The following is a 57,671-nucleotide window of genomic DNA, read 5'->3' as shown; positions in this document are numbered from 1 at the left end:
GAATGTCCTCGGTAACGACTGGAATAAAGCCTATAAAAAATCGGCCCGTGTGGTCGGTGACGTTATCGGTAAATATCACCCACACGGTGATACTGCGGTATATGACACAATCGTGCGTATGGCACAGCCTTTCTCACTTCGCTATATGCTGGTGGACGGGCAGGGTAACTTCGGGTCAGTGGATGGCGACTCCGCAGCCGCCATGCGTTATACCGAAATCCGCATGTCAAAAATTGCCCACGAATTGCTGGCAGATTTAGAAAAAGAAACTGTCGATTTCGTGCCAAACTATGACGGCACAGAGCAAATTCCTTCTGTTATGCCAACCCGTATCCCTAACCTGCTGGTTAACGGCTCGTCAGGTATCGCTGTCGGTATGGCAACCAATATTCCGCCACATAACCTCACCGAAGTGATCAACGGTTGTCTGGCGTATATTGAGGATGAAAACATCAGCATTGAAGGGCTGATGGAGCACATCCCGGGGCCAGATTTCCCGACGGCGGCCATCATCAACGGTCGCCGTGGTATCGAAGAAGCCTACCGGACCGGCCGTGGCAAAATTTACATCCGTGCCCGTGCTGAAGTAGAGGCCGATGCTAAAACCGGTCGCGAAACCATCATTGTTCACGAGATCCCGTATCAGGTGAACAAAGCCCGTCTGATCGAAAAGATCGCCGAGCTGGTGAAAGAAAAACGCGTCGAAGGTATCAGTGCACTGCGTGATGAGTCTGATAAAGACGGCATGCGCATCGTCATTGAAATCAAACGTGATGCAGTGGGTGAAGTGGTTCTGAACAACCTGTATTCACTGACACAACTGCAGACTTCTTTCGGTATCAACATGGTGGCATTGCACCAGGGTCAGCCGAAGATCCTCGGCCTGAAAGAAATCCTTTCTGCGTTTGTTCGTCACCGCCGTGAAGTCGTCACGCGCCGGACTATTTTCGAACTGCGTAAAGCCCGTGACCGTGCGCATATCCTTGAAGCACTGGCGATCGCTCTGGCTAACATCGATCCTATCATCGAACTGATCCGTGCTGCACCGACACCGGCTGAAGCAAAGGCTGGCCTGGTCGCGCGTTCATGGGATCTGGGCAATGTTTCAGCGATGCTGGCAAGCGCCGGTGACGATGCTGCCCGTCCTGAATGGCTGGAGCCACAATTTGGTATTCACGACGGGAAATATTTCCTGACGGAGCAACAGGCCCAGGCCATTTTGGATCTGCGTTTGCAGAAGCTGACCGGCCTTGAGCACGAAAAACTGCTGGATGAATATAAAGAGCTGCTGGTGCAAATCGGCGAGCTGCTGTTCATCTTGTCCAGCCCTGACCGTCTGATGGAAGTCATTCGTGAAGAACTGGAAGCGATTCGTGATCAGTACAATGATCCGCGTCGTACGGAAATTACGGCGAACACTTCTGACATCAACATCGAAGACCTGATCAATCAGGAAGACGTTGTGGTGACGCTGTCGCATCAGGGCTACGTAAAATACCAGCCTCTGACCGATTACGAAGCACAGCGTCGCGGTGGTAAAGGTAAATCGGCAGCGCGCATCAAAGAAGAAGATTTCATTGACCGTCTGCTGGTGGCTAACACCCACGACACTATTCTGATGTTCTCAAGTCGTGGACGTTTGTATTGGATGAAAGTCTATCAGTTGCCGGAAGCCAGCCGCGGTGCACGCGGTCGTCCTATCGTCAACTTGTTGCCGCTTGAACCGAACGAACGCATCACGGCGATCCTGCCTGTACGCGAGTACGAGGAAGGTCGTCATGTGTTCATGGCAACCGCCAGCGGTACAGTGAAGAAAACTGCCCTGACCGATTTCAGCCGACCACGCAGCGCCGGCATCATCGCCATCAATCTTAACGAAGGTGATGAGCTGATCGGTGTGGACCTGACTGACGGCCAGGACGAAGTCATGCTGTTCTCTGCGGCCGGTAAAGTGGTGCGCTTCTCCGAAGCAGCGGTTCGCTCAATGGGCCGTACGGCGACCGGTGTTCGCGGTATCCGTCTGGGCGAAGGTGACAGCGTTGTTTCGCTTATCATCCCGCGGGGTGATGGTTGTATCCTGACTGTGACGCAGAACGGTTTCGGTAAACGTACTGAATCGACTGAATACCCAACTAAATCCCGTGCAACCCAGGGCGTTATCTCCATCAAAGTGAGCGAGCGTAACGGACCGGTTATTGGCGCGATCCAGGTTGATGAAGCGGATCAGATCATGATGATCACCGACGCAGGTACGCTGGTGCGAACCCGTGTTTCTGAAGTGAGTACTGTCGGCCGTAACACCCAGGGTGTGACGCTTATCCGTACCGCCGATGATGAGCATGTGGTTGGTTTACAACGTGTTGCAGAGCCGGTTGAAGACGAAGAACTGGATGGTGTCGCCACCGAAGCGGGCGAACTGGAAGCGGCACAAGCAGCCGATCTGCCAGACGACGCGGAAAGTGAAGACGATCAGCCGGCTGATGACGAAGAAGAATAAGTTTTCGTAGCTGGCAGACAAAAGGGCATAACAATAGTTATGCCCTTTTTTATTGAATTCGTCTTAAAACAAATCTTTCACCTAAACTGCATTATCAGGCGCTTTTTAGAAGGTCTGGCAATAGTGTATCCTGATCCACATTCCGCTCACTGAGCCGCTTTGCTAATGGTTAATCTTTGAAATATCTTGCTTCGTTTCGCACAACGTTAAGAATCTCCCGTTATCTTTTCCGGGTGCTGGCGCTTATGTTGTGGACGCTGGGGGTGCTGCTGACCACCTTTTATGTGCTGAATATTTTCCACAACAAAGAGTCCGAGATCCGCGATGAGGATAACCTCAATTACGATCTGGCGCAGAGTTACATTAAGAACTCCAATGATGTGATGCACAGCATTAAGTTCATGGCTGAGAATCGCCTGAGCGCGTCGATGAACGGGCTGGATATCATCAATGGCATTATCAGCACGAAGAACACGGCGCCCACTTATCTCGCCTTGTTCCCTGAGTCCGATTGTTCCGGGATTAATGACAGCTACCGTAATTCGCTGGCTTCGTTGGGCAACATGATCCATTACTGGAAAGATAACTTTTCCGACGCCTACGATCTCAATCGTGTGTTCTTCATCAGCGGCGAGAATTTATGTCTGGTTGATTTTGGGATCAGCAATGAACCGTTCGAGCGCGAAAGTCAGGAACAGTTGAAATCCTTACATGAAAAAATCCTGCAATATCGCAATGCGAAGAGCAAAGCTAAAGAAAACAGTCTGTACTGGGTGTCGCAGTCCGGCAGTAAAGATTCCGGAAATCTGTATGTGCTGACCCCGATTTATGTGGGCAATAAACTCGAAGCGCTGATGGGGATTCAGCAAAATCTGCGGGCTGAAGATTTATTGAATCCGAATTCTCAGCACACTGCGGTTACCTTACTCGATGAAGACGATCAGCCTCTGCTGGAGATTTCCGAGGACGAGCATTCCGCTAGCGCCCCGGAGGGTTATCCGCAGGACAGTTCATTCTTCGGGTATGTCAATGGCTACAAAGATTTGGTTTATAAAAAACCGCTGACACCGTCCTCGCTGAGTGTGGTGTATTCAATGCCGTTTAATACAGTGATTGACCGGTTTAAGATCCTGATTTTTAATGCTGTGTTATTGAATATTTTCTCCGGTTTGTTGTTGTTCATCCTGGCCTGGGTGTTTGAGCGCAAGATGTTTTTACCGGCCGAGGAAAACGCATTCCGGCTTGAGGAACATGAACAGTTCAATCACAAAATCGTGGCCTCAGCGCCGGTCGGCATTTCCATTTTGCGTATCAGCGATGGGGTTAACATCCTCAGTAATGAACTGGCGCACAATTACATCAGTATGCTGACTCAGGAAGACCGGCAGCGTATTACCCGAATCATCTGCGATCAACAGACGAATTTTGTCGATGTCATTACCAAGAACAATAACAATATTCAACTGAGTTTCGTCCATTCACGCTACCGTAATGAAGATGTGGCGATTTGTGTGCTGATCGACGTCAGTGCGCGCGTGAAAATGGAAGAGTCATTGCAGGAAATGGCCAATGCGGCCGAGCAGGCCAGCCAGTCGAAATCGATGTTCCTGGCGACCGTCAGCCATGAATTACGCACACCGCTTTACGGCATCATCGGCAACCTGGACTTACTGCAAACGCAAGGGTTGCCTCAGGGGGTGGACCGTCTGGTGACGGCGATGAATAACTCGTCGGCGCTGCTGCTGAAAATCATCAGCGATATTCTCGATTTCTCCAAAATTGAATCCGAGCAACTGAAGATCGAGCCGCAGGAATTCTCCTGCCGTGAAGTGATCACTCATATTGCCGGTAACTATCTGCCGCTGGTGGTTAAAAAGCGTCTGGGGCTTTACTGCTTTATCGAACATAACGTGCCGCTGTCGTTCAATGGCGATCCGGTAAGGTTGCAACAGGTCATCTCCAACATTCTTAACAATGCGATTAAATTTACCGATACCGGATGCATCGTTCTGAATGTCAGAACCTGCGGTAACTATCTTGAGTTTCAGGTGCGCGATACCGGCGTCGGTATTCCTGAGCGGGAAATCACGCGCCTGTTTGATCCGTTCTTCCAGGTGGGGACCGGTGTGCAGCGTCATTTCCAGGGCACCGGGCTGGGGCTGGCTATCTGTGAAAAGCTGATTAACCTGATGGATGGCGATATCGAGGTAGAGTCAGAACCGGGACTGGGCAGCTCGTTCACGGTGCGTATTCCGCTTTACAATGCCACATTCCCGTCGGGTGAACCGCTGGATCACTGGCAGGACAAAACGGTCTGGCTGGATGTGCGCAATGCTTATCTGGAAAGCTACCTGATGCAACTGATGCGCTATCACGGCGCGAATGTTCAGCGCTGCGAGCCGGAGCTGCAAAGCCAGCGGGAAGATGTCTTGATCACCGATACGCCGCTGATCCATAAGGGCGAACTGGCCGCACAAATTGAATTCTCCATCGACCATATCGGGCCGCCCGTCGAAACGCGGCCAGGTTACTGGGTTCACAGCACCTCGACCCCGCTGGAAATCACCGCACTGCTCAACCGGATTTATCGCCTTGATACGACACCGGAAGAAGAGGGCTGTGCAGCGCCGGAAGCCGCTGTGGCGCAGGATTACAGCGATATCACATTGCTGGTCGTGGATGATCATCCGATCAACCGTCGCCTTCTGGCGGACCAGCTGGGCACAATGGGATATGTCGTGATAACGGCGAATGACGGGATTGACGCACTGGATGCCATGCGTGCACACGAAATTGATATTGTGCTCAGCGACGTCAATATGCCGCGTCTTGACGGTTACGGGCTGACGGCAAAACTGCGCGAACTTGGCCACACTTTACCGGTGATCGGCGTTACCGCGAACGCGCTGGCGGAACAGCGTCAGCGTTGTCTTGAGGCGGGAATGGATAACTGTTTATCCAAACCGGTTACGCTGGAGACGCTGCGTGATACGCTCAGTTTTTACAGCGCGCTGGTACGTAAGAAACGCTAATCCTGCGGGCGGAAAGTGGACAATAAAAAGGCACCGCCCGGTGCCTTTTTTACAACTGAAGTAACGTAACCTTCTTAAATATCAGTCTTTATCCACCGGCTGGGAACTGACAGAAGACAGATAGTTCAGCAGGGCGATATCGTTTTCCACGCCCAGTTTCAACATCGCAGATTTCTTCTGGCTGCTGATGGTTTTGATGCTGCGGTTCAGCTTTTTGGCAATCTCAGTGACCAGGAAGCCTTCTGCAAACAAACGCAGAACTTCGCTTTCCTTCGGAGACAGACGTTTGTCGCCGTAACCATTAGCGCTGATTTTTTCCAGCAATTTCGCCACGCTGTCCGGCGTGAATTTTTTGCCTTTCTGCAATGCGGCCAGTGCCTTCGGCAGGTCGGTGGGCGCGCCTTGCTTGAGGACAATCCCTTCGATATCCAGATCCAGCACAGAACTCAGGATCGCCGGGTTATTGTTCATGGTCAGAACAATGATGGATAACTGCGGGTAATGACGCTTGATGTATTTGATCAAGGTGATGCCGTCGCCGAATTTATCGCCCGGCATGGACAGGTCAGTGATCAGTACGTGAGCATCAAGCTTGCTTAAGCTGTTAACCAGTGCAGTTGAGTCTTCGAACTCGCCTACAACATTCACCCATTCAATTTGTTCAAGGGACTTACGAATACCAAACAGGACGATAGGATGGTCATCAGCAATAATTACGTTCATATTATTCATGTGATTAGCTACCTTGCTGGAGCAGTCTGGAGACAAAAGAATCAATGTGATTGATGGTTTCAGTAATCTGTAAAACATCGCCATCTGCGATGTATTGTTCTAACGATTCACACATTTGCTTGCCTGGGGTCAGGTTCAGCATGGCGAACACCCCCTTGAGACGATGTGCTGTTTGGGAAAGTGATGTGAAATCACGGCGCTGGTTTTCATTATACAGTTTCTCAAGATCTTCCGGTACTGTCTCAACGAAAAGCTGATAGTAATCGCTTGATTTTAGCTGCTTTTCATAATGGTCGAGAGAGTTTTCGCCGGGTTCTTCGGGTGAAACACTGTCATCGGATACAGAAAATTGCTGTTCGATTAACAGTAATGTTGCGTCGATCAGCGCACTGCTGATGTTGTAATTGACGCGAATATAATGCTTTTCAAGCTGCTGTAATCCCGACTCATCGTCGGTCAGCAGCAGGGTAAATTGGTCACTGTTTTGCGGGTTATCTGTCAGTAAAACATCATATTCCCGCGCGGCCAGTCGGTCGTCAGCCACGATGCACACCGCACCGTAGGCGTTCATGGTCCGGGTCACAATACCGCGAACTTCATCTGATGTGATATCGAGTAATACCGTCACATCAGTCAGTAATTTTTCGTGTTCTGCTTCGACTTCCTGCGCTTCCTGACGTTGTTTTATACGCACAGTATAGCGTGTGCCGATATTAAGCTTGCTGCGGATTTCCAGCTGGCCACCCAGTTTTTTGCACAGCTGGTTACACAGGAAGAATGTCAGCCCGGAGCCGTGGTTAAAGCGATCGACTAACGTCTGACTAAGGAAAGGATAATTCAGATTACTCAGTTCTTCTTTGGAAATTCCGCTACCCGTATCGTTTATGTGGAAAATCAACTGATCCGGGCGATCTTCGTCCTGTTCGCTGGTCAGGGTTACCTTGCCCAGTGAGGTTGTAACGATGGCGTAGTCGAGCAACAGAGACAGAATTTTCTTCACCGCCTGCATATCGCCGATAAAGGCCGCTTCAGGGGCTATCTGGAAATGATTCAGTAACCCGAGGCCTTTCTGAGTCAGACGGGGAAGGGCCTCAAGCAACAACTCGTCTACCATGGCTGAAAGCACGTACCTATCACTTGCCGGTTGCCAGTCCTGAGTTTCCAGACGGGTCAGCAGTGTAATGTTATCGACCAGCGTCAGCGCATTGCGCGATTCATTCAGTAGTTTGCCTTCCAGCGTCTGACGGGTTTCCGGCTTCTGTTCTTCCACCAGAGCTACGGCCAGCCCGTTCAGTTCCTGCAAGGGCTGATTCAGCTCAATGCCCAGGTTATGCAGCATCAGTTTGCGTGCCTGCAGGTTCTTCTCAAACTCACGTTTGGCCTGTTGCAGCGTGCGGTTCACCATCACTTCTTTATCCTGATCGTGGAGCATAAACAGGTAAGTTTCCGGCGATATCTGACTGCGGATCATTCGGATTTCATAGACTTCGTTATTGACGGTCGCCTGTATCGTGCCGTGATGCTGTTCGGCCATATTGGCAATTTTGTTCAGGCTCAGGTGCGGCAATAACTGGTCGGCAATTTTATTGCTGAGGATCACGCTGTGATTGCTGAAGTTATACACCAGCAAACCCAGCGGCAGACCCGAAATGATTTCCTGATTCAGTGCCTGCTGCATTTGCAATTGTGCCGCCATATTCTCGCTCGGGCGGATGTACTGGTGGCGAATGAAATAGATGCTGATCATCGCCAGCCCGATCAGGAACACGTTGATCAGGATCAGCCAGAAGTTATTGTGTGCAAGATCAACCACCAGGCCAAACAGCGGCACATGGTAGGTCAGTGACAGCGGTGAATTGCTCAGCGGCACATCAAACACCAGCGACCATCCCTGCATCATAATGCTGCTGGCTGCCGTATTATCGTCGGTCGGATCACCTTCATTTACCGCCGTGGTGTTGCCATTAAGCTGGAAATTATCCCTCGCCATGCCGGAAGGGATCAGATCACTCATCGGTAAATCGAAGGCAATCACGGTCGCCAGATGACCCGGATTATTAAAGGTGGTGCGCAGGGAGAAAGAATAGTCGTTGCTCTGGCGCGATTTGCGCAGGGGAGAATAACTTTCACGCTCATCGAGGGTGTTTGCCTGCTGTAACATTTCGGCACGGCGTGACTGCAGCGTGCTGGTGAAATAGTTTTCTTTCAGGCGGGAATCCTGCTGCTCAAGCGGCACTGTGGTGATCAGCAACATACTGTTGTCCTGACCGTTCAGGTAATAGAGCGAATAAGGATGAGTTGTTGAACCCCACTGGTCATCCAGGAAGGATGAAATTTTCAGGGTTAAATCCAGGGTGGAGCTGTCATGAGTACCGAAAATCAGCGCATCGGTTTTCTTGTGAGATTTGGAAACAAAATACATGTCCTGGCGCAGGCGGATTTCCTGTGCATTGACGGCCTCCGCAGACATCGGCTGACCCGTGAAATTGTCGTAAATCTGGTAGGTCATGTAGCGGTACTTATCGATGCGCTTTTGCAGTAAATCTGCGGTGTTTTGTACCGTGAGCAGTTTGTCTTTCAGATAAGCATTGGTGTAGTTATACCCGTAAAGGCCAAGCCCCAGCGCCAGCAGTAAAATGAACAACCAAAAGAATCGCGTGATATTGGTTGATGTCAGCGATAAATATTTACCAGCCATGATGATGAGTTTTTCCCTTCATTCTTGTTATGACGCTTTTAGCGGACGACGGTTTTTGCACAAACAGTGACACACAACATCGTTGCCGCAACGCACCCTAATGCTACAGATAAGCTGCTGACTTGCGCGATAAAACCAATCAGCGCCGGACCCGCTAAAATACCGGCATAGCCCAGCGTTGTCACGGAGGCGATAGCCATTCCTGCTGGCATGGAGGTCTGATTGCCTGCCGCGCTGAACATGATCGGTACCAGATTTGACGCGCCAAATCCAATCATGACAAAACCCAGGCCCGCGACCCACAGATTATCGACGGTGGTCAGTAAAATCAGACCGAGGCTTGAAAACAGGCTGCCATACATCAGCACTTTATAACGACCCAATATGCTGATGATGCGATCACCGGTCAGACGTCCGGCCGTCATCGCGACGGAGAAAACGGCGTAACCGAGACCGGCCTGATGCGCTGACACACCGCGTTCGGTGGTAAGGAACAACGCGCCCCAGTCCAGCATCGACCCTTCGGTCATGAACATCACAAAACATAAAATCCCCAGCAGCACAACCCAGCCGCGGGGCAGAACAAATATCGGTCCGTCACCCTCATGACGCGTTTCGCGCCACAGATGCGGGCAGGTAAATATCACCAGAATTGCCAGTAAAACCACGACCAGCATTACTGACTGAAACGGCGACAGTCCGAGGAATAACAGGCCGGTTACAGCAAGCGCCCCAAAAATACTGCCCATGCTGAAAAAACCGTGAAAGCCCGACATCATCGCACGGCCACTGGCTTTTTCAACCACAACGGCATGAACGTTCATCGCGACATCAATCATGCCGATGGCGGCCCCGAAGACCAGAAGAATTAGCGCCATTCCGGCAGTGCTGTTCATGAGTGTCAGCAATGGGAGGGACAACAACAACAGTGAACTGGCGATCAGAATGACCGTTTTACACCCCAGTTTACTGGTCAGGAAACCGGTCAGCGGCATCGAAAATGTTGAACCTGCCCCGAGGCATAACAGCAGCAACCCCAATGTTCCGTCACTGATTTCCAGCCGCAATTTGACGAAAGGCACCAGCGGTGCCCAGGCAGCCATTGCAAATCCTGACAACAGAAAAATAAGCCGCGTAGCATGTTGTTGTGCCACGCCAGGTTGCGAAACGGGCTCAGCCATCATTTCCTGCGGGGGCGGTGTGGTTATCGGGTCGTGAGACATATCGTGAAAATCCCTTTGCATTTAAAAAATTAAACCACTCACCGCCCGCAAACGTACTGGCCGGATACTTTAGCAGAAAGCATAAGTGCTGTGATTGCGCATAGTCTTAATTGTGTGCTTGCCGGATACCCTGACGCCAGGAAATCTCAAAGACCATCACACAATCAGTAAGTCAATTTGATGAATTTCTTTGCCGTCACCTGATTGATTTTATTATTAATAATCCCTTTTATCTTGTATGGGTAATAAGTGATTGCGTTGTTTTTTATGAATATAAATGTAAATAACCATGATTAAACCAAAATTTTACATTTGTTAAACTGATGATTTGACTTTCTTTAATGAATTATTTCAATCTTAACGATATTTTCTTTTTATGGCACTTAACTCAAATCATGCATATAACTTATGGAGTTTCGGGAAAAACTGCCGAAACGATGATTTACCGAAGCCCCTAAAAAAATATTTACATGCAATAACCGCACCTTTTTGATTGTTTTGTTGTTTGTGGCCTTACCTCACACCAGTTGGAAGTTTATCCATTTTTTCTTAATGGTCTTCATTACCCGCAGAACCGCTTTTTGCCTGAAAAAGGAAGAGCGGTCGTTAGCGTGTATGGACAAAAACTGGCGTAACAGGGGTACAACATGGCTCAGAACGGTAGTGTGGTTATTGATGTTCTTTCTCGTACTAATGGTGCAGTAATCTCCCAGCTCTCAAACGCCAGCCAGGATGTCACTCTCAATCAAATCAGCATAATACGCGTGCACGCGACACGCGATGTCGTCGCCCGCTACGAGCGGGTAGGGAATGATCTGATCATTCACATGCAAGACGGACGCACCGTCCGCTATCACAGTTTCTTTGATACAGATGGCAAAGGCCATCACAGCGAACTGATTTTCGATGATGGTGAGCATCCTGTCGAACACGCCGCTTTTATCGATACCGGCGCGACAGCGGGAGCTGTTCCGATTGTTCCCGCCTATGAGACCCTTCCTGATGTCGGTGCGTTGCTTATCGACTCCTCGAATTTTGATCCTGCTGTTCTGGGGGCTGTGCTGGGTGTGCTTGCCCTGGGTGCAGGTATCGCTATTGCTGCAGGGGGAAGCGGCGGTGGTGGCGGTAGCAGCAGCAATAACGGCGGCAGTGACGGGGGTGGAAATACCGGGGGCGGGAATACCGGTGGGGGTAGCACGGGCGGAAATAGCGGTGGCAATAATGGGGGAAATAACGGCGGCACGACCGGGGGCGCTGCACCCACCCTGACGCTGTCGACCTTTGCCAACGATAACACCCTAAACCGCGTCGCCGTTGCCAGCCAGCAAACATTCAGCGGCATATCGACCAACGCGGCTGCCGGCAGCACGATAGTGCTGACGATCAACGGAAAAACCTTCACCACGACCGTGGATGGCAGCGGTCGCTGGAACGTTCCTCTTCCTGCCAGCGAACTGCAAACGCTGGCGGACGGCACCTATGTCATTTCCGTGACCCTGACTAACACGTCAGGCGAAACAGTAACCAGGAGTGTGACGGTGGTGGTGGATACCACGCCGCCAGCGCTGACGATAAATCCTGTGGATGGCGATAACGTTATTGATGCAAACGGGCATCAGCAACCGCTGATTCTCACCGGTACGGCATCTGTTTCTGAAGCAGGCCGTGCGGTGGATATCGTGCTCAACGACATTCATTACAGTGCAACCGTCGGTGCTGATGGCACCTGGTCTGTGACCATCCCGGCAAATATTGTCTCTGCGCTGGCAGAAGGGGCTTATACGCTAACGGCCTCCCTGACCGATGCGGCAGGTAACCCGACCTCTGCGCCGGAAAGTTTTATCATCAGCGACAGCGCCGGGATCCTGACCGTCAATCCGGTTTCCGGTGATGGCCAGCTCAATGCCAGCGAAGCGCAAAGCGCACTGGTGATCACCGGGACGACAGCCAATGTGCCAGCCGGAACAGAAATTACCGTCACGGTAGGCAGTGTGGTTTATCACACGACCACCACCACGGGTGGCGGATGGAGTCTGAGCATTTCTCCAGCGGACTTACAGGCACTGGCTGACGGTTCGACTACCGTGACGGTCAGCATGGTGGATTCACAAGGCAATACCCTCAGTCAGACGACGGGTCTCAATGTGGCTATCCACGGTGTACCGCCGACGCTGGATCCGGTATTCGGCGGTGACAACACCCTTGATGCCAGCGAATCCACGACCAGCCAGACACTGACAGGGAATACCGGTCTGACCGGCAACGGACAGACCGTGACTGTCACGGTGGGCGGTCAGCAAATTACCGGCACCGTAGCACCGGACGGTACGTTTACCGTCACGGTGCCATCCTCCGTACTCGGTGCCCTGCCGCAGGGCAGCAATAATATCGTGGTCGCCGTGACAGATCCGGCGGGTAACCACAGCAGCATCACGACGCCGGTGACAGTCGATACGGTGGCTCCGACGCTTGTGATCAATCCGCTGGCCGGAGACGGGCAGATCAGTCTGGCCGAAGCCGCTGGCGCACTGACTTTAACAGGTACGGCCTCGTCCGCAGACTCGGGCAGAACGGTGAATATCACGATTGACGGCCATCCGTTCACCGCCATTGTGGGTGCTGACGGTGCGTGGAGCACGTCAATCCCGGCGGGTACGCTGAGCGGGCTCAACGGTGATTTCCCGATCAGCGCTACCCTGACGGATGCCGCGGGTAATACCACGACCAGCACCCGTCCGCTGCACGTGGCTGCCGATTCCACCCTCCAGCCGGGCATTACGGTGAACGCGTTTGGTGGTGATAAGGTGGTTGATGGCGCAGAAGTGCAGACGGCGCAGGTACTGACCGGCTCCACGACGCTCGTCGAAGCCGGCCAGATCGTCACTGTTACGCTCAGCGGCCGCATCTACGAGGCCACGGTACAGGCCAGCGGCAACTGGAGTGTGATTATTCCGGCGGCTGATATGGTCACACTGACTGACGGCACCAAAACCATCAATGTCAGCGTTTCTGATAAAGCCGGTAACCCGGCGACCGGCAGCGATACCTTCGACGTTGATACCTCACAGAACGGCATTGCGATTGATCCGGTGACCGGTGATAACGTGATTAATGCCGTTGAAACCGCAAACGGCATTGAAATCAGCGGAACCACACTGGGTGTTGCGGAAAATGCCATCGTTACTGTGCGTTTCGGTTCGCTGTTTAAAACAGCCACGGTGGGGGCGAATGGCAGATGGTTCATGCTGTTAAGCACGGGTGAGATTGGGGATATTAAGGGCGCGAATCCGGACCTCAGCAGCATTTCTGCCACTGTCGAAGGGCCGGGCGGGGTGATTTTATCCAACAGCATTAATATCGGTATCGACAACACCAATCCGGTACCGACTCTCAATACGCCGTTTGGTGATGGCCTGCTCAATAGCGCAGAAGCCGCCGCCGGACAAACTCTCAGCGGCACAACGGGTAAATCTGGTGATGGTCAGACGGTGACCGTTACATTAGGCGGACACACCTATAATGCGACAGTGGCCGCAGATGGCAACTGGTCAGTTCAGGTTCCGGTCGCAGATTTGCAGGCGCTGCCGCAGGGCAATGTGGCTATCTCTGTTACCGCGACGGACAGTGCAGGTAATACCGCTGCCATAAGCGGCAATGCCACGGCTGATTTTACCTCGCCGCTTCTGACCGTTAACCCGGTTTCCGGCGACGGATATATCAACGGTACTGAAGCGGCCGCAGGCGTGGCGATCACCGGCACCGCCTCTATTTCTGAAGCAGGACGTACTGTAACCGTGACCCTCAACGGTGAAACCTATACCGGCATCGTGCAGCCCAACGGCCAGTGGAGTGTTTCCGTGCCTGCTGCCGCGTTTAGCGGGATTGCGGACGGCAACTATCCTCTGCAAGTCCAGCTGTCAGATGCAGCCGGTAATACCACCACTGTGGGTTCAAACGTGCAACTGGTCGCAGATGCGGCCAACGGTCCGACCATCACCGTGAATACTTTTGCGGGTAACAATGTACTGGATGGCGCAGAACAACAAACCGCGCAGTCACTCAGTGGCTCGACCTCACAGGTTGAAGCGGGCCAGACAGTGCTGATTTTGCTTAACGGTCATTCTTACACGGCTGTGGTACAGCCAAGCGGAAACTGGAGCATCAGTATTCCGGCTGCGGATCTGGCGACCCTCGCCAACGGTACCACCCCGATCAGCGTATCCGTGGCAGATAAAGCGGGCAATATCGCGACCGGCAGCGAAACCCTGACGGTCAACAACCAGCTCAGCGGGCTGTCGGTTAATCCGGTGGCGGGCGATAACCAGCTCAATGCCAGTGAAGCCGCCGCCGGCATTACTCTCAGCGGGACGTCCGCTAATGTGCCTGTGAACAGCGTGGTCACCATTACGCTGAACGGCAAAACGTATACGGCAACCACCGGCACTGGCGGTGCCTGGAGTACGCCGATCCCGGCCGCTGATCTGGCACTGCTCAGTGACGGTAACAACACGGTGAAAGTCAGCGCGACAGATGCCGCAGGCAATCCGGTATCCGGCAGCAGTGACTTCGGTGTGATCATTCACTCCCTCCCCGTTGCGACGCTTGATACCCCCTTTGGCGATAAACAACTGAATGCCAGTGAGGCTGCTGCCGGGCAGACACTGACCGGCAGCACCGGGATAAGCGGCGACGCACAGGCCGTCACGGTCACCGTCGGCGGTATTCTGTACACTGCCACGGTGGATGCTAACGGTAACTGGAGCGCCATCGTACCTGCCGGAGATTTGCAGGCTATCCCTCAGGGACCGGCCGCCGTACAGGTTACGGTGACCGATGCGGCGGGAAATACCAGTAATATTTCTGTGCCGGTAACCATCGATACGGTGGCACCGGTAGTTACTATCAACCCGGTCGCCGGTGACGGCATCATTAATGCCGCAGAAGCAGGGGCGGTTATTCCTGTCAGTGGCACTGCCGGTGCCGGTGAGGCCGGGGATATTGTTACCCTCAGTATTGCGGGTCATACCTATACAGGTACCGTGGTGACTGGCGGTGGCTGGACAGTCAACATTCCGGCGGATGCACTGGCGAATGTCGCCAATGGCACTTACATCCTGACGGTCACCGTCACCGATGCTGCCGGTAACGCAGGAACCGCAACCACACCGGTGACGGTGAAAGCGGATCCGGCATTATTGCCGACGATTGAGATTGATCTGTTTGCCGGAGACGGCACGCTCGATGGCGCGGAACGCACCAACCCGCAGACTGTCAGCGGCACGACAACTCAAGTTGAAGCCGGACAAATTGTCACCGTAAGTATCGGAAGCGGAACATATCAGGCGACGGTGTTAGCCAGCGGTGCATGGAGTGTCAGCGTTTCGGCGATTGACTTGCAGGCGCTGCAAAACGGCACCGCAACCATTGAGGTTTCTGTCGCCGATAAAGCCGGCAACCCGGCCAGCAACAGCGAAGACTTCACGGTTAACAGTGCGCTGGGCGGAGTGACCATCAACCCGATTACCGGCGATAATAAAATCGATGCCACCGAAGCGGGCGCAGGTTTTGACATCAGCGGTAAAACCGCCAACGTGCCGGAAGGTACGCCGGTTACCGTCAAACTGGGCACGGTGACCTATACCACGCAGACCAACGCTGACGGCAACTGGACCATTAATGTGCCCTCGGGGGATGTCGCTAACCTGGCGGACGGCACCAGCCATGTCATTGTAACTACCGTGACGACCGATCAGGGCGCGGTTACGGCGACGCAGGATCTGGGCATTTACACCACATTGCCGCAACCGACGCTGAATACGCCGTTTGGCGATGGTTTGCTGAGCAGCACGGAGGCTGCCACCGATCAGATACTGACCGGTAAAACGGGGCTGACCGGTGACGGTCAGACGGTGAGAGTCATCATTGACGGCACGCCTTACACCGGTACGGTGGCAACCGACGGTAGCTGGACCGTGACCGTCCCTTCGGCGGATTTACAGGGGCTGGGTGAAGGGACGAAAACCCTCACTGTGAATGTGACCGACGCCGCAGGCAACACCGCTACGTTGCCGGGATCGGTGGATGTGGACTTCACACCGCCTTCGCTGTCACTCGATAATGTGGCGACGGACAACGTGATTAACGCGGCCGAAGCTGGCGCGCCGATTACCCTGAGCGGGACCAGTGATCCGGCCGATGCAGGGCAGACGGTGACACTGACCTTCAATGGACAGACATATACCGCAGAAGTGCAGCCAAACGGCAGCTGGAGCACCACCATTCCGGCCAATACCCTCAACGGCTTGGCTGACGGCAGTTATCCGCTGACCGCTGAACTGACCGATGCGGCAGGTAACACCACTACGCTGCCACCGGTCAATATTGAGCTCGCGACGCAGAACGTGCCGGTGCCCACCATTGAAACGCCGTTTGGCGATACCTTCCTGAATCAGCGGGAAGCGGATACCGATCAGACGCTCACCGGTACCACCGGAGTCACAGGCGCAGGCCAGACCGTGGTGGTCAATATCGGAGGGGTGGATCATTCCGCTGTTGTTGATGCCAATGGTATCTGGACGGTGAACCTCAGTGCGGCAGATTTGCAGGCGATACCGGAAGGTCCGCAAAACGTGGTAGTGACTGCCACTGACAGTGCCGGTAACGCGGGCACCGTTAACAGCGCTATTACCGTCGACTATACCTTGCCAACGCTAACCTTTAACCCGGTGGCGACGGATGACATTATTAATGCGGCCGAATCGCTGCAACCTGTGGTAATCAGCGGAAGCGCAGATATCCCGGATGCCGGTCAAACCGTTTCCGTAGTGCTGAGTTTTAACAATGTGACGTACACCGCAGTGGTTCAGCCGGATGGTACCTGGAGCTTTACACTGCCAAGTAGTGTCGTGCAGTCGCTGACAGATACCACGTATACGCTGACCGCCACGATCACTGATGCGGCAGGGAACAGCACTACAGCCCCGCATACCTTCAGCGTGGATGCTAATCCGGTTGATTTGCCGACGCTGCTGATTACCGCGGTGTCCGGCGACGATTACATTAATGCGATCGAAAAAGGCGCGGATATTCCGATCACCGGGACATCCACCCATCTCGAAAACGGACAGATTGTGGTGGTGAGCTTTAACGGTAAAGCCTACAACGCCGTGGTTGATGCGAATGGCAACTGGACGGCTACCGTGCCTCTGGCTGATCTGGGTAACTTATCTGACGGGCCGGTTACTGTCACGGCGACCGCCACGGATCTGGCCGGTAACCCGGCATCTGCCTCGCACAACGCCACGGTTATCACCCAGCCGGGTGACCTGCCAACCCTGACCATCAATGCCATTTCCGGCGATGATTACATTAATATCATTGAGCATAATCAGGGAATGACTGTCAGCGGGACTTCCGCTCATGTTCCTGTGAATGGCACCGTCACCGTGGTCATTACCGGCGAAAACTACAGCGCGACCTATACAGCCACTGTGCAGGCCGACGGTAGCTGGAGCTTCCCGATGACGGCTGCTCAGGTTCAGGCGCTGCCAGCAGGCAATAATACCTTCACCGCCACCGCAGATGACGTGGCGCAAAACGTGGCGACGGCAACACACAATGTGGCCGTTGATACGGCGGCGCCGATACTGACCGTGACCGTCGATACCGGCGGGGATAACATCATTAATCTGGCGGAAGCCGCGCTGGGTATTCCGGTCAGTGGTTCGACGGATCCTAACCTGACCGTTACCGTCACGCTCAACGGAAAAGATTACACCACGACCGCGGACGGTACCGGTGCCTGGAGTCTCACGATTCCGGGCGGAGATGTGCAGGCCATTACTACCGATGGCAGCAAAACCATCGACGTCCGTGTCACCGATGCGGCCGGGAATAACGTGAGTACCTTTGCTGATTTCACGCTTTCGACGCACGCATTACCCGTGCTGACCTTTGGTGTGATTGCCGGGAACGGTATTCTGAATATCAGTGAAGCGGCCAACGGTTTCACCCTCAGTGGAACCAGCTCAGGTCTGGCACCGGGAACGACTGTGCAGGTGACGGTGCCGGGGCTGGCGGATCCAATTTCCGGTACGGTGAACCCTGACGGACTCGGCTGGACGGCCATCGTTTCGCCGGGCCTGCTCAGCGGACTGACCAGCGGTATCGTGCAGGTGACCGTGACGGCAGAAGATGTTGCCGGTAACCCGGCGTCTTCCAGCGCCAGTCTGGATATTGAGCTGTCTGCGTTGCCGGTACCGACCATCAATCCCCCGTTTGTGGACGGCATTCTGAACGCCACCGAAGCGGCGGGTAATCAGCTGATTACCGGTTCAACCGGCACTACCGGCGCGGGTCAGACCGTTCTGGTGACTGTCGATGGCACGCCGGTGCTGGCCACCGTGGGCAATGATGGCACCTGGACGGCGACGGTGCCTTCCGGTGTGCTTCAGGGGCTGGCGGATGCCACGCACACCATCAGTGTGACCGCAACCGACAGCGCGGGGAATACCAGTGCGGCCGGTACCCTTGATTTCACCGCTCTGACCCATGTTCTGCCCGTGGCGGGCATTAATCAGCCATTCGGCGATGGCATTCTGAATTTCGATGAAGCGTCAAACCCGGCAGGTCAGGTGATTACCGGTACCACCGGGATCACCAGTCCGGGGCAGACCGTGACCGTGGTCATCAACGGTAACGCGGTACCGGTTGTGGTCGATTCTGCGGCGGGAACCTGGAGCGTTTCGCTGACGTCCCCTGAACTGCTGGCATTGCAGGATGGCAGCTGGCCGGTGGTGGTGACCGTGACCGACAGTGCGGGCAACTCATCTGTGCTGCCGGTTTCTGTCGGTGTACAAATCCACAACGTTCCTGCACCGACCATCAATTTGCCATTCGGTGACGGTACGCTGAACATTGCCGAATCCACGGCTGTTGGTGGCCAGACGCTCACGGGTACTACCGGCGTGACCGGAGCCGGGCAAACCGTCAGTGTGGCTATCGCGGGCATAACCGGCAGTCCGTTTACAGCCATAGTGGATCCGGCTACCGGTAACTGGAGCCTGAACCTGACACCCGCCCAGCTGGCAACGCTGGGTCTGGCGACGGCGACACACGAGATTACCGTCACGGCGACAGACAGCGCGGGGAATCATACCGATGCGACACTGACCTTCACGTCCTATCTGTCCGCCCCTGTGCCGGTTATCGACCTGCCGTTTGGCGACGGCAATCTGAATATCGCTGAAGCGGCTGCCGTGAACGTGATTACCGGTAATACCGGCATCACCGGCAACAACCAGAACGTTAAACTGACCATTGATGTGGCTGGCACCACCTATACCGCGACCGTCGATCCGTCGACCGGTGACTGGTCGGTGAGTCTGCCTGCAGGCGTACTGAATTCTCTGGGCAGTGGTCTGCATGATATCAACGTGACGGTGACAGATGCCGCGGGCAACAGTACACCAGCGACGCAGCCGTTTAACAGCTATCTCACCGTGCCGGATGTCACCATCAATACGCCGTTTGGCGATGGTTATCTGAGCGCTGCGGAAGCAGCAGCGGCTGCCACAACGCCAATAGTTCTCAGCGGGACGACGGGACTGACTGGCACCGGACAAAGCGTGGTGGTGCTTGTCGGGGGGATACCTCTTCCGGGTGTGACGGTGGATGCGGACGGTAACTGGTCGGTCCCTGTGACAGCGGGTGAAATCGCCGGTCTTCCGCAGGGCGCTCAGCAAATCTCCGTGTCTGTCACGGACGGCGGCGGCAATACCGGTTCGGCTTCGGCGGATGTCGGCATTGCCGTGACCCAGTTGCCAGCCGTTGCTGTGACATCATTCGCAGGGCTGGGGTTCGACCTGACCTATGCGGAAAGTCAGAATCCGCAAACCATCACCGGTACCACGACGAACGTGCAGGCCGGACAGCAGGTGACGGTTTCAGTTGGGGGCATAAGTCATCAGGCTACCGTGCAGGGCGATGGCACCTGGAGTGCGACCTTTACCCCTGCTGAACTGGCAACGCTCGACAGTACGGATACGATCACGGCGACTGTTAATGATCTGGCGGGTAACACGGCAAATCTGCTGGTGCCTCAGGCTATTACTGTTGATCTGACGCCGCCAACATTCGCCATCACCATCGATCCGGTGACCGGTGACAACATCATTAACGTGGCGGATGGCAATCTGACGAACATTACCGTTTCCGGTAAGTCAATCGGTTTACTGGACGGTACGCCGGTCAACATCAGCATCGGGGGCATTCCGCATGTGGCGATCATCTCAGGAGGAGTTTGGTCAGTGTTGGTTCCCGCCAGTGACTTTACCGATGGCGGAACCACGCCCATTACTGCAATCGCCCCACCGGCCAGTGCGACCAGCAATGTTCTGGTGGATCTCACCGCGCCGGTGGTGACCATTAACGACTTTACCGCTGATAACACCATTAACAACCTTGAATCGAAATCGGCTCAAACCATTTCAGGAACGGTGGTTGACAACAACAATAATGACGTGGGCAGTGTGGTGACTGTCACGCTCAACGGTAAAAACTATACGGCAGTCGTGCAGACGGGCGGAACCTGGTCAGTCAGTGTACCGGCAGCCGATTTGCAGGCATTACCACAAGGCGTCGGTAACAACACTATTACTGCAACGCTGACAGATGCCGCAGGGAATACAGGGAGTGCGACACCGCATCCGATCACTGTCGATACGTCAGCGCCGTTACTGGCGCTGAATGCGGTTGCCGGTAATAACGTCATTAATCTGGCGGAATCACTGCTCAACGTGCTGGTGGGGGGGACCTCCAGCGGTGCGGACGGGCAGACAGTGAACGTCACTCTGGGCGGCGCCTCTATTGGGACAGCGCTTATCCAGCCTGGCGGTGCATGGTCGCTTAACCTGACACCTGAACAACTGATTTTGCTCAATGACGGTACCCTGACCCTGGCCGCCACCGTAACAGATGCGGCGGGTAACACCACCAGCGTCAGTACCGGTCTGGATATCTTCTTCAACAAACTGCTGGATCTGAATGTGGCCAGCGGACTGGGGCTGACCGACGGTTTCCTTAATCTGGCGGAATCACAGGTAGCGCAAACCCTCAGCGGCACGGTGATTGGCGCGGGCGTCGGGTCAGTTATCTCAACGGTAATTGACGGTACGCCATTGTCGGCAATCGTGGGCGCTAACGGATTGTGGTCACTTACCATACCGGCCGCCGTTCTCGGCGCACTGACCGATGGTGCGCAGGTTATCAATCTCACCCTGACCGATGCGGCGGGGAACACCAAGGTTGAAGCACTTAATCTTGATGTGCTGAAAACCTTGCCGGTGCTGGGCGACCTCACGCCAATCTTCGGCGGCAATGGCCTGCTGAATGCGGCGGAATCTCTGCTGGCACAAACCATCGGGGGCGCAGCGACGGCGGTTGACGGCACGCTGGTGACCGTGACCCTTGGCGGTAAAACCTATAACACTACCGTGACGGCAGGCATCTGGAATATCCAGATCCAGCCGGGCGATCTGGGCGCACTGCTGGATGGCACCCTGAATCTGGGTATCACCCTGACAGACCCGGCGGGCAACACGTCTTCTACCCCTATTCCGGTGGGGATTGCCATCCACAATCTGCCGCAGGTGGTGCTCAATACCGTGTTTGGTGACGGCGTGCTCAATATCGCTGATCTGCTGGTTAATCAGACGATTAGCGGCACGGTCTCGAACGTTGCGGCAGGTACCGCGATCGCCGTGCAGGTCGGCACACAAACCATTAACGGCGTAGTTGATGCGACCGGACATTTCCTGGTCACTGTTCCGCCGTCCGTTCTCGGCTTGCTGAGTGGCACGACCGCTGCGGTCAGTGTGACGGTGGCGGATGCGGCGGGTAATGTTGGCAGCGCGGCCGCGAATGCGGTGCTGGATCTCGTCAGGCCGGTCATTAACCTGACGTCGGTCCTGGGCGACGGCTTGCTCAACGCAGCGGACGCACTGACTACCCAGGTGATTGGCGGGACAGTCAGCGGCGTGGCGTCGGGAACGCAGGTGCAGGTCACGCTGGGCGGGAAAACCTTCCTCGGCGCGACCGACGGGACGGGCGCATTCAGCATCACCCTGCAACCGGGTGACCTGAAAGCGCTGGGCGACGGCACCTTCCCGGTCGTGGTTTCTGTTACCGACAACGGCGGTAATACCAGCACCAGCAGCAGCACGCTGACTTCCATTATTAACGCGGTACCGAAAATTGTGCTGGATCCTGTTTTCGGTGCAGATGGCATCCTGAATGCGGCTGAAGCGCTGCTGACACAGACCATCAGCGGTACGGTCACCAACGGGCACGTCGGCGAAACGGTCAACATTAACGTCGGCGGCGGCCTGATCAACCTGACAGCAACCGTTGGCAGTGACGGCAAATTCTCCGCGTCACTGACCCCGCTGCAACTTGCCGGATTGCTTGACGGCAATCTGACCCTCGTCACCACCGTGACCGATGAAGTGGGTAACACGGCGTCAAATACCGTGGGGCTGAATGTCGGTATTCACAATCTGCCATCGATTGTCCTGAATCCGGTCTTTGGCGATGGCGTGCTGAACGTGGTTGACCTGCTGACCGGTCAGACCATCAGCGGTATCGCGACCAACGTCGCGCAAGGCACCCAAGTGCAGATTTCCCTGAATGGCAAAAACTACCTTGCCAATGTGGGCGCTGGCGGCGTGTTCAGCGTGACGGTACCGGTGACGGATCTGGGCGCTATTCTCAACGGCACTCAATCGGTGGTCGCCAGCCTGGTGGACGGCTCCGGTAACCCGGCATCGGTCACCAACCTGCTGAACGTGGTATCGCAGTCACTGCCAACCATCACGCTGAATCCGTTATTTGGTGATGGCCTGCTGAACGCGGCGGATGCACTGCTCACTCAGACCATCAGCGGAACCACCACCAATGCGCAGGGATCGACCGTGACCCTGAACGTCGGCGGCAATACCCTGACGGCACTGGTGAAAGCGGATGGCACCTTCAGTGTGGCCATTCCGCAGCTTACCCTCTCCAGCCTGCTTGACGGTGCGCTGAATGTCGGTGCGTCGGTAACCAATGCTGCCGGTCATGCCGTCAGCGGCAGTGCGACAGCAACGGTGGGTATTCACACCCTGCCAACGCTGTCACTCGGCTCGTTGTTTGGCGGAGACGGTTATCTGAATGCCGCTGAAGCGGGTGCCAGTACTAATATTACCGGGACCTCCAACCTGCTCAACGGCACGGTGTCGGTCACTATTGGTGGCGTGACGCACACCGGTACCATCACCAACGGCGCGTGGAGTGTGCCGTTCACCTCGGCAGAGCTGAAAGGGCTGGCGGATGGTTCGACGCAGGTCTCTGTTTCGGTTGCGGATCTTGTGGGCAACACTGCAATCATTTCTAACCCGCTGAACGTACTGACACATGCATTGCCGCTGGTGGCGCTGAATCCACTGCTCGGCCTGACGCTCGGTGTGGTTGGCGGCATTCTCGGCGGTCAGGGTCTGACGCTGAGCGGGACCAGCCGCAACATCGCCCAAGGTGGCCTGGTCAGTGTCACTCTGCTGGGCAATACGCTGGCAGGGACCGTGCAGGCAGACGGTTCGTGGACAGTGAAACTGTCCAGTGCGCTGCTGAGCAGCTACGGACTGGTGGGCTTACTGAACGCACTGCTCGGCGCGGTGGTGGAACTGAAAGCGGTGGATGCGGCGGGTAACGGATTCGATGCCCATGTCGGGCTGACCGTCGGTTCTACCTTGCCGGCAGAGACCAGCAGTCTGGCCGTTCAGTCACTGGCCGTGGACGATACCCATACACTGGCGGCGGTTCACACCACCGATACCAGCAGTGCAACCAGCGATACTTCAGCGACGCATGCTACCAGTACGCTGACAGATCCGCTGGCCACTGCGGACAACAGCTCTTCAACTACCACTACGCCTGACACCACCACTGCAGACACCATCGCGCACGCGGATACAGCATTCTCTATTGGCGGTATGACCATTGATCTGACGGCCATTGAGGGCGTGGCCCTCGGCGGCGCGGGCAATGACACCATTTCGGTTCACACCCTCGATTTCTCGCAAATCGACGGCGGAACCGGTGTCGATACCCTGTTGCTGGCGGGTACTCATCAGCATCTGGACCTGACGCTGCTCGGACTGAAAGTTGAACATATCGATATCTTCGATTTAGGCAATTCCGGCACTAACAGCATCTCACTGAACCTGCATGAGGCGCTGAATGTGAAGGATAACCCGTCCGACGAAGTGATCATCAGGGGGGGCGAGGGCAGTCTGGTGAATCTGCAAATGGGCACCGACGGCGCATGGAACGAAACCGGGCAACGTACGGTGGACGGACTGACCTTCGACGTTTATCACAACGCATCTTTGGATACCTCAAACACTCTGGGAGACGTTCTGGTGCAACACGGTCTGCACGTACAGCAGAGTTAATTCTGTAGGCCTCCCCCTGCGAAGGGGGAGGCGGGGAGGGGTTTTGCTGGCGACTGCGATGCCATTGATACCCCGCCCCAACTCTCCACTTCACAGGGGAGAGAGCAGTACCCACAAAAAAATCGGCGTAATTAAGTGGTGTCGGTAATGAAAAATAAGAAAGCGATGCGGTCACTGACCGCAATATTGGGCACCTTGTGTCTGACGGTTTTAACAGGGAATTCGGGGGGGATGGCGGCGGTTAAACAGCCGGAATTTAACTGGCAGGCCGCGCCGACTGAGGAGATGCGTGCCAGCCTGACGTTGCAGGATGCTATCCTGCGGGCGTTTGCGCGCAATCCGCAAATTTCTGAAGCTGCGGCGCAAATCCGCGTCGGCAGAGGCAACCTTGATGAGGCCAAAAGTGCGTGGTACCCGCAAATCTCCTTACAGGGAACCGCCGGGAAATCGCATCAGACTGACTCGGCAGGGAGCCTGAGCAACAACGCGTCGGCGGGCGTCCAGCTCAGCCAGTTGCTGTATGACTTCGGTCGTACCGGCGGCAGCATCAGTCAGCAGGAATACCTGTCTGATTCCTATCGTTATTCGCTTTACAGCACAATGACCGACGTGGCGCTCAGCACCCTGCAGGCCTATCTCTCGGTCAAACGCTATCAGGCGCTGAGCCTGGCGGCGCGTGACAATATCGCTTCTCTCGAACGTGTGCGTGACACCGCCAGACTGCGGGCAGACGCCGGGCTGAGTTCGCAGTCTGACGTGTTGCAGGCAGAAACGCGTATTGCCGGGATGAGAGCCACGGTTGAGCAATATCGCGCCCAGCAACGTTCCGCACAGGCACAACTGACGGTGCTGACCGGCGTGGTTTCCGACAATTTACCGGATCTGCCGCAAAGCCTGTTGGATCAGAAAGTCACCCTCAACAAAATCCCTTACGAAAACAGCACGCTGGTGCGGGCCGCACAGGCTAAACAGCAGGCGGCGATCGAGGAAGTTAATCAGACCGAAGCTCAGCACTGGCCGACCCTGAAAGTGCAGGCAGGACGTACGCGCTATGAAAACAGCGGCGGTGGCGGTTCCTATTGGGACGATCAGGTACAACTGGCGGTGGATGCGCCGGTGTATCAGGGCGGGGCGGTCAGTGCCAAAGTTCGCGCGGCAGAAGGTCAGCGGCAGGCGGCACAGGCCGAAGTCGAAAAAGCCAAGCTGGATATCAACCAGAAAGCATCGGCGGCTTATGCCGACATGATCGGCGGTCAGCAGCGCCAGCTCGCGGGCGAGGAACAGTTCGGCAGCGCGACGCATACCCGCAGCGTCTATCAGGACGAGTACAAACTCAGCAAGCGCAGTCTGAACGATTTGCTCAGTGTTGAGCAGGACGTTTTTCAGGCCGATACGTCGCGTATTGGTGCGCTGTATGACGGCTGGGACGCGACGGTGCGCTACGCCGCTGCCGTAGACAATCTGGTCGATATGTTAGGTATCGACCGACACAAACAAACAGGTGACACCATCCCGTCGCTGTAAGGATCGGGCAGGACGGGAATAAACCAGAAGCATTCGATATCGAGGTTGAAATGAGTCATGAAGCCCCTGCACCTTTGTCGATCGACGTCTGGATAAGCGCCATGGGGCGCGTGGCCGAAACATTCGGCAAACCAGCAGATCCGCTTTATCTTCGCCAGCAGATGCGCTGGTTTGAACATCAGCCGTTGCGGCGTCAGCTGGACCGGCTCAGCGGCCTGATGGGGCTTCAGGTCGGTATGGTCAGCTGGAATCAGGTGCGCTGGCGTCAGGAAGTATTGCCCGCCATTATTACCCTGCAACAGGGCGGCATTGCGGTACTGGAAAATCTGCACGATGACGGCACTGTCGATTACTGGCTGAGCGACGGCGGCAATTTAGTGCGTTCCGCCGAACTGGTGATGTTGCTTGAGCAAAGCACCGGCCCGGTTTTTTTGGTGGGCGTTGCCGCACGCGGGCGGGATCAGCGTATCGACCCGTTCGTTCAGCCGCATAAAAAACACTGGTTCTGGGAAAATTTCCGTGGTTCAGGACGCAAAATCGCGGAAATTTCACTGGCCTCCGTTCTCGGTAATGTACTGGCGCTGGCCGGTATTTTGTTCTCAATGCAGGTGTATGACCGTGTGATCCCGGCGCAATCTTATCCGACCTTATGGGTGCTGTTTTTCGGGGTGGTGCTGGCGGCGGCCATGGAATATATCATCCGTCTGATGCGTACGCTGGTGTCAGATCTGATGGGCAAAAAAATCGACCTGAAAGTCTCCTCGTTGTTTTTCGTGCGGGCGATGAATATTAAAAACGATGACCGGCCAAAATCCACCGGTTCCTTTATCTCTCAGTTGCGTGAAATCGATCAGGTGCGTGAACTGCTGACCTCGACCACCATCAGTGCGGCGGCGGATATGCCTTTTGTGTTGCTGTTCCTTGGCATCATGTTTTTCATCGGCGGCCCGCTGGTCATTATTCCGTTGCTGGCGATCCCGCTGATTGTCATTCCCGGCATTCTGATCCAGTGGCCGATGGCTAAACTGGCAAAAGAAGGCATGCGGGAAAGTGCGCTGCGCAATGCCGTGCTGGTGGAAACCATCGAAGGTATCGAAGACATTAAAGCGTTACAGGCGGAAGCCTATTTTCAGCGTCAGTGGGAACAGACGCATGAAGTCAGCGCCGCAGTGGGCATGAAACAACGTGTCTGGGGCGCGCGCCTGACAGGCTGGGCTTCCACCGTGCAGCAACTGACCTATGGCGGCATGCTGGTGTTCGGCGTGTATCTGGTGCTCAGCGGTGACATTACTACCGGTACGCTGGTCGCCAGCAGCATGTTGTCATCACGCACTATCGCACCGCTGATGCAACTGACCATGGTATTTTCCCGCTGGCAGCATGCTAAAAGTGCCATGCGCGGACTGGATGAATTACTGAAAAAACCGGTTGACCGGCCCGCTGATGCCGAGCTGTCACATTGCCCGACGCTCAGCGGCCATTTCAACGTGCGCAACCTGCAATATACCTACGACAAAGAGAACGCGCCGAATGTATTAGGCATCGGCCAACTGGAGATCAAACCGGGTGAACGCGTGGCCATCCTCGGAAAAGTCGGTGCGGGTAAATCGACATTGCTCAAACTGCTGGCCGGCCAGGCCAGCCCGTCACAGGGAAAAATCCTCATCGACGGCGTTGACATGACCAAAGTCGAACCGGCGGATATCCGCCGCCAGCTCGGTTATCTGTCGCAGGATTCGCGGCTGTTTTTCGGCACGTTACGTCAGAACCTGATGCTGGGTTATCCGCATGCCACGGACCAGGAAATGCTACAGGCGCTGCGTATCAGCGGCGCGCTGTCTATGGTGCAGGCCGACGCATCGAGCCTTGATAAAATTATCAACGAAGGCGGGCGGGGATTGTCCGGCGGTCAGCGTCAGATGGTGATGTTAAGCCGTATGATCCTGCGTAATCCGCAGGTGGTGCTGATGGACGAACCGACGGCATCGATGGATGAACAGCTGGAAGAATATGTCATCCGCCAGTTACACAGCTGGCTTGTAGGACGGACGCTGATTGTTGTGACGCACCGTCCGGCACTGCTCAAACTGGTGGACAGGATCGTGGTGATGGATAACGGGCGGGTGGTGGCAGACGGGCCACGTGATCAGATCCTGGCCAAAGCTGTCAGTACCACGCCCGCTGCGGCAGCAGCCGTGGGTGACAATAAAACACAAGGCGCAGCCTGAGCTGCTAAGGACACTGCATGGCACATCTGACATTGCATGATGAACTGGAGGCCGAAAGTCGCAAAGTCTCGTGGATTATCTGGGTCACGCTGGGCAGTTTGCTGGTGTTTTTCGTCTGGGCACGTTTTGCCGTGCTGGATGAAGTGACGGTCGGTACCGGCAAAGTGACACCATCGAGCAAGGCACAGCAAATTGATTCACTGGACGGCGGCGTAATTTTAAAACTGATGGTGCAGGAAGGCTCGGTAGTCAATCGCGGCCAGCTTCTGGCGCAGCTTGACCCGACGCGTTCTCAGTCGAACTACGGTGAAGCGGCTTCCCGTGTGCGGACACTTCGCGCATCTTCGGAGCGTCTGAGTGCAGAACTGACCGGCGCGCCGCTGAAATTCAGCCCTGAAACCATGAAATCGCCGGAGCTGGTGGCGCGTGAGCGTCAGTTATATTTATCGCGTAAGCAGAACCGTGATGAAACGGTGGCGAATTTGCAACAGTCGCTCAGACTGGTGAATGATGAAATCAACATGACGCAACCGCTGGTGGCAAAAGGCGCGGCAGGGCAGGTTGAGGTTATTCGTCTCAAACGTCAGGCCAGTGAACTGCGCGGAAAAATCGACGATGCAATCAACCAGTACGCGGTACGTGCGCGTGAGGAGCAGGTGAAAAACAACGCCGATCTGGATGCCGGGTTACAGGTAATGGCCGGTAAAGAAGACCAGGTTACGCGCTCTGAGCTGTATTCACCGGTTCACGGCATTGTTAAAGATATCCAGGTTTCCACCGTGGGAGGGGTGCTGCAACCGGGCGGTAAGCTGATGGAAATCGTACCGATTGAAGATCAGCTATTGATCGAAACCCGTATCAACCCGCGCGACATCGCCTATATCCGCCCCGGGCTGCCTGCCACGGTAAAAATCTCGGCGTACGATTCATCAATCTATGGTGATCTGGACGGCAAAGTTGAAGGGGTATCACCGGACACGTTGCAGGATGAAGTGAAGCGCGACCAGTATTATTACCGCGTGTATGTGCGTACCGATAAAGCTTTCCTGACCAACAAAGCCGGACGCCAGTTCCCGATTGTGCCCGGCATGGTGGCGAACGTGGACATCAAGACCGGCCAGAAAAGTGTGCTGGATTATCTGATTAAGCCGCTGAATAAAGTTAAAGAATCCCTGAGGGAGAGGTAAGCAGGACGCCGCTGCTGATGCGGCTTTAAAGTCAACACCGTGGGCGGCGAGCCCACGGTGTTGATCTTAAGGCCGGAGTGGGCGGCAACCCAAGATATCAGCCCGCTATTGCAGCGGCGCCTGCAATCTAAACTCCGCTACCGGATCTTCCATTTCCGCTTTCCGCTTATCCTGCCAAAGATTCATCCTCGCACGCAGGGAACCATTGAGGTCATCGTGAACCTGCTTCGCGGCCTCAGATGCCGGATTCAGTTCAAGCACAAATTCCATAAACCTGGCAGCGACATAACGGTTTTTCTTCACCCCGGTGCCGGTCAGCCATGCCATGCCAAGTGTATAGGCGGCTTCGGCGCGATCAGGATGGTCAGGGTTATGCAGGATTTCCGGTAGCCAGACCTCTGCGGCCTGACGTTTCTCAGCGTCTGAGCCGTTATCCAGCGCACAGCCGGCGCGGTAGTAAGCGGCGGACAGATGTCCTGCGTCCATTGCCCGCTGATACCACTGCATCGCCTGTTCATAATCCGGTTCGCCACCCAGCCCGTCGCGCAGCGCGTTAGCACAGGTAAACATGGCCGGAACCATGCCGGAGCGGGCGGCGCTGAGGACACAATCCATTGCATTACTGTCATTATGAAAATGCTCAGGCACATCATGATGCCAGCCGTTGCGGTAGAAGAAATACAGTTCGTAGCAATGAATGGCGCTGCCGTGGCGCGCCATACCGGTCATCAGAAAATGGGCGGCATCAATATCATCATTGATCGCCATATCATGCGCCAGCGTAACCAGATCGCTGACCGGCTGTTCATCGCCGGCTTGCCGGATAAGCGACCACGCATGTTCCATCAGCCCTTCACTTAATTCCGGACGGGCAGGTAGCCCGTATAATCCGAATTGCAACGCCGTGGCAGCAAAAGCCACCAGCACCGGATCAGTGGCCTGGCTGAGGCCGCGGGTCAGTAACTGGGTAAGTACCGGCAAGCCTTCTTCATGGCCGTTTGCCAGCACAGCACGGGAAATAAACATGCGGGCAGAATGGCCGGGCATGGCCTGCGGTGACACTGCAAATAACGCGTCATAAACGGCCAGACCGGCCTGATCATCATCCTGCCAGTACGCCGTACAAATTCCGGCGAGATCCAGCAGCCGGATGCGGGTGTCAGGCTCGAGCGGGCTGGCCAGTAAAGTGGCCAGCCGCTGCTCAAGTGCCAGCGCCTCTGGCGATTCGCGTTCGGCGATATCACCGGAGAGTGCATCGCACAGCGCATTCGCACGGAACTGGTTACGTTCTTCATCACTGAACTCCGCACACAACGGGCCGTCAATGATCAGCAACTGTTGCTCGTCGCTGCCACCCCAGAAAGCGGAATGGAATAACAGATAGGATTCCATCGTGCCGACGTCTGCGTGACGCACGGACATCGCCATGCGCAACCAGTAATCCAGCGCTTCTTCACCGTTTTTGCGGGTTTGCCGTAACGCGGCGGGTAACATGTGTGGCCAGTGCGTGGCGGGTTCAAAGCCGAGCGCATGAATATGCGCCACACCGGCCTGCCAGATTTCACTGCCCTGAATCGAGAACTTCTCATGCAGAGGTTTAGGTACTTCGCCCGCGAAAAGGGATTTTAGCCAGTAAGGCTCACCGAACCCTCCGCTGAGGTTCATCAGATGGCGGAATGCGTGGGTCGGTCGCGGATGTAACTCGATAGCGCGTAATAATGCCAGCACGGCGTAATCGCAACACAACTGTGCACCGAGCCACTGGTGATCTTCAATCTCATTTTCGCCCTGAGACCGGCGGATTAACCAGGCGTTTTCATGCCAGACCATGCCCAGTAATACGTGAGCGTGATAGCTCTGCGGGCATTGCTGCGCCCAGTCGCTGAGAATTTCCAGCGGATTAAGCGCAGGCGATTCCGTGCCGGTAAACAGGGTCGCCGGGTGCATCAGCAGGCCGTAATCGCTTTGACCTTCGCCCTGATTCTGCCAGCCACGCATCAGTGACAACAGCCACTCGTCGAGTTTTAAAAAACGGCGGGTTGCCAGAAGCATTCTGGCTTTAGAGAGGTTGTCGAGTTGATCCTGTTGTGGCATGAGGTTCCCTGAACTGTTGAATAAAGAAGCTGTTGCGTGGCTCTGCAGTCTATCGCTCTTCCCGGCAGTGAGCAGCGGGATTGGTCTGACTTTGGCTATAGTAACGGATCTGAAGTGTTGCTGCCCAACAAAGCCTCTCCCCAATAGGGATTAATAATCTTCCGAAAATACCTTATTAATTTAATGGATTAGATATCATCTATTAAGAAAATCGTACTTTGAAAGATGGAGATAATGTGAAGTAATTATGGATAAATACAGTTAATGTGCGCGATATAATAAGTGATGAATATCACTGTATGTAATTATATCTTTGTAAACCCAAAAAAAAACCGGCCACAGAGGGCCGGCTGTTGTTTCCACAAAACGGGGAATGAGGGTAATAAAATAACAAATAATGATGATAGCAAGAGAGATTATATATTACCGGTGGATAGATCGTTTATCACTTAGTGCGGTAATTATTTGTCATAATTACTTGATAATATTGATTATTTTGTAAATTTAGCTTTGAGTGCTTTATTTTAACAAAAATAAATAGACGTAAATTTACCCGATATTAATATTTAGTTACAACTTCTAATATATAAGTAATGTCTTCACTAATTTCGTATCATTTTCTTTCTGGATTAAAAGAAATTATATCATGAGAATAGAATTGCCATGTCGGGCCAACATTTATACAGAAACAAAAACGTTATGCAGATCTAAAGCAGTAAAAACGTGTACTTTACATTCAGTGGCACGGTCCGACACCTACCGAGGATAAAAAAATGAAACTCCGTGTTCTTTCACTCATGATCCCTGCTTTAATGGTGGCAGGATCAGCAAGTGCGGCAGAAGTTTATAATAAAGATGGTAATAAACTGGACCTGTACGGTTTAGTTGATGGTTTGCACTACTTCTCTAACGACAAAGGCTCAGACGGCGACCAGAGCTACATCCGCCTTGGTTTCAAAGGCGAAACTCAGATTACTGATCAACTGACCGGTTACGGCCAGTGGGAATATCAGGTTCAGGCTAACCAGGCTGAAAGCTCGGATGACGGTGACCGTGCATTTACCCGTTATGGTTTCGCCGGTCTGAAATTTGGTGACATGGGTTCATTCGACTACGGTCGTAACAACGGCGTGATGTATGACGTTGCCGCCTGGACTGACATGCAGCCTGAGTTCGATGGTTCTACTTACGGCGCTGACCAGTTCCTTTATCAGCGTACCAACGGCGTGGCTACTTACCGTAACGATAACTTCTTTGGTCTGGTCGATGGCCTGCATTTTGCCCTGCAATATCAGGGTAAAAACGACAGCGGTGGCGGTGAACCAGGTACCCGTGATGTGCTGACACAGAACGGCGACGGTTACGGTATGTCCCTGAGCTACGATATTGGCGCGGGCGTCAGCGTAGCGGGTGCGTTCTTCAACTCTGACCGTACTGACGAACAAAACTCCGCACCAAATATCATGGGCGACGGTAAAAAAGCGGAAGGCTACACCGGTGGTCTGAAATATGACGCCAATAACGTCTATCTGGCTGCGATGTTCACCCAGGCTTACAACGCTTCCCGTTTCGGTTCTACCGATTCAGAAGCTTACGGTTATGCTAACGAATCCCAGGCATTTGAAGCCTACGCCAGTTACCAGTTCGATTTTGGTCTGCGTCCGTTCGTAGCCTATAACCAAACCCGTGGTAAGGATTTAGGTTCAGACCGTCTGGGTAATAACTATCAGGATCAGGATCTGGTTAAATTTGTTGACCTGGGTGCGACTTACTACTTCAACAAAAATATGTCAGCCTATGTCGACTATAAAATTAACCTGATCGACAGCAGCACCTTCACCGACAACGCCGGCATCAATACCGACGATGTGACTGCGGTAGGCCTGGTGTATCAGTTCTAAGCGTGCCTTTCTCAGACACAGAATAGCGCGTTGCTTTAACAGTAAAGAACAGCAGTAAACAGCACGTTCTTCAGGAACGCGGCCTGAGAGGGCCGCGTTTTTTGTGGGCACAATTTGGCGTGAGAATGCTGTAAAACACCGCTATGGTGTTCAGGTGAATTTCTTCCCAGACCGAGGTGCTTATGTCCGTTAAACCGCCGTTACCGCCATTTACCCGCGAAAGCGCAATCGAAAAAGTGCGTCTGGCAGAAGATGCCTGGAACAGTCGCGATCCGCACAGAGTCAGCCAGGTTTACTCGGCGGATACTGTCTGGCGTAACCGCAGCGAGTTTGTGCACGGGCAGGACGCCGTGGTGAGCTTCCTGCAGCGTAAATGGGCCAGAGAACTGGAGTATCGCCTGATTAAAGAGCTGTGGGCGTTTGACGGGGCGCGGATCGCCGTGCGTTTTGCTTATGAATGGCGGGATGATTCGGGCAACTGGTTCCGCAGTTTTGGCAATGAAAACTGGGAATTCAATGAGCAGGGGCTGATGTTTGCCCGTCACGCCTGCATCAATGATCTGCCGATTCAGGAAAGCGAACGACAGTACCACTGGCCTTTGGGGCGCAGGCCGGACGAACATCCGGGCCTGAGTGATTTCGGTTTCTGACAGCCTCAGGCTGATTTCTGGTGGATCAGATGCAGCGGGGGAGACACATCGAGTTTGATGTCAGGGTTCTGGCGGAATTCATGTGGCGTTATGTTGAAACGCTTGCGGAACATGTAAGTGAAATGCGATTGCGAACCGAAGCCGAAATCCATCGCGATATCAAAAATCGGCGTTTCACTGCTGCTCAGTTGATAAACAGCACTGGCCAGACGGCGTTCCCGGATGTACTTCCCCAGAGAAATGCCGGTTGATTCTTTGAACAGTTTTTGCATGTGCCAGAGCGAATAGCCTGAATACTCAGCCAGTTCTTCAAGGTGGATCACACGACCCAGATGGCCTTCAATCCATTTGCTGAGTGCGCAGACGATAGCGATATGAATGTCTTGAGCCATAACCAGTCTGTATTAAGGTTGAATACCGCTATTATACACGAGTTCGTCAGGTTGGCGTGGCAGGTGTTGCTCAGAGATGTTCAGCGTCCCGGCGGACAATAATGGCCCGGTGGGCAGTACTGTTGTAATGACAGCCTGACGGGCCATGTTTTAACGCAACAGGATCCAGTGGATTAACCGGGCGATGCCATCGTCCACCATCACCATCCCGACGAGAATAAGAACAATCAAAATCACGAAGTTCTTACCGGTTGGCAAAATGATGTCTCCCTTTATCCCTTTTCAGGGAACGGAACTCAGTTACCACGGGCCGCTGCCCTGCATATTCAGGGCAATAACCCCCAGACAAACCGCGACAAATATCAAAAATACGATAAGAAGCCGTTTCATTCTTTTTCTTACAGAGCCTACGCTCTTCCTCCACAATGTGTCAGCCAGCAATTTCTTCAGCTAATAAACACTGCGAACGTTAACCGCTTATTTCGGTGAGATCCAGTCTGTCAGAAATGTTTAATGATTTTGATCGCGTTCGCTTAACCATCGGTGGCCGGGCGACGCACCAACTCGGTTTTCTGCCCGTCATTAATCACCGTCGTTGGTGGCGTTTCCGGCACCAGCGCATCCGGCGCTATGTTCATATGATTGAGGACTTCGCCCATAATATGTCCAAAAATCGGGCCAGCCACCGACCCACCAAAGTGCTTGCCCGCTTGTGGATTATTGACCATCACCACCAGCGCAACGCGCGGATTACTCGCGGGCGCAACACCGGCGGTGTAGTTAATGTAACCACCGTCGTATTTGCCACTGCTCCCCATTTTTTCCGCTGTACCGGTTTTAATCGCCAGACGGTATCCCGGCACTGCAGCGCTGAGGCCTGAGCCGCCGGGTAATGCATCACTTTCCATCATATGAATCACTGTTCTGACCACGTCAGCCGACATTACGCGGGTACCGAGCACCGGCGGTGTGACTTTGGTTATCGACAGCGGACGGTAAATACCTTCCGCCCCAATCGTGGCGTATTCACGGGCAATTTGCAGTGGCGTTACACGCAGGCCGTAGCCAAAGGAAAAGGTCGCTCGTTCGATATCGGCCCAGCGGTCGCGGTGGAGTGGGAAATAGCCACTGCTTTCGCCACCGATACCCAAATCTGTCGGTTTGCCTAAACCAAAGGATTGATACAGCTGAACCAGAACGTTGGCCGGCATTGCCAGCGCAATATGCGAAACTGCAATGTCACTGGATTTTTGCAAGATACCGGTGATGGTCAGCGCAGGCCAATGGCCGACATCGCGGATCAGGTGGCCGTTAACGGTGTACGGATGGGTATCGAGAACGGAATCCGGGCGGATCATATGCCGGTTCAGACCTGCCATTACCACCAGCGGTTTGACTGTCGAACCGGGTTCGAAACTGTCGCTGATTGCCACATTGCGCATGTCTTTTGCCTGAACACCGGCATAGTTATTCGGGTTATAGGAAGGGTAGGACGCCATCCCTAAAATCTCACCGGTGTTCACATCCACCAGAACAGCCGCGCCGGATTCGGCCTGGTTAAGCGTAACGCCATCGCGCAGCCGCGAGTACAAGACGTACTGCATAAAGCTGTCGATACTCAGATTGATGGTCGGCGGCTGTTGCGGTGCGACTTCTTTCAGAATACCGATCACATTGCCATGGCGATCCTGACGGTACTCGCGCATGCCAGGTTTGCCCTGTAGCAGGGCATTAAAACCTTTTTCGACGCCTGTCAGACCTTCATTATCCGTCCCGACGACACCGACCAGATTGGCGGCGGCTTCGCTCATCGGGTAGTAACGGCTGTCATCCAGCTGACTGCTGATGCCGCCAAGGTGCAGCTGACTGATATCTGCGGCGATACCTTCTTCTATTTTGCGCCCGAGATAAACGAAGCGGCGCTGAGGATCGCTGGTGATGGTTTGCTGTAGTTGTGAAAGTGGCATATTCAGCGCGGAAGCCAGATATTGCCACTTCGGGCTGTTCAGATCACTGTGCAGTTCCAGTACACGGAACGGGTCGGCGATAATATCTTTTGAAGCGACACTCAGCGCCAGCGGATGGCCGTTACGATCGACAATGGTGCCGCGCCCGGCAGGGATAACCGTGGAGCGCAACGAGCGGGAATCGGCTTCTTTTTCCAGCATCGGCTGGTTAAGCAATTGCAGGTAGCCCACGCGGCCGAGCAGAAGCGCCAGACAACAGACAATACCGAGACAAATCAGCGCAAAGCGCTTGGTGTAGAAATTAGGTTGGGCGCTGGATTTTTTTAGGCTCGGTGGCATGGCAGTTTCGCAAAGTCATTGGCGCATGTGAAGCGAAAAGCGAAGGTGCGGAGAACAACTTACCGGATGAAAATAGCCCGGTTTGTCCCTCATTATGTGCAACTCATCGCTCTGATTGATAATGAATTTCGTATAACATGCACATCTTATATTAAGCCATAGCGATGGATTGTTTATTTCAATTGCGCTTTGTAAGCAAGTGCAACGGCAAAGCGGATTATTTACTCCACGGCGAGCCAGTCATCGGCTTCTTCGAACATTTCCTCTAGCATTTGGTTTAATTGCGAACGTTCCTGCTTGCTGGCGCCGTGGGTATTCAGGCCATTAGCCTGCATCGGTTTCACTTTGACTTCAGCGTCAGGAAACAACCGGTGCACCCGTTTAACCAGTTCTGCTTCAATTTTTTTGCTGGCATCAGGGATGCCGGCGACATTCCGTTTGTCAAAAATCAGTTCGACCCGCATAGCTTTCCTCATAAAAGACAGGGAGAAATAACTGTTGAAATATACAGTGTTATCCGTGCGGGTCCAAGCAATTTTTAGTGTGTTATCTGCATCACACCGCGCCCGCTGAGACGCTGACGATCGTGAGGGCGACGCAGGTCCAGTTCCGGGCCTGCCGGAACGATACCTGTCGGGTTCAGCCACAAAATACCGTAATAACCTTGTTTGATATGCGTCAGGTTCACCGTATCGCTGATCCCCGGCCACTGATAAAGTTCGCGCAAGTAATGGGATAAATTCGGATAATCTTCAATACGGCGAATATTACATTTGAATGCCCCATGATAGGCGCTGTCGAAACGCACCAGTGTGACGAACAGCCGCCAGTCGGCTTCGGTAATACATTCACCGGCAATGTAGCGGTGGTGGTGTAAATGCGTCTCAAGGGTATCCAGCGTACTGAAAAGTTGGGTTACGGCGGCGCTATAGCTGTCCTGCGTTTTTGCAAAACCCGTCTTATACACGCCGTTGTTAACGTCGTGATAAATCACCTCGTTCCAGCGGTCAATGTCTTCGCGCAGGGCAGCAGGGTAGAAGTCATCCTGATTGCCGGTCAGTGCATCAAACGCATGGTTAAGGATGCGGATAATATCAGCTGATTCATTATTGATGATGCGCCCTTCGCGGCGGTCCCACAGCACGGGCACGGAGACTTTGCCGGTGTAGTGTGCATCGCTGGCGGTGTAGAGCTGATGTACATAACGCACCGGCTCAATCTTTTCGCCTGCATCCTGCGGCGTATCAAACGTCCAGCCATTTTCACCAATCACCGGCTGAGCAATGGATACCTGAATGAATTTTTCCAGCCCTTTCAGATGGCGAAAAATTAACGTGCGCGAGGCCCACGGGCACAGGTAAGAGACGAAAAGCTGATAGCGTCCGGCTTCAGGCTCAAGATGTGTCTGGCGAAACGCCGTTTCCTGACGATGAAATGCGCCGTTTTTAATTTCTTCTTTTGCGACGTCGCCGCTTACCCATTGTCCGTTGACCAGTCCCGACACGATAGTGGCCCTCCGCGCTGTGTTTATAAGGTGATTAGGATGTATGGACCTACCGTAGCGGTTTCCGGCGGTGCTATAAACGACATTATTTTCAAGAAGAAGGTCAAATAATTTGACGGGGGATGCGGGCGTGGTGCCATTAAAAAAGCCAACCGCTCAGGGTTGGCTTTCATCATTTCGGTTAATGGCGAACGTCAGTTTGCCAGGAAGCGTTTTTCATCTGTCAGCACCTGAAGCAGCAAGCTAAGTTCTGGTTTCTGATCTTTAATCCGCTTGCCGTTAATATCAAAGGCGCGGTAATCACCGTTACTTTCCAGTTCCAGCGTCTGGTCTGGCGTGGTGATCACCAGCGTACCGTCGTCGCTGGTGGTGACCCAGTTATGGCGTCGCTTCGCGGCGAACAAATCTTCGCCCTGCGAGTAATCAGCCGGAGCTGTCGTCACATGCAACAGGCGTTGCATCAGCGTAGTCATCACATCCGCATTATCTGTCAGTTTATCGATATTCTGCGCGGGTGTACCGGGCCAGTGAATAATCAGCGGAACCTGTAACTGGCGACGGTTCATCGCATTGCCTGAACCCCAGGTACCGTTCTCGTTGAATTCAATACCGTGTGAAGCGGTAATGACGACCACCGTTTTATCCAGCTCCCCGCGATCTTTTAACGCCTGCAGGATAGCTTTGATTTGCGAATCCACATTCGCTGCACCGTTCTGATAACGATGAATAAAGGTATTACCGGTCGGCACACTGGCCCCGTCCTGACGCAATGCGTTACTGATCCCGCTCAGACTCAGGTAGGAGAACCACGGACCGTTGCCAGGTCCGTTCAGCCATTGTTGCCACTGATAAACGGTTTGTTGATCAGTCTGTTTGACCGGCGGCGGCAAGGTAAAATCGGTCAGTAATGCCTGGCGGTACAACGGGCTGTTAAAACCGTCTGAGGCAAATAAACCGAATTCGTAACCTTGTTGCTCCAGTGACGACACCAGTGCAGAAGGTTTACGCGCCGCCAGAATGCCCTGCATATAGCTCGGTGAAATCCCGTAGAACAGGCCGAACAGCCCGGTGTCATTACGGTTTCCGGAACTAAAATGCTGATCAAAACGAATGTTATGTTTGGCAAAATCGCTCAGCGTGGGCAGATCTTTATCCAGCGTGTCGGTATGGACACCATCTAGCACCACCATCAGCAAATTATACTTCGAACCGGTTTTCGCGAAGCTGATGGTGTTCAGCGGATATTCGACTGCCAGCGCTTCGGGATTGCCTTGTTCGATCAGCCGCTTCTGGTATTCCTCGGCATTGAGCAGGCCGTGTTTTTCAAGGAATTTACGTGCTGTCATCGGGTAGGAAAGTGGCAGATTCGCACGCTGCATGGTGATCGGACGATAGAAATTCGCATCTGCCCAGATGTACATCAGATGTGAAGCAAAGAAACTGGCTATAAACAGAACGACAATCGGTTTGGCGAAATTGCGGCGGTTCAGGCTGCGTAACTTTTGCCATGCCCAGGTACCAAACAGCATTTCGAGCAGGAATATTACCGGCACAGCAATAAACATCAGCTGCCAGTCACGGGCCATCTCACCCTGACCGGGATTAACCACCAGCTCCCACACGACCGGATTAATGTGCAGGTGGAAACGGGTAAAGACTTCGGTATCGACCAGAAGCAGTGTCAGTCCGGCAGTAGCCAGAATAGCGGATAAGAACCGCAGCAGCCGTTGCGACATCACCACGAAGGTGAGCGGGAAGATGATCAGTAAATATGTCGAGAAACCGATAAAACTGAAATGCCCAAGCCAGCTGACCAGCGCGTAAATGCGCCCCTGCAATGAAGAAGGCCAGTCAGAAACAAACAGGTAGCGGCTGCCGATCCCAAGGATGAGCAGGATATTAAACAGGGCGAACCAGTGGCCCCAGCTGATCATCTGGGATACTTTTTCGCGATAGCGCTGACGATTTGTCACCATGAGAGGTATTGGGCAAGTTGTGGATTAATGGGCTTTATCTTCTCTTATCGACGCTTGCAACGCTTTCGCAAAAGACTGCGACAAGGCTTTGCGCTGTGCAGGAGCGACGCTGGTATTAATCAGGTTTGTCACCATATTGCCCAGAACCATCAGAGACAAATCTGTCGGGGCGCGGTGTTTTTCCAGAACGGTTGCCAGCTCGGAAAGGAGCTGTTCAACGTGTTCGTCACTGTAACGGGATGATTGTGCCATAGAGTATTGTGCTTCTTGATCTGACAAAGTCCAATATCTTAGCGTATCACGCCTCTGTTTTCCGCATTTTTATAACTGAGTTAACGTTGCTGTATTGATTGTATCTATTAATCTTTATTTCAGCCTTCGCGATAGTTGCGGCCCCGGCGCTTCGGTGTTTGAATACGCCCCGCAGATCAACCCTTCTTACACGGCTGCAATTCTTACAGGAGAAAATCCCCATGAGTCTGGATCTTGAGCAGATCGCTCTGCACCAGTTGAACAAACGTGATGAGCAAACGCTGGATGTTGTGCTGCGTGATACGCTCCTGACGCCCAATGCTGCCGTTGATGAAATGATGGCAGAACTGCACCGCGTCTACAGTGCAAAAAGCAAAGCGTACGGTTTGTTCAATGAAGACAGCGAACTGGCGGTGGCATTACGCAGCTGCCGCAAAGGGGACGATGATTTTCTTTCATTCAGTCGCGCCGCCACTGGCCGTCTGCGTGACGAACTGGCGAAATACCCGTTTGCTGAAGGCGGCGTGGTACTTTTCTGTCATTATCGTTTTCTGGCGGTTGAATATCTGCTGGTCGCCGTACTCAACAGCCGCAGCAGTATGCGCGTCAATGAACAACTGGATGTCAGCAGCATTCATTATCTTGACATCAATCATGCCGATATTGTGGCGCGTATCGATCTGACCGAATGGGAAACCAATCCGGAATCGACCCGTTATCTGACTTTCCTGAAAGGCCGGGTAGGGCGCAAAGTCTCAGACTTCTTCATGGATTTTCTCGGTGCGTCCGAAGGTCTGGATACCAAGGCGCAGAACCGTGGCTTGTTGCAGGCAGTTGACGACTTTTGTAGCGAAGCGCAGCTCGATAAAAACGAGCGTCAGAACTACCGTCAGCAGGTTTATACCTATTGCAACGAACAGTTACAGGCTGGCGAAGAGATCGCGCTCGATGATTTGTCCGAAGAGTTGCCGCCGTGGAATGACAAGAAGTTTAAAGAGTTTACCCAGGAGCAGGGTTATCAGCTGGAAGAAACTTTCCCGGCCGATCGCAGCACTTTGCGTCAGCTGACTAAATTCGCCGGCAGCGGCGGCGGCCTGAGCATTAACTTTGATGCCATGCTGATGGGCGAACGTATTTTCTGGGATCCGGCCACGGATACGCTGACCATCAAAGGCACGCCGCCGAATTTGCGGGATCAGTTGCAGCGTAAAGCGGGTAATAAATAATCGCGCCCAATAAAAAACACCGCCTGGGCGGTGTTTTTTATTTGTTCTCGCACGGCGTCCCGATGCGCAACAACTTTTTACTCGTCATCCTTCACGTTGTTGCTGCGTTAGCTACGTTCGTTCACCTGAATCACTTACCAATGTAAGTTCATCAGGACTCACTCGCTTGCTACTTTGCTACAACCTGAATGATTTAGAGTAAAGTCGCGTTATTAAACGCGAACGAAGTCGATGTGAGCCAGTTTTGGCTTGAACGGGTGACGCTGTACAGCCTGAACTTTAACTTTGGTTTCTTGACCGTCGATAACCAGAGTAATAGCTTCAGAGTAGAACTCCGCTTTAACTTCCAGGTTCTTTACAGAATCATGGTCCAGTTTGATAGAAACCGGAGCAGCTGAGCCACCGTAAACGATAGCTGGGAATTTGTTAGCTGTACGCAGGCGGCGGCTCGCACCTTTGCCCTGCTCGTCCTGTGGACGTACTTCTACATTGATAGTGATCATTGTATGTTTCTCTAATAGAACTACTTCTAAAATGTGCCCCGCCACCTGCGACCGAGTGACGAGTTGAGTACTGCGACTTCCACACAAGGCGAAAGCGGGCGGTATGATACCGGAGTCCGGGCACAGCAACAACGAATAATTACCGGTTTGGTCATCCCTGTTACCCGCGCAGTTCATGAGCGCGTCGGTAGCGGCCTTCATAATCAAATATTTTCTCCCGCACCTGCCAGAACTGGCCTTTCATACGCGCGACCACAAAATCCGGATGACGCAATAACACCTGCTGCGCGGCAACATCCGCTGCGCTATTCCATTCCAGCGGTACGCCCGGTGCGCGCTGGTGCGGGCGCAGGAAGTTATGCAGAAACGCCATGCGTTGTGCAGGCGTTTGCAGACGAAAGCGCTCCGAAACGTCAGCGCCGTCTTCATCGTAATAGGTAATTTTCAGCCATTCGCCTTTGTCATCGCGTCCGTGTTCCAGATTCATACCACCGCAGCGTAAGACCAGCGCATCTTTCAGGCGCAGCGCGGCTTTCAGCATATCATCGGGGTCGACCAGAATTTCCTGGCACTGATGACAGCGCCGTGCGGCGATATCATTTTCCGCGCCACAGTGCGGGCAGCTTTTAAAACGGAAGCGGAAATCACATTGCTCACGGTTGCCCTCATCATCTTCCAGTACGCCCTGACAGCGGCGGCCAAAATGCTCAATGATCGTGCCGTCTTCGGTGGTTTTTCCCCAGAAAATATTGGCGAAGCCGCAGGCCGGGCAAAACACCTGCACGGGTTTGTTATCGCCTGCCGGCTTATGGCTGCCCACTTCCGGCGTAAAAAGGTCGTGCGGGTTTCCGGCATAATCAAGGATCAGACAATCCGTTTTACCCGGTGCGAGCCGCAACCCGCGACCAACAATTTGCTGGTACAGGCTGATGGATTCTGTCGGACGCAGGATGGCGATAAGATCCACATGCGGCGCGTCAAAGCCGGTGGTCAGCACGGATACATTCACCAGATAGCGTAACTGCTGCGCTTTAAACGCCGTGATCAGCCGGTCCCGTTCCAGCGCGTGGGTTTGCGCGCTGATCAGCGCCGCTTCCCCTGCGGGCAGCAGACCAAAAATCTCACCGGCATGTTCCACCGTGGAGGCAAAAATCATCACGCCTTTACGTTCTTGTGCGAATTCAACAATCTGGCTGATGATGTGCGGCGTGATACGTTTTTGTTGTCGCAGTTCATCATTCAGATCCGCTTCACTGAACAGACCATTACTGTTGGCCTGCAGGCGGCTGAAATCGTAACTGACCACCGGCATATCGAGCCGTTCGGGTGGCACCAGAAAGCCGTTTTTAATCATGTAACGCAACGGCAGTTCATAGATGCAGTCGCGGAACAGGCTGTTGGCATCACCGCGCACAATACCCTGATGGTGATACTGATAAATCCAGCCTTTGCCTAAACGGTAGGGCGTGGCGGTCAGGCCGAGCAATCGCAGGCGCGGGTTTTGCGCACTGAGATGACCGATAATCTGCTGATACTGACTGTTATCATCGTCGGAAATACGGTGGCATTCATCGATAATCAGCAGGGAAAATTCGCCACTGAATTCCGCCAGATTGGGCGCAACAGATTGCACGCTGCCAAACACCACTTTGCCGCTGCTTTGTTTCAGGTTCAGCCCGGCGGCGAAGATGTCCGCTTCCAGCCCGTAGGAAAGATATTTGCTGTGGTTTTGCGCCACCAGCTCTTTGACATGCGCGAGCACCAGTACACGTCCGCGGGCAACGCGCGCGAGTTCGGCAATCACCAGACTTTTTCCCGCACCGGTCGGCAGCACAATCACTGCCGGTTCGTCGTGCTGGCGGAAATGACGCAGCGTGGCATCCACGGCATCTTGCTGGTAGGGGCGGAGAGTAAAAGCAGTCACGCGATGATCACCTGTTGATTATTCCGTTAACTTACCTGTTTATAAAAACAGTAATGCAGTATGCCAAGAAATGCTGCCGATGGCGATGATCAAAGAAATCTCCCGCAGTGAATGTTTAGCCTGCTTATTTTCCTTCTTCCTTACAGGATGCACGGCTATACTATTGCCCTCAACGCGGCAGTGTTTCTGCCCCCCCGAAGTAATAATAACTCTTTGCAATTATTACGAACCGAACAACCCTGAACCCTGTCAGTTGCAGTATTGCGACGGCGGGGTCTTGTGTTTTATCAGTAACGCGATCACTCAGATCGCCATGAAGGCAAGTTGATCCAATGCGTCTGGACAAGTTTCTCTCTCAGCAATTAGGTGTAAGCCGCGCGCTGGTTTTGCGCGAACTGCGTAACAAACGCGTCACCGTAGACGGTGAAATCGTCAAAACCGGCTCAATGAAAATCAGCCCGGAACAACGTGTCGAGTTTGACGGCAATGTACTGGATCAAATCACCGGTCCGCGTTATTTCATGCTTAACAAACCGCAGGGATATGTGTGTTCCACCGATGATCCGGATCACCCGACCGTGCTGTATTTCCTCGAAGAACCCGTGGCCTACAAACTGCATGCGGCGGGCCGTCTGGATATCGACACCACCGGTCTGGTGCTGATGACCGACGACGGGCAATGGTCGCACCGCATCACCTCGCCGCGCCATCACTGCGAAAAAACTTATCTGGTAACACTCGAACATCCGCTGGCTGACGACACCGCTGCGCAGTTTGAAGCGGGTGTGCAACTGCATAACGAAGATTCCCTGACCAAACCGGCGCAGCTTGAAAAAATCGAAGACTGTCTGGTGCGCCTGACTCTCAGCGAAGGCCGTTATCATCAGGTTAAACGTATGTTTGCTGCCGTGGGTAACCGCGTGGTTGCGCTGCACCGTGAGCGTATTGGTGAGATTGTGATGGATGAAGATTTGGAACCGGGTCAGTACCGGCCGTTAACTGAGCAGGAAGTGGCCAGCGTTGGCGTTCCCTCGCGATAGATTTTTCTATAACTGGAGCAGCTGAAAGTGCAAGAAAAACCGGTCTCCCATGTCGGACTGATTTTCATCCTGGGATTGATATCGATGCTGATGCCTCTGGCTATCGATATGTATCTGCCAAGTATGCCCGTGATCGCTCAGGAATATGGCGTGCCGGCGGGCAGTGTGCAAATGACGCTCAGTGCTTACGTGCTGGGTTTTGCGATAGGGCAGCTGTTTTATGGCCCGATGGCGGACAGCCTTGGGCGTAAGCCGGTTATCTTCTGGGGCGTGATGATTTTTGCCGTCGCGGCCGGTGCCTGTGCGCTGGCGCAATCCGTTGAGCAACTGGTCTGGATGCGTTTCCTGCACGGTCTGGCAGCCGCTGCCGCGAGTGTGGTCATCAACGCGCTGATGCGCGATATGTTCACAAAAGATGAATTCTCGCGAATGATGTCTTTTGTGGTACTGGTGATGACGGTAGCGCCGCTGCTGGCGCCAATGCTCGGTGGTTTGCTGATGGCTATTTTCAGCTGGCATGCCATTTTCTGGGCGATGGCGATTGCCGCGCTTATCGCCGCAACGCTGGTGGGCGTGTATATCAAAGAGACGCTGCCCAAAGAACGGCGGCAAAAATTCCACCTGCGCACCAGCGTCGGCAATTTTGCTTCCCTGTTCCGACACAAACGTGTGCTCAGTTATATGCTGGCGAGTGGTTTCTCATTTGCCGGAATGTTCTCTTTCCTCAGCGCCGGTCCGTTTGTCTACATCGAGCTCAATGGCGTTTCGCCGCAAAGTTTCGGCTTTTACTTTGCGCTGAACATCGTCGCTCTGGTGATTCTGACACTCATCAACAGCCGTAACGTACGCCGTACGGGTGCGGTAAAAATGTTCCGCTTCGGATTGTTTGTGCAACTGACGATGGGGATGTGGCTGGTGATCGTCTGTACCTTCGGATTGCCGTTCTGGGCGATGGTGATTGGTGTGGCGGGATACGTTGGTGTGATTGCGATGGTCACGTCTAACGCGATGGCGGTCATTATGGATGACTTCCCGCACATGGCGGGTACAGCCGCTTCTCTGGCCGGCACGATTCGTTTCGGCACCGGTGCGGCGATAGGTTCTGTGCTGTCACTGTTTACCGCGAAAAGCGCCTGGCCGATGGTTGGGTCGATGGCGTTCTGCATACTTGCCGCCACCTTGTTGTATCTCTATGCCAGCCGTCCGGTGAAAGTGGCTGCATAACGCCCTCCCCTGCGAAGGGGAGGACCGGGGTGGAGTGTCAAGGTCAAAACCGAAAAGGAAAAGTGTGGTTTGACAAGGTGTTAGCTCTTAAAACCCCCTCCCAACATCCCCCTTCGCAGGGGGAGGAGCAAAACCAAAACGGTCTTCTCTGCTTCATGTGGGAGCTTGAGCATTAAACCATTTCCGCTTTCACTCCCTGAACCCGTCGCGCCGCTTTAGCGCGGGCGTATTCGTCTGCCATGGCTTTGGCTTTTGCCCCCGGCACGAGCGCCATATCGCACTCTTTTGGCAGCAACGTCGTGACCGCTGCGGCAATCAGCAAGGATGCCACCAGCGCGTAGATCGCGGTGCTCTGGCCGTACAGGCTGACCAGCACGCCGACCAGATACGGACCGCAGAATCCGCCCAGATTCCCCAGACCATTTATCACACCACGCGCACTGCCTGCGACTTCCGGCGTGGTGACTTTGCCCGGAATCGTCCAGAAGGCGCTGGTTGCGGCTTGCAGGAAGAAACCGGCACCGACCAGGAAACCATATGCCGCCATGATGTTATGGCCGAATGCGACAGATGCCGCCAGACAGGCTGCGAAACCACACAGCGGCAGGGCAATGAACATACGGCGCTTACCGGTTTTATCCGACAGCACGGACATCGCCAGGATCCCCAGCATAGTGCCCACGTAAGGGATAATCGCCAGCATACCCACTGAACTCATATCTCCGCCGGTCAGGTTTTTCAGAATGGTGGGCAGCCACAGGGTATAGCCGTAAATCCCGGTCTGATAGAAAAAATTAATAATGATCAGTTTGACGATAGACCGGTTGCGGAACACTTCTTTCAGCGGGGCGTTATTCACCGGTGCCAGGGCTCTCAGGGCTTCGCGTTCTCGGTTCAGCTCGGTAATCAGATAGTCGCGTTCACGCTCAGACAGCCATTTTGCTTCTTCAGGCCGATCGCTGATGGTAAACCACCAGAACAGCATCACGACAAACGATAATGCCCCTTCAATGATGAATAACCAGCGCCAGTCGAGCGTATCCAGAATAAAACCCGACAGCGGCGCGGTGATCATTCCGCCGAGCGGGGCGAACATCAGCACATAAGCATTGGCGCGGCCACGTTCTTTATCGGGGAACCAGTTACTGACCATCGTCAGCACAACCGGCAGCATCCCGCCTTCTGCCACACCCAGCGCAAAGCGCAGGAACAGCAGCTGATACTGATTCGTAATCACACCGGTCAGAATCGAAATAATTGCCCAGGCAACCAGAGAGCAGGCGATAAATTTTCGTCCGCTGCCATGTACTGCCAGACTGCCGCCCGGAACCTGCAGGAATAAATACCCGATAAAGAAAATACCGGCGGCCAGACCGGCCATTGAAGCGGTAATTCCTAATTCGGCATCCATGCCGCCAGGCATAGCAAAACTAATATTGACCCTGTCCATGAAGGAAATAATGCAAGCAATAAGAATTGGCGTTATTACGCGCAGCCAGCGTGCCTTAGGAATCTTATTATCCATTCTGTGCTCCTCGGTGATGCTCGTCATACTTCAGGCTACAGATGCGTTGTCCGCACCCGCTAACGCCGGTCACTGACTTGTTTCAGTTCCCGGGGATTAACGCTCTTGCCGCCTTCCTGTAATCTGAATTATTTAGAGCATGTTCAATGCGACGTTTTATTAAATATCTCGTCTTTCGGCGATGACTTAATAAAAGCATTTTGAGGAAAGTATTTCGTGACAGACGTCACGTTGAATTATGTTAAGAAAAGGTGTTACCACTTACGTGATCCTGCACCGGAGTTTGTGTGCAGGTCCGCAGGGGGGAAATAGAGGGAAAAGGAGAGTTAAATGGTGCCGCCGAGGGAGATCCGGTAATGCAAATCCACGCGTTCGATCGTGGGCAGGTTTCTGATTTTTTTAAGCAATATCTCCGCCACCACTTTCCCCATTTCAAAGCGCGGAGTGATAACGCTGGCTAATAATGGTGTGGTTGCCAGACCGATATCCAGCCCGTGAAAACCGGAAATTGCCATATCCTGCGGGACGCGGATCCGCAGTTTGATACATTCCTGTAACACGCCGACGGCAATATCGTCATTGGTACACAAAATCGCGTTGGTCTGCGGATATAACTGACGCGCCATGGCCAGCATGCCCGCACCGATAGATACCGACGACACTTTATTCGGCGTGATATGCACCGGCGTCAGTCCGCGTTCATTCATGGCGCGGCTGTAACCCTGATAACGCTTCTGGTCACGGGCGTCAGACATCGAACCGAAATACACCACATGTTCTTTGCCGCTGGCGAGCAAGGTATTCGCCATATCATAACCCGCCTGCTGATTATCAAAACCGACGGCGATGCGCCCGTGCGGGTCGTCGAGATCCATCACCTGGGCCACAGGAATTTCTGCCGCATTCAGGTACTTATCGGCTTTCAGCGTATGCACGGAATCAGTGAGGATCAATCCGGCCAGCTGATAACCGAGCAGATTGATGATGTGTTCTTCCTCGCGTTCTTTGCTGTAATCGTAATTGACTACCAGCGTCTGAAAGCCCTGCGCGGAAGTGACCGACTCAATGCCCGCCAGTAAGTCCGAGAAAATCTGGTTGTTAAACGACGGCACTAAAATGCCGATACGCGGCGCTCTGGCCGGTCCGCGGGCTTCTTCCAGCGGATATCCCACCTCTTCCATGACCTTCGTGATGCGATCACGGGTTTCAGGAGACACCTTTTCCGGCGTGCGCAGAAAACGGCTCACCGTCATCTTCGTGACATCCGCCAGTTGGGCGATGTCCTGTAATGTCACGCGCTGGTTTCTCATGCGGAAAGTTCCTGGTTGGGCCTGCAAATAGTCCTGATTATTGAAACAGAAAGTGCCGGAGATTGTTACCAAAATGATGATGATCACACCGGGAGTAACAGGGTTTTTTAACATTCCGGCAGGTGATCTGCATCACAGTTTAGCGCAGAGTAAACCGGTGTAGTGAAGCTAACTTTTTAAATCAGCATTCAATAAGGCCAACGTCATGACAAATCTCTTCTCACTGGATAATAAAAAGATTCTGATTACCGGCTCGACGCGCGGTCTGGGTTTCCTGCTGGCGAAAGGGCTGGCGCAGCACGGTGCAGAAATTATCATCAACGGCACCCAACAGGAATCAACGCAGAAGGCCGCTGAAGCCCTGCGGGCAGAGGGCTTTATTGCCCATGCGGTGTCGTTTGATGTCACCTGCAGTCAGGCGGTGAATCAGGCGATTGAGCATATCGAAAGCACCATCGGGCCCATTGATGTACTGATAAATAACGCCGGGATCCAGCGCCGCCATAAATTCACCGAGTTTCCGGAAAAAGACTGGGACGATGTCATTGCCGTGAATCAGAAATCCGTATTTCTGGTGTCGCAGGCGGTGGCGCGTTACATGATCCCGCGCGGGCACGGCAAAATCATTAATATCGGTTCGATGCAAAGCGAACTGGGGCGTGACACCATTACACCTTATGCGGCATCGAAAGGCGCGGTAAAAATGCTGACCCGGGGCATGTGCGTTGAGCTGGCGCGCTACAATATTCAGGTGAACGGAATCGCGCCGGGTTATTTCAAAACCGACATGACACAGGCGCTGGTAGACAACAAAGAATTCTCAGAATGGCTGTGCAAACGCACACCGGCCGCACGTTGGGGCAATCCGGAAGAGCTGGTCGGCGGTGCAGTCTATCTGTCATCCAAAGCCTCTGATTTTGTCAACGGACATCTGCTGTTTATTGATGGCGGTATGCTGGCCGCTGTGTAGAAGGAGCTGAAATGAGCACTGAAGACACCAAAATTGCATTAGTGACAGGCGGCGGGAGCGGCATCGGGTTAAGTGCTGCAAAAGCGCTGGAAGCTATCGGATTTAAAGTGATACTGGCCGGGCGTAATCAGGCAAAACTGGAGCAGGCTGTGTCGTTGTTTGCGCCGGGACAGGCGGTAGCCCGTGAGCTGGATGTGACCCGTCCGCAATCGGTCGCCGCACTGTTTGAAGATATTCAGGAAACCTTCGGACGACTGGATTTGTTATTCAATAATGCCGGTAATAACGTGAAGGATGTACCCATTGACGAACTGCCGGTAGAAGACTGGCTGTCGGTGATCAATACCAATCTGACCGGTGCATTTTTGTGTACGCAGGCGGCGGTTAAGCTGATGAAACGCCAGTCGCCGCAGGGCGGGCGTATCATCAACAACGGTTCGATTTCGGCGCAGTCACCGAGGCCGAATTCCGCACCCTATACTGCCAGTAAACATGCGATCACCGGCCTGACGAAATCAACCGCGCTGGACGGACGTGCCTTTAATATTGCCTGCGGACAAATTGATATCGGCAATGCAGCAACGGATATGGGGAATAAAGCGCTGGCAGGCAGGATGCAGGCGGACGGACATATTGCTGAAGAACCGGTTATCCCGGTGGAACGCGTCGGCGAGGCCGTGGCGTTTATGGCCGGTTTGCCGCTCGACACCAACGTACTGACCATGACCGTGATGGCGAGTGCTATGCCGCTGGTGGGAAGAGGGTAGTTTTAGCCTCCTTTCTGCCGTTCGGACCCAAAAAAACGGCCCTTTTGGGCCGTTTTGCGTTTCAGTCTGCGGATTACGCCACTTTCGTTTTGCGTTTCCGGCCGAGCCAGAAAATCAGCACCAGCAGTACAATCACCCCGGCCACCATCGCCGGCGCCATGAACGGCTGTAGTTTTGCCAGCAATGTGACCGGGCCGCCGGCGCGTAACACCGCGACATCGTGCGCACTGACCTGAATGGCTGCGTTACCGTAGTTCTTTAGCACGTAGTTGGAGATGTCAGCAATCTGCTGATCATCGAGCTGACCGACATACGAACCCACGCCAAATTTCGGCATCAGCACATGGTGGTCACCGACCTGACGATCCACGCCGTAAAGGATGGCTGAAATCAGGTTCGACGCATTGCCCATGCCGGTCGCGGTATTATTGAACAGCGACGGATAAGCCTGATTTTCACTGCCTGAGCCATCCGGCTGATGACAACTGGCGCAATAACCACTGAACAACGCTGCGCCGTTGTCGATGGTTTTATTCGCATTAAACGGATGTGCGCCGCGTAAACCTTCTTCCACATTCACCGGTTTACCGAAGGTGTCCGCCGCCTGCGTATCACGCGGGTCGCGAACCGGCGTGCTGTTTTTCAGGTAGAAGGCGATCGCGTTCAGGTCGCTGTCCGACATGTATTGCAGGCTGTTCTGAACGGCTTCTGCCATACCGCCCGCAGCCTGGTTTTTCCCGGCGGTGCGGCCGGTTTTCAGGTATTCCACCAGCTGAGCCTGCGACCAGTTGCCAATACCGCTGACCGGATCCGAACTGATATTGGGGGCATACCACGGGCCGACCATGCCGCCTGCCAGCGGTTGATCGGTCACAGAACCCATCATCAGGTTACGTGGCGTATGACAGGTATCGCAGTGACCGGCACCGTTGACCAGATACGCACCGCGGTTCCATTGCTCACTTTTCGATGTATCCGGCTTAAACGGCGTGCTGTCGAGATAAATCATGTTCCAGCCCGCCATGGCAATACGCATGCTGAACGGGAACGGCAGGGCGGTTTCAACATTCGGTTGCTCGACCGGCTTTACCCCTTGCAGGAAGTAAACATACAGCGCGTGCATGTCGGCATCGCTCATATGGCTGTAAGAGGTATAAGGCATGGCCGGATAAAGATTGGCACCATCAGGACGAACGCCTTCACGCACTGCGCGGACGAACTGTTCTTCAGTATAGTTGCCGATACCGAACTGCTTCGATGGCGTAATGTTGGTGGTATAAATCGTGCCCATCGGTGAGTGGATTTCATAACCACCGGCAAAAGGTTTTCCCCCTTCCGGCGCAGTGTGACAGGCCTGACAGTCAGCTGCTGTGGCCACTTCCTGGCCCTGACGGATCAGCGCAGCCTGGGTTTCATCTGCCGTGGCGCAGGCGGTAAAGCCTGCGGAGGCGGCGCTCAGCAGGCAGACGGTGAGAAGTGTCTTCATGCGGCACCTGCCAGTTTTTTCGCCATGTCATCGGCGGCTTTAAGACCCAGCGCAGCCATGGTCAGCGTACTGTTTACCACACTGGAAGACGGGATCGCACCGCCGCCCGGTAACCACAGGTTAGCGTGGTCATGTGTACGACAGTTGCCGTTCACCACGGAATCCTTCGGATCACTGCCCATGATGGTGCCGCCCATAATGTGGTTATTAGCATTCAGGCTGGTAGTGATATTAAATTCTTCGGCCATAAACAGGGAACCGATATGCTCGAGTTGTTTATGAGCGGCTTCTGCGCCTTTACGCACGTAATCCCCGACATCGTAATGAATGTCCGGGCAAGGTAAACCGTGGGGATCTTTACGTGTGGTGCTGAGTGTCAGGCGGTTATCCGGATCCGGTAACGGCTCAAGGCTGATGGAAAGATCTACGCCGAAAATCGCACGACGGCGAATCTCTTCATCCAGCTCTTTACCCACCAGCCCCATCTGCAACGCTTTGGACGTTGCCGGGATCACACGGCTGATATTGTTGAGGATCATTTTGTTGGCGGAATAATCTTTGCGGAAATCGCCGTCACGCGGCCCTACCAGACAACTGCTCTGCGCCGGGCCACGACCAATCCACAGCGGCTCTTTGGCGATAAAGGTACAGTGGAAACCGGAGTGATCCATCATGTTACGACCCACATGATCAGACGAATTAGCAATACCGTTCGGGTTTTTTTCGTTGGCGGCCATCAGCAACAGGCGCGGTGTCTCGATACCATTACAGGCCAGCGCGAAGACTTTACCGGTCGCTTTATGCGATTTCTTCTGATTATCCAGCCAGTGAACAGCCGTCACATTGTTGTTTTCATCGGTGTCAATTTTGTAGACCACCGCTTCAGCCAGAACCACGGCACCTTTGTTCTCAGCGCGTTCGACGTGCGCAATTCCGTTATACATTGCACCAATCGGGCAAATCGGCTGACAGTTATTATTACCACAACACGTCGGACGGCCATTCCACGGGCGGGTGCTGCGACCTTGCGGAATAGGCACGGAGCGGTAACCGTGCGGATTCACGATTTCAGCAAAACGGGTATCGCCGTAACCGTAAGGCACCTGCTCCATCGGATAGGGTTTGCTGCGCTCAGACGGTGACTGCAACTCGGGGTCATTCGGGCCGGCAACGCCAATCTCTTCTTCAGCGCGGCAGTAATAAGGTTCAAGTTCATCATAAGAAATTGGCCAGTCACGACCCACGCCGTACAAGGTTTTCATTTTGAAATCGTTGGGAACATGACGCCAGCAGGACGCGGCCCAGTGCCAGGTGGTGCCACCAACAGTGCGCAGATAACCCTGTTTGAAACTGCTGGCGCTTGGCCCGGTCAGATGGACGTAATTATTTTCCGGGAAATACAGTGGCGCGGGCGCTTTTTCCGACTGCGGATAAAGCCCCTGGAAATCAGAACCGGCCCGGTTTTCAAAGGGCATATTGCGCCAGTTTTCAACGGCCTGAGCACGTTCAATGCGCAAACCCGCTTCCAGTACCAGAACAGAATATCCCTGGCTGACCAGCTGATCGGCAATCATGCCGCCTACGATGCCGGAACCGACAACAATCACATCAGCAGACGCATCGCCGTCTGCCGTAAATTCTGGTTTTTTCATCAGGCTTTGCTCACAACGTTTGTTTCAGAAGGATGGGTAAAACGATCTGCATTCATGGATTCCGGCATGGCTGCGGCAGGAGGCGCTGCGGTGAAGTACAGCGGACCGTTACCGCAGTATGTAGGCACAACCAGGCCGTCACTGACCGGGCGATACATCAGCGCGTCTTTATAGGCAATCAAAATGGAATCGGTTCCATGTCCAACCGTGCCAGTGTACCAGGCGGTAACGATGCGGGTCACCAGTTCACCAAGGCCATTCTGTTTCGCCACTTCCTGCAAATCTTTTGCCGCCTGGCCCGGTTTCACCAGCGCATGTAACTTGCTGACCTGCGCAGGGAAGTCAGGTTGTGAGCGGTAAAAAGCGTTGAAAATCTGCGCAGAAGAACCCTCGCTGATATTCCTGTGCTCAGTGATGGCCTGTGAGACCAGATAGAACTGGCCGAAGATGACCGGATCCTGTGTGGCGGTTTCTTTCTCCGCCTGGCTCAGGAACGGGAAGCCGAGCAGGGTCGTTGCCACCATGGCTGATGTCAGACCTTTTAGAAGTTCTCGACGACTGAAACCGGTTCCATTTTCGGTGGTGTTACTTCCAATGATTGAAGGATCGTTTTCCATCTCTTTCTCGCTGGGAATGGGTTTTTGCCAAAAGGCAGGGAGTTCGCTTATCTGGTTTTTATTATAATTTGCGTAACACGAGATTTATCAGCGGGTTAAGTTCTGCTGATGTCGGTCCCGGTAGGGTATACCATTTATAACGGTGCGGATGATAAGCCAGAGAAGAGGGATTTGTGCAAACAAATTGTGCTGATTAATTAACATTAGATCCAGATTTTAACGTATGATGCGCGACGCTAAAAAATGTAACCATCTGGTTCATTTCAAAGTGAAATTAACCATCGCCTCGTTACGTTTGGTCGTTCTTATTTTTCTATACTTTTGATGTATATGAAGTTATTGCATAAAGATGAAGGTATTGACTGCCTGATTTGTATATTAAATGTAAATAAATAAGTAACGGAAAGTAGCATCAAATGATTAAAATGGTTGTGAATAAAGGCGGAAAAGGTTACAAATAAGCCAAAATGAGATCTGCATCTCAGTATGTCCGGGAGCAGAGATAAAAATAACGACAGTTTGTCATTTTGTATCCAATAACGTTAATTTAATGTTAATTATTTGGGCGTTGAGTGGGCAAAGTGCCGCCTGTCGGCTATAACTTAAACAGTGCTGTTGTAGCTATTTTGTAAAAACATGATGTAAATGATTTGCATGAATCATTGTCTGGGGAACCACGTGAATAATATCCAACTTTCGGTAGTACATCGTTTGCCGCAAAGTTATCGCTGGTTATCAGGTTTTACGGGGATTAAAGTTGAACCGATTCCGCTGCCTGGTAATGATGAAGATAACAATCTGATCGGCCTTAAATTACTCAGTCATGAAGGTGAATTCGCCTGGCAGGTGATGCATCAGCTGACCGAGGCTTTGGAAGATATACAGGTTAAAGCGGCGATTGTAGAAATTGACGGTGAGCCTTGTTTATTCGTTCATCGGGAAGATGAAAGTGCAACGCTCTGTTGCCTGAAAAATATCGGCGCAGCCATCGCAGAATCTGTGACTGCACTTTATCCTTTTTGACACGCCGGCATCATAATGCATTCCGGCGTCTTCCCCCCGCGAGTCAGGGCTGGATATCGAAAGCCTCTGATGCGGCCAGCAATGTGCGGGTGTAAGCCTCTTGCGGTGCAGTAAAAATCTGTTCACATTCTCCCTGCTCAATAACTTCTCCGTTTCGCAAAACCATCAACTGATGGCATAAAGCCCGCACCACGTGTAAATCATGGCTGATAAACAGGTACGACAGACCATAGCGTTGTTGTAACTGACTTAAAATGGTCAGAATCTGTGCCTGAACCGATTTATCCAGCGACGAAGTGGGCTCATCAAGTATCAGCATTTCCGGCTGTAAAATTAATGCGCGGGCGATCGCGATACGCTGACGCTGGCCGCCGGAAAACTCAGTCGGGTAACGGTAGCGGGATTGCGGATCCAGCCCGACTTCCTGCATTGCGCGGATCACTTCTGTATCGCGTTCCTGTTCACTGACGGCGCGATGTACCCGTAAACCTTCAGCAATGATTTGCCCGACGGTAAAACGTGGATTTAACGCAGAAAAAGGATCCTGAAACACCACCTGAATCCGGCTTCTGAACGGCAGCATTTTCTTGCGTGAGAAGGCATGCAGCGGCTGGCCGTCAAACCATATTTCGCCTTGCGATTTGAGCAAACGCAGCAATGCCAGCCCGGTGGTGCTTTTTCCCGAACCGGATTCGCCCACAACACCGAGACTTTCTCCGCGACGGAGCTGGAAACTGATCTGATTTACCGCGTGTTTGATGCCGACCGTGCGACGTAGCAGACCGCGTTTGACGGGAAAGCCGACATCCAGATTTTTCACATCCAGCAGAACAGGGGGATTGCCCTTCAGCGGCTGCGGACGCCCCTGGGGTTCGGCCTGTAACAGCTGGCGTGTATAAGAATGCTGAGGCTGACTGAACAGCGCGGTTCGCGGCTGTTGCTCAACCACACGCCCGTTTTGCATTACCGCTACGGTGTCCGCCAGACGGCGCACAATGCGCAGATTATGGGTGATAAACAGCATTGCCATCCCCATTTCCTGCTTAAGTTCATCGAGCAGGGATAAAATTTGTGCCTGCACGGACACGTCGAGCGCGGTGGTGGGTTCATCGGCAATCAGCAGCTTCGGCCTTGTCAGCACCGCCATGGCAATCATCACGCGCTGGCGTTCACCACCGGAAAGTTGGTGCGGAAAATCCCGCAGGCGCGAGGCGGCCTGCCGGATACCAACCCGATCCAGACAGCGCAATATTTCAGTGCGCGCCGCGTCACCGCGGAGATTACGGTGCAGCGTCAGCACTTCGGTCAGCTGTTTTTCAATGGTATGCAGCGGATTGAGCGACACCATCGGTTCCTGAAAAATCATCGCAATCTGGTTGCCGCGGATCTGGCGCAATGTACCGGTACTGGCTTGCAGCAAGGACTGACCGGCAAACAGAATATCACCCTGCGGATAAACCGCCGCTGAGGGCAGCAGACGCAATACTGACAGCGCCGTTACGCTTTTCCCTGAACCGGATTCACCGACCAGCGCCAGCGTTTCGCCGGCACGGATATCGAGCGACACACTACTGACGACTTCACGTTGCTGTTTTCCCTGACGGAAGGCGACGCTGAGGTTTTTGATTTGCAGTAACGGGGCGGATAACGCAGCGTCTGTCATTTCAGAGCACCTCATTGTGGTGTGCGGACGGATTGAAGGCATCACGAACGGCTTCACCA

33 protein-coding genes (2 of these 33 running past the window's edge) are annotated in these 57,671 nt (G+C 53.7%); 14 read left to right on the top strand and 19 right to left on the bottom strand.

Features of this window, described 5'->3' with window-relative positions:
• Together gyrA and rcsC are read left to right on the top strand one after the other, a co-directional pair.
• Nucleotides 1–2,497, top strand: the 3' portion of a protein-coding gene (gene gyrA, locus ACOZIO_RS06950; protein WP_129952357.1) for a DNA topoisomerase (ATP-hydrolyzing) subunit A. The gene continues 155 nt to the left of window position 1, outside the view; the window shows 2,497 of its 2,652 coding nt (coding positions 156–2,652); its start codon lies beyond the left edge, outside the window; the stop codon is at nt 2,495–2,497.
• Nucleotides 2,498–2,673: 176 nt separating this feature from the next.
• Nucleotides 2,674–5,529 carry a two-component system sensor histidine kinase RcsC gene (gene rcsC / locus ACOZIO_RS06945; protein ID WP_129952358.1) on the top strand — a complete coding sequence of 952 codons (2,856 nt, stop codon included), beginning with the start codon at nt 2,674–2,676 and terminating at the stop codon, nt 5,527–5,529.
• Nucleotides 5,530–5,610: 81 nt separating this feature from the next.
• Here rcsC and rcsB read toward each other — a convergent pair whose 3' ends face one another.
• The 3 genes from rcsB to ACOZIO_RS06930 are packed head-to-tail and all read right to left on the bottom strand — an operon-like array spanning nt 5,611 to nt 10,140.
• Nucleotides 5,611–6,261, bottom strand: a complete 651-nt coding sequence (gene rcsB / locus ACOZIO_RS06940) for a response regulator transcription factor RcsB (protein ID WP_013574620.1) — start codon at nt 6,259–6,261, stop codon at nt 5,611–5,613.
• Between the two features lie 4 nt (nt 6,262–6,265).
• Nucleotides 6,266–8,959, bottom strand: a complete 2,694-nt coding sequence (gene rcsD, locus ACOZIO_RS06935; protein ID WP_129952359.1) for a phosphotransferase RcsD — start codon at nt 8,957–8,959, stop codon at nt 6,266–6,268.
• Nucleotides 8,960–8,997: 38 nt separating this feature from the next.
• On the bottom strand, nt 8,998–10,140 hold the full coding sequence (locus ACOZIO_RS06930) for an MFS transporter (protein WP_370278356.1): 1,143 nt from the start codon (nt 10,138–10,140) through the stop codon (nt 8,998–9,000).
• 689 nt (nt 10,141–10,829) lie between these two features.
• Here ACOZIO_RS06930 and ACOZIO_RS06925 point away from each other — a divergent pair.
• The 4 genes from ACOZIO_RS06925 to ACOZIO_RS06910 all read left to right on the top strand — a co-directional run bounded on the left by ACOZIO_RS06925 (nt 10,830) and on the right by ACOZIO_RS06910 (nt 29,607).
• The gene (locus tag ACOZIO_RS06925; protein ID WP_421595122.1) at nt 10,830–24,668 is read left to right on the top strand and encodes an Ig-like domain-containing protein; all 13,839 of its coding nucleotides are present in this window, start codon (nt 10,830–10,832) and stop codon (nt 24,666–24,668) included.
• A gap of 231 nt (nt 24,669–24,899) precedes the next feature.
• Complete coding sequence (locus ACOZIO_RS06920; protein ID WP_370278332.1) at nt 24,900–26,192, top strand: TolC family outer membrane protein; 1,293 nt, start codon at nt 24,900–24,902, stop codon at nt 26,190–26,192.
• 50 nt (nt 26,193–26,242) lie between these two features.
• Complete coding sequence (locus ACOZIO_RS06915) at nt 26,243–28,420, top strand: type I secretion system permease/ATPase (protein ID WP_129991268.1); 2,178 nt, start codon at nt 26,243–26,245, stop codon at nt 28,418–28,420.
• Nucleotides 28,421–28,437: 17 nt separating this feature from the next.
• On the top strand, nt 28,438–29,607 hold the full coding sequence (locus ACOZIO_RS06910) for an HlyD family efflux transporter periplasmic adaptor subunit (RefSeq protein WP_129952363.1): 1,170 nt from the start codon (nt 28,438–28,440) through the stop codon (nt 29,605–29,607).
• Nucleotides 29,608–29,712: 105 nt separating this feature from the next.
• Here ACOZIO_RS06910 and ACOZIO_RS06905 read toward each other — a convergent pair whose 3' ends face one another.
• The gene (locus tag ACOZIO_RS06905) at nt 29,713–31,701 is read right to left on the bottom strand and encodes a DUF4034 domain-containing protein (RefSeq protein WP_129991267.1); all 1,989 of its coding nucleotides are present in this window, start codon (nt 31,699–31,701) and stop codon (nt 29,713–29,715) included.
• A 773-nt stretch (nt 31,702–32,474) separates the two neighbouring features.
• Here ACOZIO_RS06905 and ompC point away from each other — a divergent pair.
• Together ompC and ACOZIO_RS06895 are read left to right on the top strand one after the other, a co-directional pair.
• Entirely contained in the window at nt 32,475–33,602 is a 1,128-nt protein-coding gene (gene ompC, locus ACOZIO_RS06900; protein ID WP_129952365.1) for a porin OmpC, read from the top strand.
• A 182-nt stretch (nt 33,603–33,784) separates the two neighbouring features.
• The gene (locus ACOZIO_RS06895; protein WP_129952366.1) at nt 33,785–34,252 is read left to right on the top strand and encodes a DUF1348 family protein; all 468 of its coding nucleotides are present in this window, start codon (nt 33,785–33,787) and stop codon (nt 34,250–34,252) included.
• A 5-nt stretch (nt 34,253–34,257) separates the two neighbouring features.
• Here the strand turns inward: ACOZIO_RS06895 and ACOZIO_RS06890 are convergent, their stop codons facing one another.
• The 6 genes from ACOZIO_RS06890 to ACOZIO_RS06865 form a co-directional block, all read right to left on the bottom strand.
• Nucleotides 34,258–34,644 (bottom strand): helix-turn-helix domain-containing protein, encoded by a 387-nt coding sequence (locus tag ACOZIO_RS06890; RefSeq protein WP_013574628.1) that lies wholly within the window; start codon nt 34,642–34,644, stop codon nt 34,258–34,260.
• Nucleotides 34,645–35,177: 533 nt separating this feature from the next.
• Nucleotides 35,178–36,950, bottom strand: a complete 1,773-nt coding sequence (locus ACOZIO_RS06885; protein ID WP_129952367.1) for a penicillin-binding transpeptidase domain-containing protein — start codon at nt 36,948–36,950, stop codon at nt 35,178–35,180.
• Nucleotides 36,951–37,171: 221 nt separating this feature from the next.
• Nucleotides 37,172–37,414: a DinI family protein gene (locus ACOZIO_RS06880; protein ID WP_129952368.1), complete on the bottom strand. Its 243-nt coding sequence runs from the start codon at nt 37,412–37,414 to the stop codon at nt 37,172–37,174.
• Between the two features lie 74 nt (nt 37,415–37,488).
• Complete coding sequence (locus ACOZIO_RS06875; RefSeq protein ID WP_129952369.1) at nt 37,489–38,454, bottom strand: glutathione S-transferase family protein; 966 nt, start codon at nt 38,452–38,454, stop codon at nt 37,489–37,491.
• A gap of 194 nt (nt 38,455–38,648) precedes the next feature.
• Nucleotides 38,649–40,430: an LPS biosynthesis-modulating metalloenzyme YejM gene (yejM, locus tag ACOZIO_RS06870; protein WP_129952370.1), complete on the bottom strand. Its 1,782-nt coding sequence runs from the start codon at nt 40,428–40,430 to the stop codon at nt 38,649–38,651.
• 24 nt (nt 40,431–40,454) lie between these two features.
• Nucleotides 40,455–40,682 carry a YejL family protein gene (locus ACOZIO_RS06865; protein ID WP_015696497.1) on the bottom strand — a complete coding sequence of 76 codons (228 nt, stop codon included), beginning with the start codon at nt 40,680–40,682 and terminating at the stop codon, nt 40,455–40,457.
• A 221-nt stretch (nt 40,683–40,903) separates the two neighbouring features.
• Between ACOZIO_RS06865 and yejK the strand changes: the two genes are divergently transcribed.
• Entirely contained in the window at nt 40,904–41,908 is a 1,005-nt protein-coding gene (gene yejK / locus ACOZIO_RS06860; RefSeq protein ID WP_129952371.1) for a nucleoid-associated protein YejK, read from the top strand.
• Nucleotides 41,909–42,120: 212 nt separating this feature from the next.
• Here the strand turns inward: yejK and rplY are convergent, their stop codons facing one another.
• Nucleotides 42,121–42,411, bottom strand: a complete 291-nt coding sequence (gene rplY / locus ACOZIO_RS06855; RefSeq protein WP_129952372.1) for a 50S ribosomal protein L25 — start codon at nt 42,409–42,411, stop codon at nt 42,121–42,123.
• A gap of 160 nt (nt 42,412–42,571) precedes the next feature.
• Nucleotides 42,572–44,335, bottom strand: a complete 1,764-nt coding sequence (locus tag ACOZIO_RS06850; protein ID WP_129991266.1) for a DEAD/DEAH box helicase — start codon at nt 44,333–44,335, stop codon at nt 42,572–42,574.
• 332 nt (nt 44,336–44,667) lie between these two features.
• Here ACOZIO_RS06850 and rsuA point away from each other — a divergent pair, with 332 nt between their 5' ends.
• Nucleotides 44,668–45,375 (top strand): 16S rRNA pseudouridine(516) synthase RsuA, encoded by a 708-nt coding sequence (rsuA, locus tag ACOZIO_RS06845; RefSeq protein ID WP_013574637.1) that lies wholly within the window; start codon nt 44,668–44,670, stop codon nt 45,373–45,375.
• Nucleotides 45,376–45,402: 27 nt separating this feature from the next.
• Nucleotides 45,403–46,599 (top strand): Bcr/CflA family multidrug efflux MFS transporter, encoded by a 1,197-nt coding sequence (locus tag ACOZIO_RS06840; protein WP_129952374.1) that lies wholly within the window; start codon nt 45,403–45,405, stop codon nt 46,597–46,599.
• A 172-nt stretch (nt 46,600–46,771) separates the two neighbouring features.
• Here ACOZIO_RS06840 and ACOZIO_RS06835 read toward each other — a convergent pair whose 3' ends face one another.
• Together ACOZIO_RS06835 and ACOZIO_RS06830 are read right to left on the bottom strand one after the other, a co-directional pair.
• The gene (locus ACOZIO_RS06835; protein ID WP_129952375.1) at nt 46,772–48,124 is read right to left on the bottom strand and encodes an MFS transporter; all 1,353 of its coding nucleotides are present in this window, start codon (nt 48,122–48,124) and stop codon (nt 46,772–46,774) included.
• A 326-nt stretch (nt 48,125–48,450) separates the two neighbouring features.
• Complete coding sequence (locus ACOZIO_RS06830) at nt 48,451–49,434, bottom strand: LacI family DNA-binding transcriptional regulator (RefSeq protein WP_129952376.1); 984 nt, start codon at nt 49,432–49,434, stop codon at nt 48,451–48,453.
• Between the two features lie 205 nt (nt 49,435–49,639).
• Between ACOZIO_RS06830 and idnO the strand changes: the two genes are divergently transcribed.
• On the top strand, nt 49,640–50,404 hold the full coding sequence (gene idnO / locus ACOZIO_RS06825; protein ID WP_129952377.1) for a gluconate 5-dehydrogenase: 765 nt from the start codon (nt 49,640–49,642) through the stop codon (nt 50,402–50,404).
• A gap of 11 nt (nt 50,405–50,415) precedes the next feature.
• Nucleotides 50,416–51,171, top strand: a complete 756-nt coding sequence (locus ACOZIO_RS06820; protein WP_129952378.1) for an SDR family oxidoreductase — start codon at nt 50,416–50,418, stop codon at nt 51,169–51,171.
• Between the two features lie 73 nt (nt 51,172–51,244).
• Here ACOZIO_RS06820 and ACOZIO_RS06815 read toward each other — a convergent pair whose 3' ends face one another.
• Genes ACOZIO_RS06815 through ACOZIO_RS06805 form a run of 3 tightly spaced genes read right to left on the bottom strand, consistent with a single transcriptional unit; the run spans nt 51,245 to nt 54,926 of the window.
• Entirely contained in the window at nt 51,245–52,657 is a 1,413-nt protein-coding gene (locus tag ACOZIO_RS06815; RefSeq protein WP_129991265.1) for a c-type cytochrome, read from the bottom strand.
• A complete protein-coding gene (locus ACOZIO_RS06810; RefSeq protein WP_129952380.1) occupies nt 52,654–54,309 on the bottom strand; it encodes a GMC family oxidoreductase in 1,656 nt (551 codons plus the stop codon). The genes ACOZIO_RS06815 and ACOZIO_RS06810 overlap by 4 nt, the downstream gene beginning before the upstream one ends.
• Nucleotides 54,309–54,926, bottom strand: coding sequence for a sorbitol dehydrogenase family protein (locus tag ACOZIO_RS06805; RefSeq protein ID WP_421595121.1), 618 nt, complete (start codon nt 54,924–54,926; stop codon nt 54,309–54,311). Before ACOZIO_RS06805 ends, ACOZIO_RS06810 begins: the two co-directional genes overlap by 1 nt.
• A 678-nt stretch (nt 54,927–55,604) precedes the next feature.
• Between ACOZIO_RS06805 and ACOZIO_RS06800 the strand changes: the two genes are divergently transcribed.
• Nucleotides 55,605–55,949, top strand: coding sequence for a YejG family protein (locus ACOZIO_RS06800; protein WP_129952382.1), 345 nt, complete (start codon nt 55,605–55,607; stop codon nt 55,947–55,949).
• Nucleotides 55,950–55,992: 43 nt separating this feature from the next.
• Here the strand turns inward: ACOZIO_RS06800 and yejF are convergent, their stop codons facing one another.
• A complete protein-coding gene (yejF, locus tag ACOZIO_RS06795; RefSeq protein ID WP_129952383.1) occupies nt 55,993–57,612 on the bottom strand; it encodes a microcin C ABC transporter ATP-binding protein YejF in 1,620 nt (539 codons plus the stop codon).
• Nucleotide 57,613: 1 nt separating this feature from the next.
• A protein-coding gene (locus tag ACOZIO_RS06790) for an ABC transporter permease (RefSeq protein WP_165383709.1) crosses the window boundary here: on the bottom strand, nt 57,614–57,671 show its 3' portion. The gene runs 992 nt beyond the window's last position; the window shows 58 of its 1,050 coding nt (coding positions 993–1,050); its start codon lies beyond the right edge, outside the window — the gene reads right to left on this strand; it ends in the stop codon at nt 57,614–57,616.

It is taken from the genome of Rahnella sp. PD4 (genome assembly GCF_049199325.1).
Taxonomy (GTDB): domain Bacteria; phylum Pseudomonadota; class Gammaproteobacteria; order Enterobacterales; family Enterobacteriaceae; genus Rahnella; species Rahnella perminowiae.
Note: the sequence above shows the minus strand (reverse complement) of the source record. Positions and strands in the feature narration are given on the sequence as shown.

What these genes read in the sequence shown, in the direction of transcription:
- rcsB (WP_013574620.1), bottom strand. Translation starts at nt 6,261, where the DNA reads ATGAATAATATGAACGTAATTATTGCTGATGACCATCCTATCGTCCTG.
- rcsD (WP_129952359.1), bottom strand. Translation starts at nt 8,959, where the DNA reads ATGGCTGGTAAATATTTATCGCTGACATCAACCAATATCACGCGATTC.
- ACOZIO_RS06930 (WP_370278356.1), bottom strand. Translation starts at nt 10,140, where the DNA reads ATGGCTGAGCCCGTTTCGCAACCTGGCGTGGCACAACAACATGCTACG.
- ACOZIO_RS06925 (WP_421595122.1), top strand. Translation starts at nt 10,830, where the DNA reads ATGGCTCAGAACGGTAGTGTGGTTATTGATGTTCTTTCTCGTACTAAT.
- ACOZIO_RS06920 (WP_370278332.1), top strand. Translation starts at nt 24,900, where the DNA reads ATGGCGGCGGTTAAACAGCCGGAATTTAACTGGCAGGCCGCGCCGACT.
- ACOZIO_RS06915 (WP_129991268.1), top strand. Translation starts at nt 26,243, where the DNA reads ATGAGTCATGAAGCCCCTGCACCTTTGTCGATCGACGTCTGGATAAGC.
- ACOZIO_RS06910 (WP_129952363.1), top strand. Translation starts at nt 28,438, where the DNA reads ATGGCACATCTGACATTGCATGATGAACTGGAGGCCGAAAGTCGCAAA.
- ACOZIO_RS06905 (WP_129991267.1), bottom strand. Translation starts at nt 31,701, where the DNA reads ATGCCACAACAGGATCAACTCGACAACCTCTCTAAAGCCAGAATGCTT.
- ompC (WP_129952365.1), top strand. Translation starts at nt 32,475, where the DNA reads ATGAAACTCCGTGTTCTTTCACTCATGATCCCTGCTTTAATGGTGGCA.
- ACOZIO_RS06895 (WP_129952366.1), top strand. Translation starts at nt 33,785, where the DNA reads ATGTCCGTTAAACCGCCGTTACCGCCATTTACCCGCGAAAGCGCAATC.
- ACOZIO_RS06890 (WP_013574628.1), bottom strand. Translation starts at nt 34,644, where the DNA reads ATGGCTCAAGACATTCATATCGCTATCGTCTGCGCACTCAGCAAATGG.
- ACOZIO_RS06885 (WP_129952367.1), bottom strand. Translation starts at nt 36,950, where the DNA reads ATGCCACCGAGCCTAAAAAAATCCAGCGCCCAACCTAATTTCTACACC.
- ACOZIO_RS06880 (WP_129952368.1), bottom strand. Translation starts at nt 37,414, where the DNA reads ATGCGGGTCGAACTGATTTTTGACAAACGGAATGTCGCCGGCATCCCT.
- yejM (WP_129952370.1), bottom strand. Translation starts at nt 40,430, where the DNA reads ATGGTGACAAATCGTCAGCGCTATCGCGAAAAAGTATCCCAGATGATC.
- ACOZIO_RS06865 (WP_015696497.1), bottom strand. Translation starts at nt 40,682, where the DNA reads ATGGCACAATCATCCCGTTACAGTGACGAACACGTTGAACAGCTCCTT.
- yejK (WP_129952371.1), top strand. Translation starts at nt 40,904, where the DNA reads ATGAGTCTGGATCTTGAGCAGATCGCTCTGCACCAGTTGAACAAACGT.
- rplY (WP_129952372.1), bottom strand. Translation starts at nt 42,411, where the DNA reads ATGATCACTATCAATGTAGAAGTACGTCCACAGGACGAGCAGGGCAAA.
- rsuA (WP_013574637.1), top strand. Translation starts at nt 44,668, where the DNA reads ATGCGTCTGGACAAGTTTCTCTCTCAGCAATTAGGTGTAAGCCGCGCG.
- ACOZIO_RS06835 (WP_129952375.1), bottom strand. Translation starts at nt 48,124, where the DNA reads ATGGATAATAAGATTCCTAAGGCACGCTGGCTGCGCGTAATAACGCCA.
- ACOZIO_RS06830 (WP_129952376.1), bottom strand. Translation starts at nt 49,434, where the DNA reads ATGAGAAACCAGCGCGTGACATTACAGGACATCGCCCAACTGGCGGAT.
- idnO (WP_129952377.1), top strand. Translation starts at nt 49,640, where the DNA reads ATGACAAATCTCTTCTCACTGGATAATAAAAAGATTCTGATTACCGGC.
- ACOZIO_RS06820 (WP_129952378.1), top strand. Translation starts at nt 50,416, where the DNA reads ATGAGCACTGAAGACACCAAAATTGCATTAGTGACAGGCGGCGGGAGC.
- ACOZIO_RS06815 (WP_129991265.1), bottom strand. Translation starts at nt 52,657, where the DNA reads ATGAAGACACTTCTCACCGTCTGCCTGCTGAGCGCCGCCTCCGCAGGC.
- ACOZIO_RS06810 (WP_129952380.1), bottom strand. Translation starts at nt 54,309, where the DNA reads ATGAAAAAACCAGAATTTACGGCAGACGGCGATGCGTCTGCTGATGTG.
- ACOZIO_RS06805 (WP_421595121.1), bottom strand. Translation starts at nt 54,926, where the DNA reads ATGGAAAACGATCCTTCAATCATTGGAAGTAACACCACCGAAAATGGA.
- yejF (WP_129952383.1), bottom strand. Translation starts at nt 57,612, where the DNA reads ATGACAGACGCTGCGTTATCCGCCCCGTTACTGCAAATCAAAAACCTC.